The organism is Variovorax sp. GW821-FHT09A10 (assembly GCF_059418385.1).
In genome coordinates this window covers 170,296-215,477 of the sequence record NZ_JBWKPT010000009.1, presented here as the reverse complement: position 1 = coordinate 215,477, position 45,182 = coordinate 170,296, and the positions used below count along the sequence as shown (strand labels likewise).

The window sequence follows — 45,182 nt, the reverse complement described above, 5'->3', positions numbered from 1 at the left end:
GAAGCCTTCAGGCTCACAAAGCGGGTGGGTCAGTATTCGACGGAAATCTAGGGTCAGAGATTGGCGGAATCCAACAGCGAATGATCACCTTGGTCATTTGCCCATGAGGCACAAGTCGCTTGCTCCTCGGCTGAACGCCCACGATACCCGCCGCATCAACTTTCACTTCGTGAAAGGGGATCACGGCATCGATCGCTGCAAGCTCCCTCTCGACTACCTCCACTTGCTGCGTGAGTTTGCTTTGATGTTTCAGGAGCTGGTCTAGGCGTCCCTGATGAACTGCGCGCGTCCTGATCAACCACGCCATCGAGGAAGGGGTACGACGAAGGTTCGTATAGTCGCGATTTTTTGGCATCCCTCAAGGGTTTCACTTTCCCTGAGAGAGGTCTTGTGCAACAGCTAGATCAGGCCGGCCCCAACGAAAAAAGCCGCCACATCACTGTGGCGGCTTTTTTCATGGGCGACGGCGTTGGCCGCCTTCTGCAGTGGGCTCAGCGCGCGTTCTGCAGCGCCGCGATGCGCTCTTCGATCGGCGGGTGCGTGGCAAACAGCTTGCCCATCGCGCCCGTGATGCCCATGGCTTCCACGGCCTTGGGCAGTTCGCCGGCCGGCAGGCCGCCCAGGCGCGCGAGCGCGTTCATCATCGGCTGGCGGTTGCCCATGAGTGCGGCGGCACCGGCGTCGGCGCGGAACTCGCGCTGGCGCGAGAACCAGGCCACCACCATCGCGGCGGCGAAGCCGAGCACGATGTCCAGCACGATGGTGCTCACGTAGTAGCCGATGCCGGGGCCCGACGAGCGGTCGTCGCCGCGGCGCAGGAAGCTGTCGACCGCGTAGCCGATCACGCGCGAGAGGAACACGACGAAGGTGTTCATCACGCCCTGGATCAGCGTCATCGTGACCATGTCGCCGTTGGCGATGTGCGCGACTTCGTGGCCGATGACGGCCTCGACTTCTTCGCGCGTCATGCCCTGCAGCAGGCCGGTGGACACGGCCACGAGCGACGAGTTCTTGAACGCGCCGGTGGCGAAGGCATTGGGCTCGCCTTCGAAGATGCCGACCTCGGGCATGCCGATGCCGGCCTTGTCGGCGAACTTGCGCACGGTGCCGACGATCCAGGCCTCGTCGGGCGACTGGGGGTTGTCGATCATGCGCAGGCCGGCCGTCCACTTGGCCATGGGCTTGCTGATGAGCAGCGAGATGATCGCGCCGCCGAAACCCATGACCAGCGCGAAGCCGAGCAGCGCCGTCAGGTTGAGCCCGTTGGCCGTGAGAAAGCGGTTGACGCCGAGCAGACTGGCGACCACGCCGAGCACCGCGACGACCATCACGTTGGTCAGGACAAACAGAAGGATACGTTTCAAGTTGAATTCTCCGTGGGGAAATCTGCCCCCTTAGATAAGGGCCCCGGGGCCCTCTTCAAGCCGCGCGCGACGGGGAGGCCCTCGGTGTTGCTTCCGGTGGAGCCATGATAGGAGCAAAAGTTCTGGCGCCCCGATATTCCCCGCAGGAGTCAAGGCCTGTCAGAAAAGGCCGCCGGTGCCCGGCGCGGGGCGGGTGGCGATGTCGGCCTCAAGGCGGTCGCGGCGGCGGCTGTCTTGCGTCCAGCGCAGCCCGAACAGCACGCCGTTGACCAGCACCAGTCCCACGGCGAACAGCCACCACAGCGCGTGCGCGCCCGCCGCGGTCATGCGCGAGGCATCGAGGCTCGGGTCGACGCGCACCCACGGCGTGCCGGTGGTGTCCTTGCCGCTGGCGGTCACGAGGCCTTCGAGGGTGAAGGGTTTCAGGCTGTCTGGTGTGGCGTTGAGCTGCAGGCGGGTCCAGCGGGCGAGCGGGGTGCTCTCGCCATCTTCGGCCTTGCCGGGCTGCGCCGGCGTGTCCACGATGCGCGTGGCAGACGCCAGCAGCACGCCGCCCTTGGCGGGCACGATGGCGGCGCGCGCCGTCTCGATCTTCGCAGCCACCGCACTGTCGACGGCTTGTTGCAACGCACGCCGGACAGACGCCAGCTGTTGTTGCGACAGCCTCAGGGATGCGTTCTCCTGGCCCGTCGCCACGCTCGCGGCCAACGCCTGCCAGGTGATCACGGGCACGTCGACGCCGTCCTTGTTGACGGTGGCGTCGATGGTGCGCACGAGGTCGCGCTGCAGGCTCTCGCAGGCGGAGGGCGACAGGCCATCGGCGTCCTTGCAGGCGGCCTCGATCGCCGCCACCGACTGGTCGAAACCCCGCGCGATCCACAGCGTGCGCTCGCGCGCGCTGTAGGCCGCGAGCCTGTCGTCCACCCGTCCGCCCTGCAGAAGCCGCTGCACCTCGATCAGGCTGGACATCGTGTAGTCCTCGGACACACGAATGAAGTGGGGGCTGGCGAGCGCCAGCACGGTCTGCGGAATGTCCAGTGAAGGAATGACGGGCGCGGTGCCGTTCCAGCGCACCAGGGTGCAATCGGTGGCGGGCACGCCGGCACGGCCGCTCAGGTCGATCTCGCACCGGCCTTCGCCTGCCATGCGCGCGCGGCTGCCCCAGGGCGGCGGATTGTCGGCCAGCTGCCCGACGTCGACATACGCGGCGGTGTCGTTGCCATTCATGACCCACTGCGCGGCCAATGCGGCCTCGCTGCGCAGGTTCGGCACCGACAGCGCGACCGCACCTGCAGCGAGCAAGCCGATGATCAGATGCAGCAGGTGCCGTCCCCAGTACACGGGCTGGAAACGCCGCCATTCATCGCTCACCGACCACTTGGGGCCGAAGCCCACTGCGCTGTAGTCGCTGGTGCGCAGTTCGGCCTCGATCACCTCGCCGTGCACCACCGTGGCTGCGTTGCGCCAGTGCGAAGGCAGCACCAGGCTCAGCTTGTCGCCGATGAACAGACCCACGGTCTGGACCGAGGTATTGCCGGCATTCGTCACCGAAATCTGGTTGAGCATGCCGCGCACGCGGTTCACCGGTTGCGGCTCCCGCTCCGGCGCCGTGGCCGGCGGCTTGCGCACGAACAGCCACGCGGCCCACACGCCCGCGAGCATGCCTGCGCCCAGCAGATAGAAACTCGCCGCGCGCGTGGCGTCCCAGGTGGCGACCCATAACAGCACGAACGCCAGAAGCCACGCGAAGGCCGAGGCCCACCCGCCGCGCCCGATGCGGCTCTCGACCTCCTCGGGCGTTTCGGTGCGCTGGCTCAGGATGTCGACCTCGCCGCGCTGGTAGCGCGCATTCGGGTCGGTCGCGATCGATGCCACCACGGCTTCAGGCACCGCCGCGCCAGTCGCCACTTCGGCCGCCACGGTCTCATCGAGCGACGACAGCGCGCCGAGCTCGCCGCGCTGCCATTGTTGGTCTTGTGCCTGCTGGCGCTGCGCGCGCGCCCGGCCTTCAAGCAGTTCGAAGCCGTTCAGGCGGATCACCACCGCGCACTTGCCGGACAACACCACCTGCGCCTCGTTGTACGCCTCGACGTAGTGGATGGCGTCGTAGGGCAGCAGCACGTCGACATCGCCGAGGGTGTCGTGCAGCGTGGTCGCGCCTTGCGTTTGGAGGCCGTGGCGCACGAACGCGCCGTCGAGCTCGTGCACGTTGTCGCCGATCACGAGGCCCTGCCCCATGAGAAAGGGTTGCAGCGCCGATTTTTCTTCGTCGGTGATGCTGCGCAGCACCGGCGAGCTGCTGCGAAAGTCTTTCAGGGCATTCCGGTTCTCGGAGCGCCGCGACATGTAGGTGATGAAGCTGTAGATCCCGTAGAGAACCAGCCCGAGCTTGAGAACGATGAGGACGGTGTCCATCTTTTTTTGAACCTCCCTGATTTTTTTGACGTACGTCGCGCGCACTTGCGCGCGATGCGACCGCCAGCCGAGGGCCCTCCCGAACCCGTGCGTGCTGGCGTGGCTTCAGCCTGCCGACGAGCCCGGCAACGGTCGAAAGACCTGCGGGTCGGCGTAGAACGAAGCCGCGTCATTCTCGATGCACCAACCGGGCACGCCGAGCACCGGCAGGGGCACGAAAGGCTTGGCTTCGAGCCTTTTCGCACCGATGTTCCGGGCGATTGCCGCATCGTCGAGGGCTGCGGCGCCGGTCGCACGGTGTGTCAGCAGCACATGCGCGGTGATCGGCTTGCGCGGCGTCACCAATTTTTCGAGCAGCGCGTGGCCGAAGAGCAGCAGGCGGGCCTCATGCCACAGGCTGCGCTGCGTGACGAACAACGCCTGCCAGTCGCGCGCCACCAGCGCCTCCCACAGCGCAGGCGGCGCATCGAGCACCGCACCGTTCTCGTCGAACAGCGTGAGCGCATCGCGCAGCGGCCCGCGCGTGGCGCCGACGCCGGCGCGTGCGATCTCGGCGGCCTGCAGTTCATTGAGCCGGCGCTTGGTTTCAGGGAAAGCCAGCCAGACGAGGCCGTTGAAGAAGTCGTGCAGGTTGTCGCGCGTGGGCACGGTGCGCGTGCGGAAGATGTGGGCCTCGTAGGCCTGACCCTCGGGCAGCGCGTCCTGCGTGACGAAGTCGGGCACGGTGGGTGGCTTGGCCATCTGCAGCGCGGCGGCGACGGTGCCGCTGTGTGCAACGGCCCGCGCCACGGCTTCGCCGGGATCACGGTACGGCGCCAGCCAGGGTGCGGCCCAATCGATGGCCGCGACCGCCGGCAGGCCCGGGCTCAAGGCGCGGGCGCCCCCGTCCATCGGATGCGGTCGGGATGCTGCATCACCGCGAACTCGCCCGTGAGCTTGTCGAACAGCTTGAGCGAGCTGCCGCTCTTGCTGAGCAGGCCGGCGGTGCGCAGGGCCTTGGCCACGTCGTTGAGCGGCACGTCGGTGCCGCGGCGCAGCGCGGGCACGGCTTGCAGGATGAACTCGGCGGCTTCGGAGATTTCAGGCTGCTGGGGCGGTGGTGGTGCCACCGGCTTGGCCACTTTCGCCGTCGTCTTGCGTGCGGTCTTGGCCGCAGCCTTCTTCGCGGGGGCCGTCTTCGCGGCCGGCGTCTTCTTCGCAGCCGCCACCTTCTTGGCCGGCGCGGTGCGCACGGCCGGCTTGATGCCGTGGTGCGCGAGGTCGATGAAGCTGTCGTAGATGCCGACGGTCTCTTCGCCGGTCTTGCCCTGCTGGCCGATGCCGCAGACGCGGCAGCCCTTTTCGCGCAGGCGGATCACGAGCGGCGCGAAGTCGGAGTCGGACGACACCAGCACCACTACGTCGGGCCGCTCGGCGATCACGAGGTCGATGGCGTCGACGGCCAGCGCGATGTCGGTGCTGTTCTTGCCCGCCGACAGGTTCACCATGGGCCGCACCGACAGCCGCTTGAACAGCGCCTGACGGTTCACGGCCATCTCGGCGTTGCAGTAGGCGCGGCGCACGTGGATGGCGCCGTAGTCCTCCATCGTGCGCTGCACGGCCTGCTCGATCACGTCGGCCGAGACGTTGTCGGCGTCGATCAGCAGCATCACGCGCAGCGACGACAGGGGCACCGGCGCCGTCATGCGAGCTTCCAGTTCACCGTCTCGCCACCGCGCAGCGGCTTGAGCGTGGCTTCGCCGTAGGGCACGGTCTCGGGCAGGGTCCAGGTTTCGCGCTTCAGCGTGATGGTGTCGGTGTGGCGCGGCAGGTCGTAGAAGTCCGGGCCGTGGAAGCTGGCGAAGCCTTCGAGCTTGTCGAGCGCGTTCACGCTGTCGAAGGCCTCGGCGTACAGCTCGATGGCGGTGAGCGCGGTGTAGCAGCCGGCGCAGCCCAGTGCGTGCTCCTTCAGGTGCGCGGGGTGCGGCGCGCTGTCGGTGCCCAGGAAGAAGCGGTCGCTGCCGCTGGTGGCGGCCTCGACCAGCGCCACGCGGTGCGTCTCGCGCTTGAGCACGGGCAGGCAGTAGTAGTGCGGGCGGATGCCGCCGGTGAAGATGGCGTTGCGGTTGTACAGCAGGTGGTGCGCCGTGATGGTGGCGGCCGTGAAGCGGTCGGCGTCGCGCACGTAGTGGGCGCCTTCCTTGGTGGTGAGGTGCTCGAACACCACCTTGAGTTCGGGGAAGTCGCGGCGCAGCGGAATCATCACGCGGTCGACAAACACGGCTTCGCGGTCGAACAGGTCGATGGCCGGGTCGGTCACTTCGCCGTGCACCAGCAGCAGCAGGCCGTGCTTCTGCATGGCCTCGAGCGTCTTGTAGGTCTTGCGGATGTCGGTCACGCCGGCATCGCTGTTGGTGGTGGCGCCGGCCGGGTAGAGCTTGAGCGCGCGCACGCCGGCTTCGGCGGCCAGCGCGATTTCTTCGGGCGGCAGCTTGTCGGTCAGGTAGAGCGACATCACGGGCTCGAAGGACGTGCCCGCGGGCACGGCGGCGCGGATGCGGTCGCGGTAGGCCACGGCCTGGGCGGCGGTGGTCACGGGCGGACGCAGGTTCGGCATGATCAGCGCGCGGCCGAACTGGCGGGCGCTGTGGGGCACGACGGCTTCGAGGGCGGCGCCATCGCGCACGTGCAGGTGCCAGTCGTCTGGGCGGGTGATCGTGAGGGTGTCTGTCATGGCGGGCGCAATTGTCGCATCGCCCCCTGAGACGGGCCCTACCCCAGCAGGTATTCGCGCACCAGCAGGCGCGCCCGGTGCAGCCGGCTCTTCACGGCGCCCGGCGGCTCGCCCAGGCGCTCGGCGATCTCGGCAATGGTGAGTTCCTCGAAGTCGCGCAGCAGCACGACCTCGCGGTAATGCGCCGGCAGCGATTCGAGCGCGTTGGCCAGGTCGATGCGCAGCGCATCGTCGCTGCGGGCCGCGAGCTGGCGTTCGACCACGTCTTCGTCGAGCGGGTCGTGGCGGAACATCGCGCGCTGCAGGCGCAGGCATTCGCGCCGGATGACGGTGAACAGCCACGACGAGAACGCCGCAGCCGCCTGCAGCCCGCGCACCCGGCGCGCGACCACGAGCAGCGACTCCTGCACGGCGTCGTCCACGTCGCTGGCCTGGCAGTGCCGGCGGGCGTAGCGACGCGCGTCGGTCTGGCAGGCGGCGAGCAGGCCCTCGATGGCGACAGGGTCGCCGGTCTGCGCAGCCAGGATCAGGCAGGTGCGGTCGATCGCTGCGGGGGCCATGGGTCAGCGGCCCTTGTCGAGCCTGCGCCCGACCATCGCGCACATCGGGCAGAAGCCGACGAGTCCGGTGAGGGCCAGCATCGCGCCCATGAGGCCGACCGCGACGGCCATGGCGTCCGCCGGCCAGTTCAGGGCGGCGAAGGCGAGGCCGATGAGACCCAGGGCGATGCGCAGGGCGCGTTCCCAGCCGGGGAGGTTCTTGACGTAGAGCATGGTGGTTTCCTTCGATCCGTGACGTGTGAATGCGGAGGAGCAGAGCGCCCCTCCCGCTTGGAAAGAGGCGGCCACCCGCCGAAACGGTTCGCGGAAAGTCAGGATTTTTTCATGCCCTTGCGGCCACGCGCATCCGCAGCCGACACAGCTACCGCTGGAACACCCCGCAGATGCGGTCCGCCACGGCCTGCATCCAGCGCACGTGGCTGGTCGAGCTGCGCGCGCCCCGGCCCGGCGGCCAGGGGTCGAACAGGCGCAGCGTGGTGCCGCCCCCGCCGGGGTCGTTGTCGCCGCGGATGCCCGCGAGCACGACCATGTGGCCCGGCTGGCCGGCGGGCGCGCCGCCCTTGGCGCCCCAGCGCAGGTCGAACATCAGCGGCCCGGCGTGCAGCGCGGTGCGCAGTGCGGCGACGGTCCACGGACCGTGGGTCCGCAGCGTGAGGCCGTGCGCGGCGGCGAAGCGGCGGTTGTCGTCATCGTCATCGCGGCTGCCCTGCGCATGGCGGTCGCTGTCCACGCAGCGGCGCAAGGCACCGTCGGCGCCCATCAGCTCGCAGGGCGTGCGCGCGACCACGGTCTGCACGGTGGCGCGCGTGAGCATCGCTGTGGCCGCCGCCCAGCACAGCGCGGGCGCAGGCTGCGGGATCAGCGCCACGGGGTGCAGCAGCGGCGCGTGGGTTTCGTTGTCGAAGGCCACGTTGCGGGTGCAGGGGCCGGCCTCGCCGTCCTCGCACAGCCAGTGCGCGGCCTGCAAGCGCAGCACGGCCGCCCGGGTGACGGGGCCGTAGTCGCCATCGGGTACGAGGGCGGGGCTGGGTTGCAGCTTGCGGTTCAGGGCCTCCTGCAGGCGACGGACATCGGCCCCGCGCCAGCCCTGTTTCAGCGTGCTCATCGGTGGGAATCCCCCTTGACACAAGGATGCACGGACGAATGAAAGCGAGCGGATGCATTGTGAAAACGGCACGCCCCTGCGTCTATTGGTCGGAGGACATAGCCAGAACATGTGATGACACAGGGGTTCGCCCCCGAGCGATGGACCTTGGCCTTGGTAGGCTCGCTCCCCATGACCGCGCCCGCCCCGACCGCCCAGCCCATCGCCACCGAACTCGCCGACGGCGGCCTCGCGGCCCTGTTCACCGCGCCCGGCGGCGCGCCGGCCTTCGCGGTGCGCTGGCAGGGCGCCGTGCACGGCTACCTGAACCAGTGCCCGCACGCCGGCGGCCCGCTCGATTTCGAAGGGCAGATCCTCGAAAGCTCCGGGCGCTACCTGATGTGCGCGCGGCACGGCGCGATCTTCGAGCCCGACACCGGGCGCTGCGTGGGCGGCCCCTGCCGCGGTGCGCGCCTCACGCCGCTGGCGCTGCGCGAGGCGGCGGACGGCAGCGTGTGGCTGGCCGACTGACGCCGTCGAGCGGCTACAGTCGCGGCCTCTTCTCTCCGCCCTGCCCCATGCGCCGATTCGCTGCTTTCTCCGTCCTCGTTCCGGCCCTGCTCATCGGCGCGGGCTGCGTCTCGCGCCCCGCGCCGCGCGTCACCTTCCTGGCCGACGGCGTGTTCAAGTCGCCCACGGCGCAGGACGCCGAGAACTACTGCCGCAACTTCGGCGCGCCGATGCGCTTTTTGAGCAGCACGCTGTCGGAGGTGCCGGCAGAGGGTGTGCCGGCAGGCGAAGTCGTCTACCGCTGCGACTGAGCGTCTTCGGCTTCTTCCGGCCGCACCCGCGCCAGGATGAAATCGATGAACGTCCGGATCGCCCGCGTGTGCTGGCGGTTCGGCATGTAGAGCATGAACATCTGGGTGCCGAAGATCGACAGGCGCCAGTCGTCCAGCGTGGTCACCACGTCGCCGCGGCGCACGTCTTCCTGCACCACGTAGTCGGGCACGAGGCCCACGCCCAGGCCCGCGAGGATGGCCTGGCGCAGGAATAAAAAGTTTTCCGAGATCAGCGTCGGCTCCAGGATCACCTCGCGCCGCGTCTCGCCCTGGTAGGCCGAGATGCGCAGCTGCCGTCCGATGACGGCGGCCGTGACCACCGGCGTGGCGCGCAGCGCGTCCAGCTGCACGGGCAACGGGTGGCGCTCGGCGTACGCGCGCGTGGCGCAGGCCACGTAGCGCACCGGCCCCATCTCGCGCGCCACGAGGTTCTGCGGCGGCTCGGGAATCACGCGGATGGCGATGTCGACCTCGTCGCGCAGCAGGTCTTCGATGCGGTTTTCGAACACCACGTCGAGCACGATGCCGGGGTACTGGCGCTTGAAGTCGATGAGCCAGTCGGCCATCACGAGCTGGCCGTAGCCGCTGGGCACGCTCAGGCGCACGCGGCCCTGCAGGCCCTCGCCCAGCGCGGTGACCGACTCGCGCGCCGCCAGCAGCTCGCCCTGGATGGCCACGCCGTGCTGGTACAGCCGCAGGCCGATCTCCGTGGGCTCGGCGCGCCGGGTGGTGCGCCGGATCAGCTGCGCGCCCACCGAGCGCTCCAGCTGGTTCAGGTGGTAGCTGACGTTGGCGCGGGTCATCTTGAGCCGGCGCGCCGCCGCGCTCAGGTTGCCCGCGTCAAGGATTTCTACCAGCAGGGTGAGCGATTGCAGGTCCATGGCCGGATTGTGTCAAAAATTCTTTGACAGTCTGTCAACCACCTATGCAATTGTCAAAGCAGCGATGCCGGCCAAGAATGCAGGGCTCCCCAGAGCCCCGGACCCCTCGGCTTCACGAGGGCCTGCCACGCAAGCAAGAGACAAGCGACACGCACATGGCCACCCCCACTCCCAGCCCTTCCACGTCCAACGGTCCCGTCACCTTCCAGCGTCAAGGCGACGTGTGCGTGGTGACCATCGACAACCCGCCTGTCAACGCCCTGGGCGTGGACGTGCGCCGCGGCCTGGCCGCCGCCATCGACGCGGCCGAGGCCGACAGCGGCGCCAAGGCCGTGCTGATCGTCGGCGCGGGCCGCAACTTCATCGCCGGCGCGGACATCCGCGAGTTCGGCCAGGCGCCGCAGCAGCCCTCGCTGCCCGAGGTCTGCTTGAAGATCGAGAACTGCACCAAGCCGGTGGTCGCCGCCATTCACGGCGCCGCGCTCGGCGGCGGGCTGGAGATTGCGCTGTCGGCGCACTACCGCCTCGCCGCGCCCACCGCCAAGCTGGGCCTGCCCGAGGTGGCGCTGGGCCTGCTGCCCGGCTCGGGCGGCACGCAGCGCGCGCCGCGCCTCATCGGCGTCAAGCCCGCGCTCGAACTGATGCTCAGCGGCCGCCATGCGGGCGCCAAGGAAGCGCTGACGCTCGGCCTCGTCGACCGCCTCGGCGCCGAAGCCGACGCCCGCGCCGAAGGCCTCGCCTACGCGCAGGAACTGGTCGCCGCCAACGCCCCCGTGCGCCGCACGCGCGACGCCGCCGGCCTGGCCGACAAGGATGCCGCCCGCGCCGCCCTCGAGGCCGCGCGCGCCGACACCGCCAAGAAGAGCCGCGGCCTGTTCTCGCCGATGAAGATCGTCGAAGCGGTCGAAGGCGCGCTCACGCTGCCTTTCGACGAAGGCATGGCGCTCGAACGCAAGCTGTTCCTGCAGTGCATCGACAGCCCGCAGCGCGCCGGCCTGATCCACGCCTTCTTCGCCGAGCGCGAAGTGCTGAAGGCGCCCGAGACCCGCTCAGCCAGCCCGCGCGCACTCACCTCGGCCGGCATCGTGGGCGGCGGCACCATGGGTGCGGGCATCGCCGTGGCCATGTTGGATGCGGGCCTGCCCGTGACCATGGTCGAGCGCGACGAGCCCAGCCTCGCGCGCGGCCGTGCCCACGTCGAGAAGGTGTACGACGGCCTCATCGCCAAGGGCCGCATGACGCCCGAGGCCAAGGCCGCCGTCATGGCGCGCTTCTCGGGCTCGACCAGCTACGACGCGTTCGCGAATGTCGACATCGTGGTCGAGGCCGTGTTCGAGGAGATGGGCGTCAAGAAGGCCGTGTTCGCCGAACTCGACCGCGTGTGCAAGAAGGGCGCCGTGCTCGCCACCAACACCTCGTACCTGGACATCGACGAGATCGCCGCCAGCATCTCGCGCCCGCAGGACGTGGTGGGCCTGCACTTCTTCTCGCCCGCCAACATCATGAAGCTGCTGGAGATCGTGGTGCCCGCCAAGGTGAGCGCCGACGTGGTCGCCACCGGCTTCGAACTCGCCAAGAAGCTCAAGAAGGTGCCCGTGCGCGCCGGCGTGTGCGACGGCTTCATCGGCAACCGCATCCTGGCCGTGTACCGCCAGGCCGCCGACCACATGATGGAAGACGGCGCCTCGCCCTACGACATCGACGCGGCCGTGCGCAACTTCGGCTACCCGATGGGCCCGTTCCAGGTGTCCGACCTGGCCGGCGGCGACATCGGCTGGGCCACGCGCAAGCGCAAGGCCGCCACGCGCGACCCGCAGGCGCGCTACGTGCAGGTGGCCGACCGCATCTGCGAGCGCGGCTGGTTCGGCCAGAAGACGCAGCGCGGCTACTACCTGTACCCCGAAGGCGCGCGCACCGGCGTGCCCGACCCCGAGGTGCTGGCCATCATCGACGCCGAGCGCGTGCGCGCCGGCATCACGCCGCGCACCTTCACCGAAGAAGAAATCATGCGCCGCTACATGGCCGCCATGGTCAACGAAGGCGCCAATGTCGTGCTCCAGCGCATCGCGCTGCGCCCGCTCGACGTGGACGTGACCTTCCTCTACGGCTACGGCTTCCCGCGCCACCGCGGCGGCCCCATGAAGTACGCCGACACCGTGGGCCTGCCCAAGGTGCTCGCCGACATCCGCGAGTTCGCCAAGGCCGATCCGATCTTCTGGAAGCCGTCGCCGCTGCTCGTGGAGCTGGTCGAACGCGGCGCCGATTTCGCCAGCCTGAATCAATCCGAGTAACCGTTAGAGCCCACCGTCCAGGAGACAACCCATGCGTGAAGCCGTCATCGTTTCTACCGCCCGCACCCCGCTCACCAAGGCGCACCGCGGCGAATTCAACATCACCTCCGGCGCCACGCTGGCCTCGTTCGCGGTGAAGGCCGCGGTCGAGCGCTCGGGCCTGGACCCAGCGCTGATCGAGGACGCGATCCTCGGCTGCGGCTACCCCGAAGGCACCACCGGCCGCAACATCGCGCGCCAGTCGATCATCCGCTCGGGCCTGCCGATCAGCATCGCCGGCACCACCGTGAACCGCTTCTGCGCCTCGGGCCTGCAGGCCATCGCCATGGCCGCCGGCCGCATCGTGGTGGACGGCGCGCCGGCCATGATCGCGGGCGGCGTGGAAAGCATCTCGCAGATCCGCGGCCGCAGCCCCGGCGACGGTGGCGACCTCAGCCTGGACCCGTGGATCGTCGAGCACAAGCCCGAGCTGTACATGGCGATGATCGACACCGCCGACATCGTGGCCAAGCGCTACAACATCAGCCGCGAAGCACAAGACCGCTTCTCCGCCGAGAGCCAGCGCAAGACCGAAGAAGCGCAGCTGGCCGGCCGCTACAAGGACGAGATCGTGGCCTGCACCACCACGATGGCCGTGACCGACAAGGAGACCAAGGAGGTCACCCACCGCGAAGTCACCGCCACGGAAGACAACTGCAACCGCCGCGGCACCACCTACGAGGCGCTGGCCAAGCTCAAGCCCGTGATGGGCGACGACAAGTTCATCACCGCCGGCAACGCCTCGCAGCTGTCCGACGGCGCCTCGGCCTGCGTGATGATGGAAGCCAGGGACGCCGAACGCGCCAACCTGAAGCCGCTGGGCGCCTTCCGCGGCCTGGCGCTGGCCGGCTGCGAGCCCGACGAGATGGGCATCGGCCCGGTCTTCGCCGTGCCCAAGCTGCTCGCGCGCCACGGCCTGAAGGTGCAGGACATCGACCTGTGGGAACTCAACGAAGCCTTCGCCTCGCAGTCGATCTACTGCCAGGAGAAGCTGGGCATTCCGTCGGAACGCCTGAACGTGAACGGCGGCGCGATCTCCATCGGCCACCCCTTCGGCATGACCGGCGCGCGCCTCACGGGCCACGTGCTGCTCGAAGGCAAGCGCCGCGGCGCCAAGTACGCCGTGGTCACGATGTGCATCGCCGGCGGCATGGGCGCGGCCGGCCTGTTCGAAATTTACTGATTCATTGAGGAGTCCGCGATGGACCTGAACTTCACGACCGAAGAAGAAGCCTTCCGCAGCGAAGTGCGCACCTTCCTGGCGAACAAGCTGCCCGCGCGGCTGTCCGACAAGGTGCGCAGCGGCAAGATCCTGGAAAAGGCCGACATGCAGGAATGGCACGCCATCCTGAACGAGCGCGGCTGGCTCGCCAACCACTGGCCCGAGCAGTACGGCGGCCCCGGCTGGACCGCGGTCGAGAAGTTCATCTTCGAGAACGAATGCGCCCTGGCCTTCGCGCCGCGCATCGTGCCCTTCGGCGTCAACATGCTGGGCCCGGTGCTCATCAAGTACGGCAACGAAGCGCAAAAGAGCTACTGGCTGCCGCGCATCCTGAGCGGTGCCGACTGGTGGTGCCAGGGCTACTCGGAACCCGGCGCGGGCTCCGACCTGGCCGCGGTGAAGACCACGGCCGTGCGCGGCATCGACGCGCAGGGCGACCACTACATCGTGAACGGCCAGAAGACCTGGACCACGCTGGGCCAGCACGCCAACATGATCTTCTGCCTGGTGCGCACCAACCGCGAGGCGAAGAAGCAGGAAGGCATCAGCTTCCTGCTGGTCGACATGACCTCGCCCGGCGTGGAAGTGCGCCCGATCATCACGCTCGACGGCGAGCATGAGGTCAACGAGGTGTTCTTCTCCGACGTGCGCGTGCCGGCCGAGAACCTCGTGGGCGAAGAGAACAAGGGCTGGACCTGCGCCAAGTACCTGCTGACCTACGAACGCACCAACATCGCGGGCGTGGGCTTCTCGGTGGCCGCGCTCGAACAGCTCAAGGGCATCGCCGCCTCGCAGACCAAGAACGGCAAGCCGCTGGCGGACGACCCGGCCTTTGCCGCACGCCTGGCGCGTGTCGAGATCGACCTGGAGAACATGAAGACCACCAACCTGCGCGTGATCGCGGCGGTGGCCGGCGGCGGCGTGCCCGGCGCGGAAAGCTCGATGCTGAAGATTCGCGGCACGGAAATTCGTCAAGAGATCTCGTCGCTCGCCCGTCGCGCCATGGGCGTGTACGGCCGCCCCTTCGTCGCCGAAGCGCTGCAGGACGGCTTCACCGGCGAGACCTTCGGCCCGGCCTATGCCAAGGCCGCCGCGTCGCGCTACTTCAACAACCGCAAGCTGTCGATCTTCGGCGGCTCGAACGAAATCCAGAAGAACATCATTTCCAAAATGATTCTGGGTCTTTAAGGGGAACGGAATGAACTTCGCACACACCGAAGACCGGCGCATGCTCGCCGACAGCCTGAACCGCTTCATCGCCGAGCAGTACGCCTTCGATGCGCGCGACCGCATCGCGAAGTCGGCACACGGTTTCAGCAAGGAGATCTTCCAGAACTTCGCCGAGCTCGGCGTGATCGGCGCGCTGTTCAGCGAAGCCGACGGCGGCTTCGGCGGCAGCGGCTTCGACATTGCCGTGGTCTTCGAAGCACTGGGCCGCGGCCTCGTGGTCGAACCGCTGCTGGGCGCCGTGATGGTCGGCGAGGCGATCAGCGTCGCCGGCAGCGACGCGCAGAAAGAAAAGATCGGCGACATCGTCAACGGCGCCACCGTGGCGGCCTTTGCACACGACGAAGCCGACACGCACTACGAACGCACGCGCGTCGCAACGAAGGCCGAACGCAGCGGCGACGGCTGGGTGCTCAAGGGTGCCAAGGCCGTGGTGCCGCAAGGCGAGCAGGCCGACCTGTTCCTCGTGTCGGCCCGCACCTCGGGCAACGTCGATGACGAAGCCGGCATCTCCCTGTTCCTCGTGCCCGCCAAGACCGCCGGCCTCACCGTGCGCGGCTGCCCCGCGATCGACGGGGGCCGCGTGGCCGAACTCACGCTCGACAGCGTGACGCTCGGCGCCGACGCGCTGCTGGGCGCCGAAGGCCAGGGCGCCGCCACGCTGGAACGCGCCATCGGCCGCGGCGTACTCGCGCTGTGCGCCGAAGCCCTGGGCGCCATGGAAGCCGCCAAGACCGCCACGCTCGAGTACCTGCGCACGCGCAAGCAGTTCGGCATCCTCATCGGCAGCTTCCAGGCCCTGCAGCACCGCATGGCCGACCTGCTGCTCGAGATCGAACAGGCCCGCTCGGCCGTGATCAACGCCGCAGCCGCCATCGACGGCAGCGACCGCGTGGCGCGCGAGCGCGCGCTGTCGGCCGCCAAGTTCAGCATCGGCCGCATCGGCGCGCTGGTAGCGGAAGAGAGCATCCAGATGCACGGCGGCATCGGCATGACCTGGGAGCTGCCGCTGCCCCACTACGCCAAGCGCCTCGTGATGATCGACCACCAGCTCGGCGACGAAGACCACCACCTGCAGCGCTACATCGCTCTGGGCAAAGAGGTCGCAGCATGACGGACAATACCGTCCTCATCTCGCAGGAAGGCTCGGTCCGCATCCTGACCAACAGCAACCCGGCCGCGCGCAACGCAATCACGCCGACGCTGTACGTCGAACTCTCGGCCGCGCTCACCGACGCGCAGAACGACCCCGAGGTGGGCGCCATCGTCTTCACCGGCGCGGGCGACTTCTTCTGCTCGGGCGGCGACCTGAACCTGCTGGCCAAGCGCCGCGAACTGCCCGAGGCCGAACGCCGCGAAAAGCTCGAAGGCCTGCACGACCTGATCCGCGCGATCCGCGACTGCGGCAAGCCCGTGATCGCGGCGGTCGAAGGCGGCGCGGCCGGCGCGGGCCTGTCGATGGCGCTGGCCTGCGACATGCTGGTGTCGGCGCGCGATGCGTTCTACACGGTGGCCTACGTCAAGGTCGGCCTCACGCCCGACGGCGGCGCCACGGCCTTCCTCGCGGAGTTCGTCTCGCGCCAGCTGCTCACCGAGCTGTGCCTCACCGGAGACCGCCTCACGGCCGAGCGCCTGCACGCGATGGGCGCGGTGAACCGCCTGACCGACAAGGGCGGCGCGCTGGCCGAAGCCATCGCACTCGCCGCCAAGGTGGCCAACGGCCCGCAGCGCGCGAGCGCACGCATCAAGACGCTGTGCCGCCAGGCCCATCGTGCAACGCTCGAGGAACAACTCGAGGCCGAAGCGGTCTACATGGTGGCGTCGCAGGCCGATGCCGAAGCCGCCGAAGGCATCGGCGCCTTCCTCGGCAAGCGCAAGGCCGACTTCGTCGCGTTGCGCCACGCACCCCAGCCCGACGCGTCCTGACGCGCCGAGCCCCTCCCCGCGTGTGCATGCCGATGCAGATGCGGGGGTCTTTCGTTTTCCTGGAGTTGTTCCCATGCCCTCGCTGAATTCCTCGCTGCCGCTCGCCGGCGTGCGCGTCCTCGATCTGTCCCGCATCCTTGCCGGCCCGTGGTGCGGCATGGTGCTGGCCGACATGGGCGCCGAGGTGATCAAGGTCGAGCACCCGGGCCGCGGCGACGACACGCGCGACTGGGGCCTGCGCGTGGGCAAGACCGAGACCGCCTACTTCAACAGCGTGAACCGCAACAAGCGCTCCGTCACGCTCGACCTGCAGACGCCCGAAGGCCAGCAGATCGCACGCGACCTCGCCAAGCAGTGCGACGTGGTGCTGCAGAACTTCAAGTTCGGCGGCATCGACAAGCTGGGCCTGGGCTACGAACAGCTGCGCAAGGACAACCCGGGCCTCATCTACTGCTCGATCTCGGGCTACGACCGCACCGGCCCCGAGGCCGCGCGCCCCGGCTACGACCTCGTGGTGCAGGGCGAGGCCGGCCTGATGGCACTCAACGGCGAAGCCAACCAGCCGCCGCTGAAATTCGGCGTGGCCGCCGTCGACCTGTTCACCGGCATGTACTCGGCGCAGGCCGTGCTGGCCGCGCTCTACCAGCGCGAGAAGACCGGCACCGGCCGCCACATCGAGATGGCGCTGTTCGACTGCGGCCTGATGATCACCGCCTACTACGGCCTCGAAGCGCTGCTGATGGGCGAAGACCCGCCGCGTTATGGCAACTCGCACCCGTCGATCGTGCCCTACGGCGTGTTCGACGCGGCCGACGGCCCGCTGGTGATCACCGTGGGCAACAACGCCCAGTTCATGCGCTTCTGCACCGAGGTGATCGAGCGCCCCGACCTCGCGGCCGACGAGCGCTTCAAGACCAACATCCTGCGCTCGGCCAACCGCGCGGCGCTGCTGCCCGAGCTGAACGCCGAACTCGCGAAGCGCCCGCGCGCCGCGCTGCTCGAGAAGCTCAACGCCTCGGGCATTCCCTGCGGCGAAGTGCTGGGCCTGCTGGAGGCGCTGAACTCCCCGCGCGCGACCGACGCCGGCCTGGTGACCAAGCAGCCGCACCCGGTGGCCGGCGAGGTCCATGTGCTGGCGCCGCCCTACCGTTTCGATGGCGAGCGCCTGCCCGTGCGCAGCGCGCCGCCCACTTTGGGCGAAGGCACGCACGACGTGCTGAAGTCCCTGCTCGGCCTGTCGGATGAAAAGCTGGCAGCGCTGAAAACGAATGGCGTCGTCTGATCGCACCACGCGAAGACAACGCCCGCATCCCTGCAGAGAAATCCATGGCCTTCCCGTTCCTCCGTACCCCCCGCAACCCCGTGCGCCGCGCCCTGCTCGCGCTGGCCCTTCCCCTGCTGGCCGGCAGCGCCTTCGCCCAGGCCTGGCCGACCAAGCCGATCACGCTGGTCGTGCCCTTCCCGCCCGGCGGCCCGACCGACGTGGCCTCGCGCATCGTGGCGCAGAAGATGTCGCTCGCGCTCAAGCAGAACATCCTGGTCGACAACCGCAGCGGCGCCTCGGGCACCATCGGCGCGGCCTTTGCGGCCAAGGCCGCACCCGACGGCTACACCTTCGTGATGCTGGCCACGCCGACGCTGCTGGCCTCGCACCTGTACGGCACCGTGCCCTACGACATCTTCAAGAACTTCACGCCCGTGGGCACCGTGTACGACCTGCCGATCGTGATGGTGGTGAACCCGAAGGTGCTGCCCGGCGTGAACGGCCTGCAGGACCTGATCACCAAGGCCAAGGCCGACGGCGGCAAGCTCAACTACACGACCGCCGGCGCCGGCAGCTTCGGCCACCTGACGACCGAGCAGCTGAAGAACATCGGCAAGTTCGAGATGCAGCACGTGCCCTACCGCGGCAGCGCACCGGCCGTGACCGACCTCATCGGCGGCCAGGTGCCCGCAATGTTCTCCGACCTCGTGGCCGTGATCCCGCACATCCGCGCCGGCACGCTGCGCCCGATCGCCGTGGGCTCCGGCAAGCGCGTGAGCCTGCTGCCCGATGTGAAGACCGTGGCCGAGCAGGGCTTCCCCGGCTTCGACGCCACCTCGTGGGGCGGGCTGCTGGCCCCGGCCGGCACGCCGCAGGCCGTGGTCGACCGCATGAGCGCCGAGCTGAAGAAGGCGCTGGCCGACAAGGAAGTCGGCGAGAAGCTGCAGAGCGTGGGCTCCTTCGCGGCCTACGGCACGCCGGAGCAGACCGCCACGCGCATGCGCCAGGACTTCGAGCGCTGGGGCAAGGTCATTCGCGACAACAAGATCACGAACCAGTAAGACACGGCCTCCGTCCGCAGCCGGCAAGACCCCCTCAAGGAGACAACATGACAACAGGCAACGACAAGAACAACCCCACGGGAACGGCCAGCGCGCCGTTCCGCCCCCTGTTTCCGGTACGCGGTCTCGCCGACATCCGGCGGCTGGAAGAAACGCCGCTCGACGAAGCGCTCACGGTGCGCAGCACCTACGAGCTCTTCCGCAACTCCGGCGCGGCCTTCGGCGACAAGACCGCGCTGACCTTCCTGCGCAGCGGCAACCCGGCGGATGAACCCATCCGCTGGTCGTACGCGCAGCTGCTCGCGGGCATCCACCAGACCGCGAACCTGCTGCACACGCTGGGCGTGGGGCCTGACGATGCTGTGGCGGTGCTGCTGCCCGGTTGCCTCGAGTACCACCTGGCGCTGTGGGGCGGCGAGGCCGCCGGCATCGTGCAGCCGCTGAACCCGCTGCTCACCGACGAGAAGCTGGTCGCACTGATGACCGCAGCGCGCGCCAAGGTGCTGATCGCCTACGGCTCGGACGCGGAATCGGGCATGTGGTCGAAGGCGATGCGCCTGCGCGGCCAGGTGCCCACGCTCACCACCGTGCTGCGCGTGGCGCCGCACGACGAAGCGCCGGGTGCTGCAGGTGCGTTGCCCGAAGGTGTGGCCGAGTTCGACGTGCTGCGCGCCGCGCAACCGAGCGACCGCCTCGTGAGCGGCCGCGACATCGCGCCCACCGACATCGCCGCCTACTTCCACACCGGCGGCACCACGGGCGCGCCCAAGCTCGCGCGCCACAGCCACGGCGCGCAGGTGTTCACCGCCTGGGCCAGCGTGCAGCTGGCGGGCATGAACGAACAGGGCATCTCGATCAACGGCTACCCGCTGTTCCATGTGGCGGGCGTGCTGCCGGCCTCGCTCTCGTCGCTGTCGGCGGGCGTGGAGGTGATCATTCCGACGCCCTCGCTGCTGCGCAACAAGGAGGTGCTGGCCAACTACTGGAAGCTGGTCGAGAAGTACCGCCCGACCTCGCTGTCCGCCGTGCCCACGGTGCTGGCCGCGCTGGCCAACGTGCCGCTGGACGGCGCCGACATCTCCTCCATCACCTACTGCCGCACCGGCGCCGCCGTGCTCGCGCCCGAGCTGGCCGCGCGCTTCGAGCGGCTGTTCGGCCTGCACGTGCACGAGAGCCTGGGCATGACCGAGATGGCCGGCATCTCGACCATCACGCCGCCCGGCGTGAACGGCCCCGCGGGCTGCGTCGGCTTTCGGCTGCCGTATGCGCAGGTGCGCATCGTGGCGCTCGACGAGAACGGCAACGCCAGCGACCGCGAAGTGGCGCAGGGCGAGACCGGCATGGTGCTGTTCAAGTCGCCCAACGTGTTCTCGGGCTTCGTCGATCCGGCCGACAACGCCAAGGCCTTCACCGCCGACGGCTGGCTCGCCACCGGCGACCTGGGCTGGATGGACGCCGAAGAGCGGCTGCACCTCACGGGCCGCTCGAAGGACCTGATCATCCGCAGCGGCCACAACATCGACCCCAAGACCATCGAGGACGCGCTGGGCGCGCACCCGGCCGTGCAGCTGTGCGCTGCGGTCGGTGCGCCCGACGCCTACGCGGGCGAGCTGCCCGTGATCTTCGCGACGCTGGTGCCCGGCGCCTCGGCCACCGAGGACGAGCTGCTGGCCTTCACTTCTGCGCGCGTCGACGAGGCGCCCGCCCGCCCCAAGTGGGTGTCGGTGATCGCCACGATGCCGATGACCAACGTCGGCAAGATCTACAAGCCCGAACTGCGCGCCATGGCCGCGCGGCAGGTGGTGGCGGCCACGGTCGCCGAGGTCTGCGCCGCACTCGGCGTGGGCGATGCAGCCCGGCCGGCAGTGAGCACCGAAGGCGAAAGCCTCGTGCATGTGCAGATCGACGCCGCCGCAACGGGCGCACAAGCCACGGCACTGCAGGAGCGGCTGCAGAAGGCCCTGGAGCCGCTGCCCTTCAAGACGCGCATCGCGCTGAAGTGACCCACCTGCTTCTTCTTCGACACGATTTTCTGAAACCGAACGGGAGACAAACCATGACCCATCCATCTTCGAATCGCCGTGCGCTGCTGTGCGCTGCCGCCTCGACCGCCGCGCTGTTCGCGCTGGCCCCCGCGCATGCGCAGGCGCCCTATCCGAACAAGCCGATCCGCCTCGTCGTGCCCTTCCAGGCCGGCGGCGCGACCGACGTGCTGGCGCGCGTGCTGGGCCAGAAGATGTCGGCCAGCATGGGCCAGCCCCTCGTGGTCGACAACAAGCCCGGCGCGGCCGGCATCATCGGCACCGACGCGGTCGCCAAGGCCGCGCCCGACGGCTACACCATCGTGCTGTCGCTGAGCAACTCGCTCATGACCAACGAGTTCCTCTACGAGAAGCTGCCCTACGACACGCAGCGCGACCTCACGCTGGTCTACCAGATCGCGATGGCGCCGCTGGTGCTGGTGGTGCACCCCAGCGTGCCCGCCAAGACCGGCCCCGAGCTGCTGAAGTACGTGGCCGCGAACAAGGGCAAGGTGGCCTACGGCTCGTATGGCGTGGGCGCCTACCCGCACCTGGCCGGCGCGCACATGAGCCTCACGCAGCACGCCGACATGAACCACGTCGCCTACAAGGGCGAGGCACCGATGGTGCAAGACCTGATCGGTGGCCAGATCCAGATGGCCTACGCCAGCGCCCTCGCGGCCAAGCCGCACATCGACGCCGGCAAGCTCAAGGCCGTCGGCGTGACCGGCGAGCGCCGCATGAGCACGCTGCCCAACGTGCCCACGCTGGCTGAGCAAGGCCTGAAGGACGAGGCCTACCGCGTGACCGGCTGGCTCGCCATTGCCGCGCCCGCCAAGACGCCCAAGGCCATCGTCGACCGCATCGCCGACGAAGTGCGCAAGGCGACGCAGCAGCCCGACGTGCGCGAGCGCGTCGCGGCCATGGGCTTCGAGATCAAGGACAGCTCGCCCGAGCTCTTTGCCGCAGCCTGGAAGCAGGAGCGCCCCGTGTGGGAGCGCCTGATCAAGCAGTCGGGCGCCAAGCTCGAGTAACCCCTTTTCCCATTTTTGTCATTCAAGAGGAACAGCCATGAAAGTTCTGGTGCCTGTCAAACGGGTCGTCGATTACAACGTGAAGGTGCGCGTCAAGAGCGACGGCACCGGGGTGGACATTGCCAACGTCAAGATGAGCATGAACCCCTTCGACGAGATCGCTGTCGAAGAAGCGGTTCGGCTGAAGGAAAAGGGCATCGTGACCGAAGTCATCGCCGTCTCCTGCGGTGATGCCAAGTGCCAGGAAACCCTGCGCACCGCGATGGCGATCGGCGCCGATCGCGGCATCCTGGTCGAGACCGCTGAAGAGCTGCAACCGCTGGCCGTGGCCAAGCTGCTCAAGGCACTGGTCGACAAGGAACAGCCCCAGCTGATCATCCTGGGCAAGCAAGCCATCGACGACGACGCGAATCAAACGGGCCAGATGCTGGCTGCCTTGGCCGACCTGCCCCAAGCCACCTTCGCCTCCAAGGTCGATCTGGCCGCCGACAAGGTCACCGTCGCACGCGAAGTCGACGGCGGCATGGAAACGCTCACGCTCACGCTGCCCGCGGTCATCACGACCGACCTGCGCCTGAACGAGCCGCGCTACGTGACGCTGCCCAACATCATGAAGGCCAAGAAGAAGCAGCTGGACACCTTCAAGCCCGAAGACCTGGGCGTGGACGTGAAGCCCCGCCTGAAGACCCTGAAGGTCAGCGAGCCGCCCAAGCGTGGTGCCGGCATCAAGGTGCCCGACGTCGCCACCCTGGTGGACAAGCTCAAGAACGAAGCCAAAGTGATCTGAGGAAGAAGCGAACATGACCGCACTCGTCATTGCCGAACACGACCACGCCAGCATCAAGCCGGCCACCCTCAACACCGTGACCGCAGCCCTGGCTTGCGGTGGCGACGTCCACGTCCTCGTGGCCGGTGCCAACGCCGCCGAAGCCGCCAAGGCCGCCGCGCAGATCGCCGGTGTGTCCAAGGTGATCGCTGCCGACAGCGCCAGCCTGGCTGAGAACCTCGCCGAGAACGTCGCAGCCCAGGTGCTCGCGATCGCCGGCAACTACAGCCACATCCTGTTCCCCTCGACCGCCAACGGCAAGAACGTCGCCCCGCGCGTGGCCGCCAAGCTCGATGTTGCCCAAATCTCCGACATCACCAAGGTCGACAGCCCGGATACGTTCGAGCGCCCGATCTACGCCGGCAACGCGATCGCCACCGTACAGAGCACTGACGCCATCAAGGTGATCACCGTGCGCACGACCGGCTTCGACGCCGCAGCCGCTACCGGTGGCAGCGCCACCGTTGAAACCGCTGAAGGCGTTGCAGACAGCGGCAAGAGCAGCTTCGTCGGCCGTGAAGTCACGAAGAGCGAGCGTCCTGAACTGACCGCTGCCAAGATCATCGTCTCGGGTGGCCGAGCCCTGGGCAGCGCCGAGAAGTTCACCGAAGTGATGGCCCCGCTGGCCGACAAGCTGAACGCAGGCCTGGGTGCCAGCCGCGCAGCCGTCGACGCAGGCTACGCTCCGAACGACTGGCAAGTGGGCCAGACCGGCAAGATCGTCGCGCCGCAGCTGTACATCGCCGCGGGCATCTCGGGCGCCATCCAGCATCTGGCCGGCATGAAGGACTCGAAGGTCATCGTCGCGATCAACAAGGACGAAGAAGCGCCGATCTTCTCGGTGGCCGACTACGGCCTCGTGGCCGACCTGTTCACGGCCGTGCCGGAACTCGTGACCACGCTGTAAGCGGCTGCGACGATGAAGACCCGCATCACCGAACTGCTCGGCATCCGCTACCCCATCATCCAGGGCGGCATGCAATGGGTGGGCCGCGCCGAGCTGGCCGCGGCCGTGTCGAACGCCGGCGGCCTGGGCATCCTCACGGCACTCACGCAGCCCACGCCCGACGACCTGCGCCAAGAAATCGAGCGCACGCGCACGATGACCGACAAGCCCTTCGGCGTGAACCTCACCATCCTGCCGGCGGTGAAGCCGCCGCCGTACGCCGAGTACGTGCAGGCCATCATCGACAGCGGCGTGAAGATCGTGGAGACCGCGGGCAACAGCCCGAAGGACTTCATCGAGGCCCTGAAGCGCCACGACGTGAAGATCGTCCACAAGTGCACCTCGGTGCGCCACGCGCTCTCGGCCGAGCGCAACGGCGTCGACGCGGTGTCGGTGGACGGCTTCGAATGCGCGGGCCACCCGGGCGAAGACGACGTGCCCGGCCTCGTGCTGCTGCCGGTGGCGGCGCGCAAGCTGCGCATTCCGATCATCGCGTCGGGCGGCATCGCCGACGGCCGCGGCATGGCCGCCGCGCTGGCGCTGGGCGCCGAGGGCATCAACATGGGCACGCGCTTCTGCGTGACCCAGGAAGCGCCGATCCACGACAACATCAAGCAGGCGCTGGTGGCCGCGACCGAGCGCGACACCAAGCTGATGTTCCGCACGCTGCACAACACGGCGCGCGTGTTCCGCAACGCGATCTCCGAAGAAGTGGTGGCCACCGAACGCCGTCCGGGCGGCTGCGAGTTCGAGGACATCCGCCCCTTGGTGGCCGGCGCACGCGGCCGCGCGGCGCTGGAATCGGGCGAGGTGCACAACGGCGTGGTCTCGGCCGGCCAGTGCATCGGGCTGATCGACGACATCCCGACCTGCGCTGAATTGCTCGAACGCATGGTGCGCGAGTGCCGGGAGCATCTGGACCGCGCTCGCAGCTGGATGAACTGAAGCTCTGCCGCGCTCCCGCCGACGGGGCGCATCGCAGAAGCTGCATTTGTTGGCGCTCGCCGAGACTTCGTGCCGCATGAACCGGCCACTTCGCCGGGTTCTTCTCTAGAGTGAATGCCCCTGTCACTCGACACCCCACCAAGGGAAGAAGAAAGGCGCCACACCCCACCCCCTACTGAGATGTTTGAAGGCTGCTTGCCTCGCGGCAGGTCGTCGCTGCGAAAGCAGCGATGCAGATGCGAGGTATCAAAAGGCGACGGCCGAGGTGTTACTAGCACCCCAGCCGTCTAACCAAGTTCGTGCAACTACCTTGGAAGGAACGCACAAAAATGGCTACCAAGACTATAGCCCGGCCTCGCACGCCGGTAGCTCCCGAAGACAACGCCCAAGACCCGGCGGATCTTCTCGAAAACACACTCTCGCAACTCGAAGCGCTCCTGTGGGTCTGCCACGGGGAAGAGATCGACTGGTGCAGCGGTGACGGGCCTCGACAACTGGACAACGTGCTTTGGCTTGCGGCTGATCTCGCTCGCAAGGCTGGAGAGCTGTTTCAACTGAGCGAGAAGGCGCGACGCGCAGCGCTTGAGACCGGCGGTTAGCGGCTGGTCTGCAGGCTGCGTGTTTCGCGGCCCGCCCTGGTGAACAGGTTCTTTGGAGTGCGACGGCTGAAGCCCTTGTGATGGAGGGAATTCGGTTCGATTGAGATGCTTGCGGTGCAGGCCTCGGTGGCAGCCATGCGCTCCATGCGGATCGTCGGCAGACGATGCGAGCATCCGCTTTGCAGCCATTGCCGACATCCCTCGGCCTTGCGCGAATGGGTACTATCGGCCAAGACCGGTCGTACGCCTTCAACCCTCAATCACACTCAAGCATGCTCACAGACATCCTGATTGCATCGACGACCGACGCCCGTGAGGTTCTTTCAGCTGTACCTGGAAGTTGGCCGCGTTTGCAGTTCAATTCATTGGACAACGTGGCGCTGGCTGGCCTTTGGGGCGCTCTTGGGGCGACAACTGAAGCCGCGGAGTTTGAAGGTGAAAAGCACTTGCTCGCTCATGCACCGGAGCGTTGGGTGTTTCAATTTCCGCAGGATTTTGTGCGTAGGTTGTCTTCGCTTCAGCCAGAAGGCATCAAGGACGTAGCCGCAGCATGGGCCCAGCACGAGGAGATTGCTCGAATGGGCGTAAGTGGCCCCGCAATCGAACCCGTCGTGGAAGCGGTCAGCGGATTCGCGAAGCAGGCAGAAAATGGGAACAAGAGCCTGCTCTTGTTCATGTCGCTGTAGCGCGCGACAGCCGCAGTCGGCCAATAGCAGACCTTCCATGACAGCACCCAGTCCACCGTTCATGATGTTCAGTCCCTTGTTGTTGGACGCGCTGAGGGCTTGCCAGTACAGCCCAACGGCGACCTGCAGTTACGACTTGATGGCAGGCGGTCTGATCTGGGATGACGAGCTACCTCCGAGGACGGAATACGGCCTCAACTTGCGAGCATCAGTGCACCTTCGCAAGGTAATTGCCTATCGAGCGTCACTCATGCTGGACGAGCCGAGGACCGACCTGGAGGAAGACTGGATCGAGTTGATGCGCCTTCTTCCTGCGTGGCCTGGCTTCAGACCCGAGCGAGTTGCCGGTGAAGCACAACGCCTTTTGAAGGTGCACAAATACAAAGAGTCAAAAGCGATTCAGCGGCTCGAGAAAGATGGGTTTTGACTTTCTCCTATAGGTCGTCTTGGTGTTCACTGTGGGCGTAGGAGCTGACGACACTGTGGCAGGATGCGGCCAGAAGCAGGCGGCCGCTGCGGCATCTAAATTTGGCCAGAACGCTTATCCATTCAATGTCCAAAGACCACCATGACGGTCTTTCATCACGAAGGTAGGAACCAACCATGGGAATGCTCACCGACTTCTTTGTCGCGTCTGATGAGGATGCAGGCGCATATGAAAGCCGCCTTCTTGCGGATGATGAATCTTCTGAAGATGACCTGCGCTCGTTAGAGCGGGTTGAGCACAAAGGTCTTACCGGAATTGAACTCGGGGCCCTTTGGGCTCTTCTAGCTGATAAGAAATTTTCTTATCCAGAGTTCGGTTTGCAAGTAGGTCCCATGACCGAAGAAAGTGAAGGCATTCTGGAGGCGTTTCCTTCTGACTTCACACGTCGATTGGCGCAGCTTCCCCAGGGTTCAATACCCGGTCTTAGCGCGGGCTGGGCAGATGTCGACGGTGTGCCTCATGAAGCTGATGAGCTGGTGCCGATTCTGCAAGACCTCACACGATTGGCACAAGCGGCGCAAAGCACTGGGAAATCGCTCTACATCTGGTACTCAATCTGAACGCCGGAATCATCTGGCGCTATCGGTCAGAACCGGACACCGAATGAACCTTGAAGAATACTTTGCCGAGTTCAATGCGGCGGTTAATGTGGACGCAGGTTCTGGCATCACAGTGCACGTCGCAGCTGAAATCGCCGCAGGTCATGCGATAGGACTTACCGTCGCGCAGATGCATGCTTTCCTTGCTCGACGTACTCAGATAACGAGCGTTGCCGTCGCCCTGAAGGGCCACTTTCTATCTCCAGAGCAGATTGCCAGGATGGATTTGGCACGGGCTGAAGGTGCGGTCGAGCCCAAGGAAGTAATTCTGAGAGCCTTCACGCCGGAGGAGGTTCGCCCAGACCTCCTGGCCAAAATCTCCGCATAAGAAACAAGGTCTGCTTCGGAGAAGAGTGAACTTCGGCTTAGGGCCCGAAGCGGTCCTTCGATGCGAGAGGTCGACCAACTGCTTTGCAGCGATCGCGGTCTGTCGTGCGTCTGCAATTGACGTCCGCTTCTTGCCAGTGAACTGCCCTTCAACGCGGCTGCTCCGACTACCAGCGGGAAGAAAATCTGGCCACAAAAGCCGGGGCGATTCAGTTCACCCTGTGCTGTTAGCCTTGCATGGTAGGCAGGGCCCCTGCCACGCCAACTCCGGCCATCGTGCCCAATTTTTTAGAAGCGAACTCACCATGACCAGCCCGCTGTACAACGCCTCCGTTCCCGTCATGCAGCAGATGCTGCGCGCCCTGTCCGACGTGCTCAAGAAAGCCGAAGACCAGGCGACGCAAAGAAATATCGATCCCAATGCGCTGCTGCAGGCGCGGCTGTTCCCTGACATGTTTCCGCTGGTACGTCAGGTACAGATCGCCGCAGACTTCTCCAAGGGCATTGCCTCCCGCCTGGCGGGTGCCGAGGTGCCGTCCTGGCCCGACACCGAGGTCAGCTTCGCCGATCTGCAAGCGTTGATCGCCAAAGCTCTGGCCCATATCGGCTCCTTCACGCCTGAGCAATTCGATTCCAGCGAGAGCCGCGAGATCGTGTTGCGCCCCGGCACCCCCAAGGAAAAGAAGCTGACCGCAAGCGCATACCTTCTGCACTATGGACTGCCGCAGTTTTTCTTCCACGTGACCACCACCTATGCCATCTTGCGCCACAACGGTATGGAGATCGGCAAGCGCGACTACATGGGTGCCTACTGACCCAAGACGGACAGGCGTTCGGCCACTGTGGCCACTGCCGCTCGAAGTGCAAGCGTGCACGGCAAGCCCGATGTGTTGACGCGCGACATCGGCACCTCATCGCTGGCACAGGGTTGCGCGGGGCAACTCACCACGGTGCAGGTCGCGCGCTACGACGGCGTGCTGCCACCGATTCGCGCCTTGGAGCCACCAACGGCGGTCCTCCGAGGGGCCTTCATCACCCGATGAAGGCCCCTTGAAGGCGCCGCCCTAGAGCCTGGGCCTGCCGGCACTCGAACGCGGTGTTCAACGGCCAGCGTACGGCAGCGACGAGTGATGCACGACGATGCGCAGCTTGCCGGCACCGTCCTTCACGAAAGTCCATGTCTTGTCGACCGTGGTGACCTTGCCGTCCGGGTCGGTGAACAGCACGTTACCCAGCGTGCTGGCCACGTCGCCGTGGATGAACAAGGCACTGTTGGCAATCTCGCATTTGGTCCAGCCCTTCAGGGCGAAGCCGGTGTCGTTGGGAAACGCAGGGTTGCCGCCCACGAAGTACGCCAGCGCGCCGTCGCGAGCGGTGCGGAAGGTCTGCGGCGATGTCGTGAGCGTCGGCTTGAACAGCACTGCACCCAACTGGTAGGCGTAGGCGCTGTCGATGACCTTCTCGGCCAGCGCCCTGGCGGCCGGCTGCCCTCCGCTGGAATTCGCGGCGCTGATGTCGACCAGCGCCTTGCACCAGGCCTGCTGGGCCCCCAGGACTTCCGCTTCCGTGATGCTCCGGTCGACGACTTTCTCCTTGGCGGCGACCGGCAAGATGGCCCCTGCGATCAGGAGGCTGGCGATGGCGCTGGGAATGAATTTTTTCATTTGGGTCTCCAATTGAAGTAGTTGGATACCGGAGCGGCCGGGTGGGTCGAGCCGAGACCCAAAGTGCATCAGTACGACATGCACAAGGCATGATGCGCCGGCTGATTTGCTCTGAGTAAAAGATGCAAATGAAATGAATGGTTGTGCATTCGCGAGATAGCCAGGCGTGCAGGCCTGTCTCGCAACAGTCTGAAGCGGGCGCACACGAAGGACGGGTATGCAGCGGTTGCCGACATCCCTCGGCCTCGCGCGAGTGGGTACTATCGGCCAAAAACGGCCATACGCTGGATCCACGCCGCCTTCGCCTTTGATGCGAAACCGAAACTATGAAACTCGTACATGTCTTTGCATCGACGGAAAACTTTGCCTCTGAGGCTGACCTGACTAGATTCGTGGGCCCAACGTACACCCCAGATGGGGAGGAAATTCCTTCGAGGTTTGGAAACGAAGTTGGTCTCTCCTCCTATGAGCCGGCCTGCATTGAGTGCATGGTTTCCGATACACCCAGCAAGATTTCTGACTTACTCTCCGGGGTTTCATACGGTCGAAGCTGGGCTCACGCCATTGATGCGGAGGCCTCGTTCTGCGCCGCCGTATGCATCTTCCCGCCGAACCTCGTTGCGACTCCTGAACGAAGCTCAATTCAGTATTTGGGCGCCTACGAATTCGAGGACTGACTGATTCTTCGCGCACAGCAATGCGCTCTTTGCGCTGACAGGTTGCGCGGCTACAGTCGGCCAACTCCAGACATCGAATTCCGGGCTATCGACCGAAAACTTCCAATCACTGCATGGCCAGGTCCAGACCCATCCAATTGCAAAATTCAAAGGTGAGGAAGAGCACGAGGAACGCAGAAGCGACGAACGCCCCGCCCACCTTGATGGATGTCAGTACCACTGCAGCTGTCTTCTGATTCTTGTCCTTCTGTCCCCGTTCGTAATGCCACTTGACGGCTAAATACATGCCCACGCTGAGCACGAGAACCTTGAAGATAACAAAAGAGATAGGGATTGAATTCATGATTGAAGGGATATCAATGGTGAAAGACGGCGAAGTGCCCGAGTGCGGCGATTAGCTCAATAGACCGATGAAGAAAAGGAAATTCAATCAATCAATCAATTTAACGAAACAGTTGCGGTGAGCTAAATGGGCGTCCGCAAGGCGCGTCGAAAAGCACGCAAGACATGGGTCGAAAGGCGGAGCAGTCTGCCTGCACCACAGAAGCACTCTCATCGTGCTGTCGAGTGTTCATCTTCCAGGCTGATACGTACAGAACCAGATCAGCTGAAAATTTTCGTATCAGATGCAAGGAGGCCGGTGGTCGCGCCGGGGCGGGCCGACGCCTGATATGACAATCTCAGGAGCGGTCCAAAATGACCGTATCAGAATGAGATGCCCATGAACCGCTACGAAAAGCTTGCCGACAACATCGCTCAGCGTATTCGCGCGGGTAGCCTGAAGGCGAACGATCGCCTTCCCTCCGTGCGCGAACTGAAGTCGCAAATGGGCATCAGTGCGTCCACCGTGTTCTCTGCTTACTACCTGCTCGAGGCGCAAGGGCTTGTCGAAGCGCGGCAGCGGTCGGGATACTTCGTTCGAGCGGGCGCGGAAATGCCGACCAACGAACTCGCCGCCAGCGAGCCTGTCCTGCGGTCCATGTCGGTCGACGTCTCGTCGCTCGTCTTTCAGGTCCTTGCGCAGGCTCGCGAGCGCGATATGGTCCCGCTCGGCTCGGCCTTTCCGTCGCCAGAGCTGTTTCCCTTCGAACAACTTGCCGCCGGCCTGACGCGAGCGCTCAAGCGGATGGATCCCTGGCAGACCGTCGAAGATTTGTCACCAGGCAACGCCCAATTGCGCCATCAGATCTCCCTGCGTTACGGCAGCGTCGGGATGGATGTTCCTGCGTCTGAACTGGTCATCACCAGCGGGGCGATGGAAGCACTCAATCTTGCGCTCGAATCGGTGACGCAGCCAGGCGACCTCGTGGCGATCGAAACGCCAACCTTTTATGGTGCGTTGCAGGCACTGGAGCGCCGCGGTCTTCGCGCGGTCGAGGTTGAGACGCACCCGCGAACAGGCGTAGATCTCGACTCTCTTGCTCGCGTGATCGACCAGCATCCGGTGAAGGCCTGCTGGTTCATGCCGACCTTCCAGAATCCGATGGGCTGCACCATGAGCGACGCAGCCAAAGAGCAACTGGTCAGCATGCTCGCCACCCGCGCCATACCGCTGATCGAAGACGACGTGTACGGCGAGCTCGCGCATGGGGCTCGGAGACCGCCACCAGTCAAGGCCTGGGACCGGGATGGCTGGGTGCTGCACTGCAGTTCTTTCTCGAAATCCCTGGCACCCGGATATCGCATCGGTTGGGTAGCGGGCGGTCGCTTTGCAGCCACTTTGGGTCGCAACAAGTTGATGAGCTCGCTGGCGACGGCACTCCCTTCGCAACTGGCGTTGCAGGAGTACCTGCAACACAAGAGTTTCGATCGTCACCTGCGCGCCCTGCGGCATTCGCTCAGCCGCCAGCAGGCTGCATGCTTGCGATTTATCGATCGATACTTTCCAACTGGAACGCGGGTCACGCGCCCCGAGGGTGGCTATTTCCTGTGGCTCGCGCTGCCAGAAGGTGTCGACTCGCTCGCACTGCACCAGGACGCTCTTCGGCTCGGCATAGGCGTAGCGCCGGGCCATTTGTTTTCAGCCGACCGCCGATACACCCGGCACCTGCGCATCAACTACGGGTATCTCGGCGACCCGCGCTTGGAAGGGGCTATCAGGAGTCTTGGAGATCTCGCCAACGCGCAGCTGAAATCTACAACAGGAAAATCGGGGCCCATCTTCGAGGAACGTTCGTCGAGACCCTAGTTTGCGTCCATGCAGGTCGAGGTCCGCCGCCTTCGACTGACTCTCAACGTCACGCGTGCCGCTTCTGTCCAGTCGCGGCTTAAAGAACCCGCAGCACCTCAAACTGCTGTCGGATTGGCGCGACCTGTATCGACACCTCATCACCCTCGCATTTGCCCAGCATTGCCCTACCCAAAGGGGCTTCGCTGCTGATGACCTGAACAAGCTGAGTGCCGCTGACCAACGTCATGCTGCCCCCATCCGGGCCGAGAAAGAGCTGTTGCTGCTTGTCGTCGGAATCGACCAGGCAGACCAACGCGCCGAGCCGTATTCCTATGCTGGCGTCGTAGGGACGCGGGCGGAATTGGCGCCAATTGGCCATCGCCTGGCGTATGGCTTCGGCGCGCCGAGCTTGGCCGGTGGCCAGGTAGGCGGCTTCGAGTCCCAATGTGTCGTATTTGTTTTCGGCGATGTTCTCTTCGTGAGTCGCCGTTTCATGGGCTGCCCGCACTGCCTGTTCGGCTTGCAGCAGGTCTTCGGCGAGCCGTTTCAGCACCTGCTGTTGCAGCAAGAATTTATCCATGACGAAAGGTCGGTATCTCGAACAAGCGGGGGCAGGTTTTGATTATGAGGGGCTCCAGAAGCCTTCGACGCTTCTGTTGGCTGCAGGTTAACTTCAGCAATGGGCCCTAACCCGACTTCTGCGTCGCTCCGAAGCGGCCCTTCAAACTGACTACTGCAGCTCAGAAGCGAACGGTGGAAAGCCACGCCGCGAATGAATCCGCCACGTGCTCGACGGTCCCGTCGTCGTGGTTCCACAGCACGACGCCAGGTTCATCCAAATCCAGCGTCGACCATCCGTACAGGTCGCCACATCCGTTGTCGGCAAATGGGACGATTGGGGCGGCACCCGCGTGGCGCTTTACCTCATCAATCTCCGATGGCCTCAAAACACGGTGACGGATGCGAAGTTCGCCGAGCCCTCCGAAGGCGATGAACTCGCGGTAGCTCGTCGGAAACGAGCGGCCGAGCGTTGCTTCTGCCTCACGTATCTCTTGGTCGAGTACGGCGGGGACGTCCTCGTCGCGTGCGGTCTTGCCGCTTTTCAATAGTGCTTCAATCTCTGTCACGTGTCGCACTCCGATGTCGTGTCCTGGCCGAATCGCGTCATGGTAGCTTCAGCAGAATGCATCCCACGTCTCGCGCACTCATTTTGAAGCTCTGGTCGGCTCGACCCCAGGAAATTCGATATGTGCCCGCTGCCGAAGGCGCCCTCAGCTTCTTCGACAAGGAGTTCGGCCCAATTCCAGAAGACTTTCGCTGGTTCCTCACGGAGTGCGGTGGCGGCGTCGTCGGCAGCGAATGGGTCGACGACATCGAGCATCTTGCTGCCTCGCACAGGAAGTTTGAGCAGGAACGAGGCGCCGGCTACTGGCACTCGAACATGTTTGTCATCGGATGGGACGGAGGGGGTCAGCCTTTCGGGCTTGACCCAATGACTCAGGCGGTCGTCGTTGAAGCTGACGGAGAGATACGGACGCTGTCACCTTCCATTGAGCACTTCCTGCTTCGCGGGCTGGCCGAATGACTGTTGCTGGCCGTCAGTTGTCGTGTGGGCCGAGGCGACCGCGGCTTTGGTACTCGAGCATGTTGCGCATCTGAGGAGTCATCTTTGCGTCTCGCGCTACTGCCCAGAATTTCGCTTCACCAACCAGAGGTTCAATGGCTTCAAGCAGCCCCCTTGCGGCATTGACCTCCCCGCTGCCCAGCCATTCGCGGAGCAGGTCCAGGACATTCTCGACTGGCAACTGCGATGACTTTGCGAGCGACAGGCAGAACGCGAAGTTTCTTGGCCAGAGCGCACGCAGGAATACGACTCGCTCCGGAACGGGCACTTCGCGCAGCCACCTTCGCAAGTCTGTCTCAGTCTTGGCCAATCCGGGACGCTTGACGAACTGTTCAGGGCGAAAGGGCGGTGTTGTCAGGGAGTTCTCCCGCTTGATGGTTGGCCTGGACCAGGATTCGGAACCAGCTTCGAAGGTCCGCTACCGGGCAAATTCTGCATCGGCACCGAACGGCTGGTCCTGGCCGGGTCCGGCCCCCCACGGTTCGGCTGATTGTGCCGCGTGCACCGGGACCTAAGCAGCCCGAGACGGAGGGAAAGCGCCTCATTGAAGTACAGTGCCCCCGCTTTCCAAGTGTGGAAAGTTCTGACTCACAAATGACTTCACGAAGTCGCCGGGTACAGCTTGGTGGCCCTGCACCTTCGCCGCTTCGATGTAGCCGCGCCAGAACGAGCGCATTTTCTCGGGAACCGTATCGACGAAGTTCATCTGTGCCGCCACCAACTCTTGCCACGACCCGCTCGCACTCAAGGTTTGGCGGAGCTTGGGTTCAAGAGCCGCCAGGGTTTCTCGTTGGTCGTCGCCGAGCTCCCCAATCGCGTCCAGGATGTAGCAGTCCAAGAGCCTTAGAAATGGGTTGTCGTCGTATCTATTCATGATATTTAGCCCGGCGTTGCCAATGACTGGTTCTGGCCGTCAGCGCTCGTTCATCCAGGTCGTGCGCACCGCACGACAAGCGGTGCAGTACCAAACGCTCACACGTGCAGGCATATTCATGCGGCCCTCTGTCGACACGGGATCAGCGGCTGCATGCGGAAACGTGTCTCGCCTCGCATCGAGGTATGTCTGGCTGACGTCGATGTATCCATCGAGCACCTCGACGACTTCGGACTGCAGCAAACCATCGTGCAGCTCGCAGATCCTCAACGCGTCTGCGAGCTGCGTAACGTCCATCTGGTATTCGGGATGGGCTACGAAAAACTTCTTGAGTTCGACCTCTTGCCAGTATCGGAGTCGCGGTGTGGTTCCAGCCGCTACGAATCGGCGATACCTTTCCTCGCCGAGCTCCGTGCGGAACGCTGCTCGGAACAGAACATGGTCAATCGGATTCATGCTGGTGAGTCAAAGCGGCTGGTGGAATCTACGGGGTGGCCTGTAAGCTGCCGGCGGCAACCGACTGCTCTGGAGCAAATTCTGCCTCTACGCCAAGTAACTACTTCTGACCGAATGCGGTCAGGCGTCAACCTAGCTATGAAGCGAAGCGCCACCCGTCCGACTGCGGATTACCTCGCGACTGAGATCGTCTTCGGCGATCAACTGAGCATTTCTTTGGGCAATGCCGTCGAGGAAAGTGCGAAGTCCATACAACTCACTAATTGACCTCTCGAGTTCACGCAAACTGAAGCTTGAGAAATCAACGTTCAGTTCGTCGAAAGATTCGTTGATCGAATTCAGTGACTCGTGGTCTGCCTCGAACTGGCGCAGCCAAACTTGCCTGGCGCCGGAGTGATACATACCCGTTGCGGCGGCCACGGCATCCCGCGATTTCTTGGCCCGAGCGAGAAGATCGCCGACGCTATCGATTTTCTGAAAGACGTCTGTCGCAGCCTTCACAAGTTCCAGACGAAGCTCAAGTGCCTTGATCTCACCGGTTCGCCTCAGACTGAAGTACCCCATGATCGAACCAGCAATACCCGCGATAGCGCCGATGACACCAGTTAGGGCGCCTACGTAAGACAGCATCTCTGTGTTGCTCATGTTCACCCCCAAGGTCATCGCTGCATTTTTTGTCGCATTTTGCTGGTACAGCGCACGACTGGTTGTGGCCGATGGTACCCGTCCGACCAGCGCCATCGAACATCAACAACCAGTCTGAAGCGGACACTGCACGCAGTCATACCGAAGTCGACCGCGACCGACACCAGCCCTTCGGACGTCTGCTTGTCCACTGCCTGTCTCTCACAAGAGCTCAGTGGTACCCCCCGCACATCCATCTGCAATCCACCGCAGCGGTCGAACCGCCAACGCCACAGCCGCACTCATCGTGCGCAGGACATCGGGTGCTCCCCGCAGCGAAATCAAGGAGGAGCCGAAGGCGGGGGACATTCGCGGAGGGGAGTACCCGGTGTCCTGTGCACGCACCCCGAAGGCCCCCGACCAAAGCCGTCAACACACCGCCACAGCTAAGGAAACCCCCGATATATGAATGGTCATTGACCCCCTAGCATCGAGCGCTGCTCGCCTGTCAAGGTGTACGGATCGCGTCCCGGCGTCCGCCCGGTGACTTGGCGCCTGCCTCAGCTGCCCTTTCCTGCGATGACAACTCCTCCCGAGTCCGGCCCCACGCTGGACGCCGCCAGTCCCCTCCCCCCCGACATCGAAGCCGCCGACGAACCCACCAAGGCTCCCCTCGCCATCGAAGACTGGCTCACGGTCCTCATCATGGGCGCGCTGGCGCTCATCACGTTTGCCAACGTCATCGTGCGCTACTTCACCGACTCGTCCTTCGCGTGGACGGAGGAGTTCTCGGTGTTCCTCATGATCATGCTGGCGCTGGTGGCCGGCTCGGCTGCCGTGGCGCGCGACCGGCACATCCGCATCGAGTATTTCTCGGAAAGCGGCTCCATGGCGCGGCGCAAGCGCCTGGCGCAGTTCGGCGCGCTGATGATCGCCATCCTGTTCGCGCTGATCGGCGCGCTCAGCATCCGCATGGTCTGGGACGACTACCGCTTCGAGGAAACCACGCCCGGCATCGGCCTGCCCGCCTGGTGGTATTCGATCTGGCTGCCCATCGTGTCGTTCGCGATCGCGGGGCGCGCCATCGGCCTGATGGTGCGGCGCGGGCGCAAGACCAACTACAAGTCTGACGACAACAACAGCAAGAAGGGCGACGCCAAGTGATCGCCACCCTGCTCTTCGTCGCCTTCGTCGTGATGATGCTGGTGGGCGTGCCCATCGGCGCCGCGCTCGGCCTGGCGGGCGCGGCCTGCATCGCGCTGGCCAACGCCGACGCCCAGTGGTTCGGCCTGCTGGCCGTGCCGCAGAACTTCTACGCCGGCCTGGGCAAGTACCCGCTGCTGGCGATTCCGATGTTCGTGCTGGTCGGCTCCATCTTCGACCGCTCGGGCGTGGCGCTGCGCCTGGTCAACTTCGCCATCGCCATCGTGGGCCGCGGCCCCGGCATGCTGCCGCTGGTGGCGATTGCGGTGGCGATGTTCCTGGGCGGCATCTCGGGCTCGGGCCCGGCCAACGCCGCCGCCGTGGGCGCGGTGATGATCGCGGCCATGAGCCGTGCCGGCTATCCGGCCGCGTACTCGGCCAGCGTGGTGGGCGCCGCGGCGGCCACCGACATCCTGATTCCGCCCTCGGTCGCGTTCATCGTGTACTCGGTGCTGGTGCCCGGCGCCTCGGTGCCGGCGCTGTTCGCGGCCGGCATGATCCCCGGCATCATGGCCGGCCTGGCGCTGATGATTCCGGCCGTGTGGCTGGCGCGCAAGCACAAGATGGGCGCGCTCGAATCGACGCTGCCGCGCCCGCCGTTCTGGAAGAGCTTTCGCGAAGCGATCTGGGGCCTGGCGGCGCCGGTGCTGATTCTGGGCGGCATGCGCGCGGGCTGGTTCACGCCGACCGAGGCGGCCGTGGTCGCCGTGTTCTACGGCCTGTTCGTGGGCATGTGCATCCACCGGACGATCAAGGTGCGCGACCTGTTCGTGATCTTGCGCGAGTCGGGCGAGCTGTCGGCGGTGATCCTGCTGGTGGTGTCGCTGGCGGGCATCTTCGCGTACTCGCTGTCCACGCTCGGCGTCATCGATCCGGTCACGCGCGCCATCGTGAATTCGGGGCTGGGCGAGTACGGCATCCTGGCGCTGCTGATCCTGCTGCTGATCACGGTGGGCATGTTCCTGGACGGCGTGTCGATCTTCCTGATCTTCGTGCCGCTGTTGCTGCCCATCGTGCAGCACTACAAGTGGGACCCGGTGTGGTTCGGCGTGATCCTCACGCTGAAGGTGGCGCTGGGCCAGTTCACGCCGCCGCTGGCGGTCAACCTCATGGTCTCGTGCCGCATCGCCAAGGTGCGCATGGAAGAAACCGTGCAGTGGGTGGGCTGGATGCTGTTCTCGATGTTCGTGGTGATGGTGCTGGTGATCGCCTTCCCCGAACTCGCGCTCTGGCTGCCGCGCAAGCTGGGCTACTGATTTTTTTCGATCCATCGACAGACAAAGAGGAGACCTCTCTCATGAAATTCCGCCGCACCCTGCTGGGCCTTGCCGCCGTCGCCGCCACGCTCGGCCTGTTCTCGACCGGCGCGATGGCGCAGGCCACCTACAAGCCCGAGTACAAGATGTCGCTGGTGCTGGGCCCGCCCACGCCGTGGGGCCAGGCCGGCAAGATCTGGGCGGACCTCGTGAAGGAGCGCACCCAGGGCCGCATCAACATCAAGCTGTACCCGGGCGTGTCGCTGATCCAGGGCGACCAGACGCGCGAGTTCAGCGCGCTGCGCCAGGGCGTGATCGACATGGCCGTGGGCTCGACCATCAACTGGTCGCCGCAAGTGAAGCAGCTCAACCTGTTCTCGATGCCCTTCCTGATGCCCGACTATGCGGCCATCGACGCGCTCACGCAGGGCGAGGTGGGCAAGGACATGTTCAAGACGCTCGACAAGGCCGGCGTGGTGCCGCTCGCCTGGGGCGAGAACGGCTTCCGCGAAATCACCAACTCGAAGAAGCCGATCAAGTCGCCGGCCGACATCAAGGGCATGAAGATCCGCGTGGTGGGCTCGCCCATCTACTCCGACATGCTCACCGCGCTGGGTGCCAACCCCACGCAGATGAGCTGGGCCGACGCGCAGCCCGCGCTCGCCAGCGGCGCGGTCGACGGCCAGGAGAACCCGCTGTTCCTGTTCACCGTGCTCAAGATGCACACGGTGGGCCAGAAGTTCGTCACCACCTGGGGCTATGTGGCCGACCCGCTGGTGTTCGTCGTGAACAAGGAAATCTGGGCCTCGTGGACGCCGGCCGACCAGGCCATCGTGCGCCAGGCCGCGCTCGACGCCGGCAAGCAGGAAATCGCCATCGCGCGCAAGGGCCTGGTCGAAGCCGACAAGCCGGTGCTGAAAGACATCGCGGCCATGGGCGTGACGGTGACCAACCTCACGCCGGCCGAGCGCGACGCCTTTGTGAAGGCCACGCGCCCGGTGTACGACAAGTGGAAGTCGACCGTCGGCGTCGACCTGGTGGCCAAGGCCGAGAAGGCCATCGCCGCACGCGCGAAGTAAGCCGCGCATCGCCGTCGGTGGATCGGGGCGGCATGACAATGTCGCCATGCACACCCTGATCATCGACACGGACCCCGGCGCGGACGACGTGATCGCGCTGCTGTTCGCCCTGGCGGCGCCCGAATCGCTGGCGATTCAGGCGCTGACCACGGTGGCGGGCAATGTTCCCCTGGCCAAGACCTCGCGCAACGCGCGCCTGGCCTGCGAATGGGCCGGACGGCCGGAGCTTCCGGTCTACGCGGGCGCCGAGCGGCCCCTGCAGCGCACACCGATCTACGCCGCCAACATCCACGGCCGCGAAGGCCTCACCGGCGTGGCCGTGCACGAGCCCGCCGTGCCGCTGGCCGAAGGCCATGCCGTCGACTACCTCGTGCGCACGCTGCGCGCCGCGCCCGAGCACAGCGTGACGCTCGCCATGCTCGGCCCGCAGACCAACCTCGCGCTGGCGCTCGAGCAGGCGCCCGACATCGTGCGCGGCCTGCGCGAGCTGGTGCTCATGGCCGGCGCGCATTTCAACGGCGGCAACATCACGCCGGTGGCGGAGTTCAACGTGTTCGCCGATCCGCATGCGGCCGAGGCGGTGCTGAAAAGTGGCGTGCCGATCACCATGCTGCCGCTGGACGTGACGCACAAGATCCTCACGAGCGAGGCGCGCATCGCGCGGCTGCGCCAGCTGGGCAACCGCGCGGGCGCGATCGTCGCCGACATCCTCGACGCCTACGCGCCGCAGGAGATGGCCCACTACGGCATGCCGGGCGGCCCGGTGCACGACGCCACCGTGACGGCCTACCTGCTGCGTCCCGACCTGTTCCAGGGCCGCCGCATCCACGTCGAGATCGACAGCCGCGAAGGCATGGGCTTCGGCCAGACCGTGGCCGACTGGCACGGCAGCCTGAAGCGGCCCGCGAACGTGCACTGGGTCATCGACGGCGATGCGCAGGGGTTCTTCGATCTGCTGACGGAGCACATCGCACGGCTGCCCTGAACAAGGCGCTCCCATGAAAAAAGCCACGCTGCGGACAGCGTGGCTTTTTGTTTGGAGCGCGGCAGCGGATCAGTGCTGCAGGATCTTGTTCAAGAAGTCCTTGGTGCGCGGCTGACGGTTTTCCGGGTGGTTGAAGAACTCGTCCTTCGGGCAGTCCTCGAGGATCTTGCCGCCCACGTCGATGAAGATCACGCGGCTCGCGACCTTGCGGGCGAAGGCCATTTCGTGCGTGACCACCATCATGGTCATGCCTTCCTTGGCCAGGCTCACCATCACGTCGAGCACTTCGCCGACCATCTCGGGGTCGAGCGCCGAGGTGGGTTCGTCGAACAGCATCACGATCGGGTCCATCGACAGCGCACGGGCGATCGCCACGCGCTGCTGCTGGCCGCCCGACAGCTGGCCGGGGAACTTGTCCTTGTGCGCCATCAGGCCCACGCGGTCGAGCATCTTCAGGCCGCGGGTCTTGGCTTCGTCGGGCGTGCGGCCCAGCACCTTGATCTGCGCGATCGTGAGGTTCTCGGTCACCGACAGGTGCGGGAACAGCTCGAAGTGCTGGAACACCATGCCGACCTTGGAGCGCAGCTTGGGCAGGTTGGTCTTGGGGTCGTGCAGCGGAATGCCGTTGACGGTGATCTCGCCCTTCTGGAAGGGCTCGAGCGCGTTCACGGTCTTGATGAGCGTGGACTTGCCGGAACCCGACGGGCCGCACACCACCACCACGTCGCCCTTGGAGATGTTCACCGAGCAGTCGTTGAGCACCTGCACCGGGCCGTACCACTTGGAGACGTTCTTGATTTCAATCATTTTTTCGGACATTTGTTTCTCTCCGGTTCAGTTCAGCCAACTCGATCAGCGAATGATGGCGATTTTCTTGTGCAGGCGTTTCACCAGCCAGGAAAGGGCGTAGCACATGGCGAAGTACACGACCGCCGCCAGCAGGTAGGCCTCGATCGGACGGCCGAAGTTCTTGCCCGCCGTTTCAAAGCCCTTGAGCATGTCGTAGGCACCGATGGCGTAGACCAGCGAGGTGTCCTGGAACAGGATGATGGTCTGCGTGAGCAGCACCGGCAGCATGTTGCGGAAGGCCTGCGGCAGCACCACGAGGCGCATGTTCTGGCCGTAGGTCATGCCCACCGCCTGGCCCGCGTTCACCTGGCCGCGCGGGATCGACTGGATGCCCGCGCGCATGATCTCGCTGAAGTACGCCGCTTCGAACGCCACGAAGGTGATCACCGCCGAGATTTCCGAGCGGTAGTTCGAGCCGAGCGAACCGAACAGCGAATAGAACGACGCCGGCACGAGCAGGAAGAACCACAGGATCACCATCACCAGCGGGATGCTTCGCATGCCGTTGACGTAGATGGCCGCGGGCGTATCGAGCCACTTCTTGCCCGACAGGCGCATGAGCGCCAGGATCGTGCCGAAGATCACGCCGCCGATCGTGGCCACCACCGTCAGCATGATGCTGAAGTAGAAGCCCTTGATGACGAAGTTGCTGATGACGTCCCAGTTGTAGAAGGACAGGTCGAGATTCATCATGTCAGTGTCCTCCGCCGCCGCTGGCCGAGACGATGAAGCCCGGCACGCGGGTCTTCTTCTCGATGAACGCCATGAGGCGGTTGATGATGAGCGCTGACACCACGTAGCACGCCGTCACCGCCAGGTAGACCTCGATGCCGCGCGAGGTTTCTTCCTGCGCCTGCATGGCGAACATGGTGAGTTCGGTGACCGACACGGCGAACGCGACGGACGAATTTTTGAAGATGTTCATCGTCTCGCTCGTGAGCGGCGGGATGATGATGCGGTAGGCCATCGGCAGGATCACGTAGCGGTAGTACTGCGGCGTGGTGAAACCCACCGCCATGCCCGCATAACGCTGGCCCTTGGGCAGCGCCTGGATGCCGGAGCGCACCTGCTCGGCGATACGCGCCGAAGTGAAGAAGCCCAGCGCCAGCACCACGAGGATGAAGCTCGGCACGCCCTTCATCACGGGGATGAGCGCCGGAATCACGTGGTACCAGAGGAAGATCTGAACCAGCAGCGGGATGTTGCGAAAGAGCTCCACCCATGCATTGCCGAAGCGCACGAGCCACGGACTGTCGGGCAGCGTGCGGATGATGCCGATCAGCGAGCCGAGCACCAGCGCGACGATCAGCGCCAGCAGCGCGACCGACACCGTCCAGCCCCAGGCCGAGAGCATCCATTGCAGGTAGCTCGGATATTCCCCCCCGGGGTCTTGCAGGAAGACCTGCCAATCCCAGTTTCCCATGTGTGTTTACTCCTTCAGCTTCTTTTCGAAAAACCGTCCCTTGAAAAGAAACGCCCACCGTGAAAGGTGGGCGTCCATTCACGCAGCGACGCGCGCTTATTCCTTGGTGACGTACTCTTCGGCGGGCTTGTCGTTCGGGTTGGCCCACGCGTTCTTGGTGGCTTCGCCCAGCGGCAGGTTGATGGTCACGTTGGCCGGGGGAATCGGCTTGAGGAACCACTTGTCATACAGCTTGGCGAGTTCGCCCGACTTGGCCTGTGCCTTGATGCTGTCGTCCACGGCCTTCTTGAAAGCCGGGTCGTCCTTGCGGATCATGATGGCGATGGGTTCCACGGCCAGCACGTCGTTCAGGATCTTGTAGTCCTTGGGCGACTTCGACTTGGCGGCCAGGGCAGCCAGGATCGAGCCGTCCATCACGAAGGCGTCGGCACGGCCGGTTTCCAGCAGCAGGAAGCTGTCGGAGTGGTCCTTGCCGTAGACCTCCTTGAAGGTCAGGTTCTCGGCACGCTTTTGCTTGCGCACGGTCTGCAGCGGCGTGGTGCCGGTGGTGGTGGCGACCGTCTTGTCCTTCAGGTCGGCCAGCGAGTTGATGCCCGAGTTGGCCTTGACGACGATCTTGGTTTCTTCGACGTAGGTGGTCACGCCGAAAGCCACGTCCTTCTGGCGGGTGGCGTTGTTGGTGGTCGAGCCGCACTCGATGTCCACGGTGCCGTTCTGCACCAGGGGGATGCGGTTCTGCGAAGTCACGGGCTGGTACTTGACTTCGAGCTTCTTGCCGGCGGCCTTCTCCAGGTCCTTGATGATGTTGGCGCAGACGTCGTAATGGAAGCCGGTGTACTGGCCATTGCCGAGCGTGTACGAAAGGCCGGAGGACTCACGCACGCCTTCGGTGATGGTGCCCGAGGCCTTGATCTTGGCCAGGGTGTCATTGGCCTGCGCGAAGGCGCCGCTGGTGGCGAGCGCTGCGACAGCCAATGCCAATACTTGTTTTTTCATACGAAAAGCTCCTGAGGGTGACTGAAACAAATAGAACGAAATTCTAGACACTCGCATTTTGCGGGATACCCGGACCAACCCGGTGCATTCCACGGGCATCGCCGCCCGCCTCGCACCGGCCGCGCCCATCGAAGCGCCAGCCTGGTGCAATCCAGACATTTCGCATTGTCCGACTTTCGCTAAGCAGCCTTTGTGCCCGCGTGGGGGCGGCTGTGTGCGTGGCGCAAGCAGCGACCGGCGATCCCCGGCGTGCAACGGCCGAAAAAAACTGCCGCGACTGTAGTGGCGGCGCGGCCTCGCCGCCAATGCTGATTGCGGGGGGCCGTATGCGTGGTGCTTATAGATTGTGCAGTGCACAAATCTACCCGCCGTTCACGCTCGTTCAGTGCGGCGGCTGGGTCCCGACGAGGTACGACCAGAGCGCGTCGGCCGTGCGCTTGGGCTGCATGCTTTCCGACAACCCGGCCCGTGCCGCCGACCGGCTGGCGCCGGCCTTCACCGGAACCGGCGCGCTGGGCCGCTCGCGGTAGGCACGGATCTCCATCTTGGCCTCGAGGCTGTCGATCTCGGGCGGCAGCGCACTCACGAGCTTGCGCGCCTTGATCTCCTTGCGCACCGCGCTCTGCGGCAGGAAGGCGATGCCGTGGCCTTCGAGCGCCATCACCTTCAGGCCTTCGGCCATGTCGGTCTCGTAGACGCGGTCGAGGTGGATGGCGGTGCCCGACTCTTTCAGCAGCTGGTCGACCACGCGCCCGAGGTAGGCGCCCGGCGCATAGCCCAGGTAGGGCAGCGGCTGGCCCGGGCGGCCCGGCAGCCGGTAGCGCGGCGCACCTTCGGCATCGGCCTTGACCCAGGGGGCGACGGTTTCCTCGCCCAGGCTGACCATCTCGTACTTGTTGGCGTCCAGCTGCAGCGGCTGCGAGGGGTGGTGGTAGGCAATGAGCAGGTCGCAGCTGCCCTCGACCAGCCGCAGCACCGCGTCATGCACGTTGAGCGCAATGAGCCGGCTCTTGATGGGCCCGAAGTGCTCGCGCAGGCTGGTGACCCACGAGGGAAAGAAGGTGAAGGCCAGCGTGTGCGGCACGGCGATCTCGATCACGTCCTGGCCGGCGGCCGAGTGCCCGCGCAGCATGGCGCGCGTGCTCTGCAGCGACTGCAGCATCTCGATGGCCTGGCTGTACAGCGTCTGGCCCGCGGGCGTGAGGCGCGTGGGGTAGGAGCTGCGGTCGACCAGGTCGGTGCCGGCCCATCCCTCGAGCGCCTGGATGCGCCGCGAGAACGCCGGCTGCGTCACGTGCCTCAACTGGGCCGAGCGGCTGAAGCTGCGGGTTTCCGCCAAGCTGATGAAGTCTTCGAGCCACTTTGTTTCCATACGCGGCGATTATGCGAGCGCCGCGCCATACTGGGCGCCCCCTCCTTTTCCCGCATGCGCCATGCCTTTCGACGACCTGCCTGACCTCAGCGCCACCGAACTTTCGCGCAAGATCGCGGCCCGCGACGTGTCCTGCCGCGAGGTGATGCAGGCGTCGCTCGCCCGCATCGACGCGCTCAATCCGCGCTTCAACGCCATCGTCTCCCTGCGCGACCCCGCCCAGCTGCTGGCCGAGGCCGACGAACGCGACGCCGAGCTGGCGCGCGGTGAACGGCGCGGCTGGATGCACGGCTTTCCGCTGGCCGTGAAAGACCTGAGCCACGCCGCCGGCTTGCCGACCTCGATGGGCTCGCCGCTGTCGCCGCGCTCGCCCGCGCGCACCGACAGCCTGCATGTGGCGCGGATGCGCGCGGCCGGCGCCGTGGTCATCGGCAAGACCAACACGCCCGAGTTCGGGCTCGGCTCGCACACCTACAACACGGTGTTCGGCGTCACGCGCAACGCCTACGCGCCCGATCGCAGCGCGGGCGGCAGCAGCGGCGGCGCGGCCGTGGCGCTGGCCCTGGGCATG

The 45,182-nt window shown here is 65.7% G+C and carries 52 protein-coding genes (1 of these 52 running past the window's edge); 30 read left to right on the top strand and 22 right to left on the bottom strand.

The window, feature by feature from the left end; all coding sequences use genetic code 11:
• The coding region (locus AC07Q9_RS26840) for a hypothetical protein (protein ID WP_495312396.1) at positions 1-265 on the top strand (265 nt) is incomplete at its 5' end.
• A gap of 226 nt (positions 266-491) precedes the next feature.
• On the opposite strand, the gene htpX is transcribed toward AC07Q9_RS26840, so the two are convergent.
• The 8 genes from htpX to AC07Q9_RS26800 form a co-directional block, all read right to left on the bottom strand.
• Complete coding sequence (gene htpX / locus AC07Q9_RS26835; protein ID WP_139701422.1) at positions 492-1,364, bottom strand: protease HtpX; 873 nt, start codon at positions 1,362-1,364, stop codon at positions 492-494.
• Between the two features lie 159 nt (positions 1,365-1,523).
• Positions 1,524-3,779, bottom strand: a complete 2,256-nt coding sequence (locus tag AC07Q9_RS26830; protein WP_495312395.1) for an IgaA/UmoB family intracellular growth attenuator — start codon at positions 3,777-3,779, stop codon at positions 1,524-1,526.
• Between the two features lie 105 nt (positions 3,780-3,884).
• Complete coding sequence (locus AC07Q9_RS26825) at positions 3,885-4,670, bottom strand: DUF3025 domain-containing protein (RefSeq protein WP_489059410.1); 786 nt, start codon at positions 4,668-4,670, stop codon at positions 3,885-3,887.
• Positions 4,646-5,464 carry an NYN domain-containing protein gene (locus AC07Q9_RS26820; RefSeq protein WP_495312394.1) on the bottom strand — a complete coding sequence of 273 codons (819 nt, stop codon included), beginning with the start codon at positions 5,462-5,464 and terminating at the stop codon, positions 4,646-4,648. Before AC07Q9_RS26820 ends, AC07Q9_RS26825 begins: the two co-directional genes overlap by 25 nt.
• Positions 5,461-6,492: a dihydroorotase gene (pyrC, locus tag AC07Q9_RS26815; protein ID WP_070060172.1), complete on the bottom strand. Its 1,032-nt coding sequence runs from the start codon at positions 6,490-6,492 to the stop codon at positions 5,461-5,463. The genes AC07Q9_RS26820 and pyrC overlap by 4 nt, the downstream gene beginning before the upstream one ends.
• 38 nt (positions 6,493-6,530) lie before the next feature.
• The gene (locus AC07Q9_RS26810; protein ID WP_489059414.1) at positions 6,531-7,052 is read right to left on the bottom strand and encodes an RNA polymerase sigma factor; all 522 of its coding nucleotides are present in this window, start codon (positions 7,050-7,052) and stop codon (positions 6,531-6,533) included.
• Between the two features lie 3 nt (positions 7,053-7,055).
• Entirely contained in the window at positions 7,056-7,265 is a 210-nt protein-coding gene (locus AC07Q9_RS26805) for a YgaP family membrane protein (protein ID WP_495312393.1), read from the bottom strand.
• Between the two features lie 148 nt (positions 7,266-7,413).
• Positions 7,414-8,157 (bottom strand): peptidoglycan-binding protein, encoded by a 744-nt coding sequence (locus AC07Q9_RS26800; RefSeq protein WP_495312392.1) that lies wholly within the window; start codon positions 8,155-8,157, stop codon positions 7,414-7,416.
• Positions 8,158-8,328: 171 nt separating this feature from the next.
• Here AC07Q9_RS26800 and AC07Q9_RS26795 point away from each other — a divergent pair, with 171 nt between their 5' ends.
• Complete coding sequence (locus AC07Q9_RS26795) at positions 8,329-8,667, top strand: Rieske (2Fe-2S) protein (protein ID WP_070060176.1); 339 nt, start codon at positions 8,329-8,331, stop codon at positions 8,665-8,667.
• Positions 8,668-8,714: 47 nt separating this feature from the next.
• Complete coding sequence (locus AC07Q9_RS26790; RefSeq protein ID WP_307582923.1) at positions 8,715-8,957, top strand: hypothetical protein; 243 nt, start codon at positions 8,715-8,717, stop codon at positions 8,955-8,957.
• Here AC07Q9_RS26790 and AC07Q9_RS26785 read toward each other — a convergent pair.
• Positions 8,942-9,859 carry a LysR family transcriptional regulator gene (locus AC07Q9_RS26785; RefSeq protein ID WP_495312391.1) on the bottom strand — a complete coding sequence of 306 codons (918 nt, stop codon included), beginning with the start codon at positions 9,857-9,859 and terminating at the stop codon, positions 8,942-8,944. The two genes, AC07Q9_RS26790 and AC07Q9_RS26785, sit on opposite strands and share 16 nt — an antisense overlap.
• Positions 9,860-10,014: 155 nt before the next feature.
• Between AC07Q9_RS26785 and AC07Q9_RS26780 the strand changes: the two genes are divergently transcribed.
• From AC07Q9_RS26780 to AC07Q9_RS26690, 19 genes are all read left to right on the top strand, one after another.
• Positions 10,015-12,150, top strand: a complete 2,136-nt coding sequence (locus AC07Q9_RS26780) for a 3-hydroxyacyl-CoA dehydrogenase NAD-binding domain-containing protein (protein WP_495312390.1) — start codon at positions 10,015-10,017, stop codon at positions 12,148-12,150.
• 31 nt (positions 12,151-12,181) lie between these two features.
• On the top strand, positions 12,182-13,372 hold the full coding sequence (locus tag AC07Q9_RS26775; protein ID WP_495312389.1) for an acetyl-CoA C-acyltransferase: 1,191 nt from the start codon (positions 12,182-12,184) through the stop codon (positions 13,370-13,372).
• 18 nt (positions 13,373-13,390) lie between these two features.
• Positions 13,391-14,599, top strand: a complete 1,209-nt coding sequence (locus AC07Q9_RS26770; RefSeq protein WP_062478554.1) for an acyl-CoA dehydrogenase family protein — start codon at positions 13,391-13,393, stop codon at positions 14,597-14,599.
• Between the two features lie 10 nt (positions 14,600-14,609).
• A complete protein-coding gene (locus tag AC07Q9_RS26765) occupies positions 14,610-15,752 on the top strand; it encodes an acyl-CoA dehydrogenase family protein (RefSeq protein ID WP_495312388.1) in 1,143 nt (380 codons plus the stop codon).
• Positions 15,749-16,564: an oxepin-CoA hydrolase, alternative type gene (locus tag AC07Q9_RS26760; RefSeq protein WP_495312387.1), complete on the top strand. Its 816-nt coding sequence runs from the start codon at positions 15,749-15,751 to the stop codon at positions 16,562-16,564. The genes AC07Q9_RS26765 and AC07Q9_RS26760 overlap by 4 nt, the downstream gene beginning before the upstream one ends.
• Before the next feature lie 73 nt (positions 16,565-16,637).
• The gene (locus tag AC07Q9_RS26755; protein WP_495312386.1) at positions 16,638-17,846 is read left to right on the top strand and encodes a CaiB/BaiF CoA transferase family protein; all 1,209 of its coding nucleotides are present in this window, start codon (positions 16,638-16,640) and stop codon (positions 17,844-17,846) included.
• Positions 17,847-17,890: 44 nt separating this feature from the next.
• Positions 17,891-18,889 carry a Bug family tripartite tricarboxylate transporter substrate binding protein gene (locus AC07Q9_RS26750; protein ID WP_495312385.1) on the top strand — a complete coding sequence of 333 codons (999 nt, stop codon included), beginning with the start codon at positions 17,891-17,893 and terminating at the stop codon, positions 18,887-18,889.
• A 47-nt stretch (positions 18,890-18,936) separates the two neighbouring features.
• Positions 18,937-20,892, top strand: coding sequence for an acyl-CoA synthetase (locus AC07Q9_RS26745; RefSeq protein WP_495312384.1), 1,956 nt, complete (start codon positions 18,937-18,939; stop codon positions 20,890-20,892).
• Positions 20,893-20,945: 53 nt separating this feature from the next.
• A complete protein-coding gene (locus AC07Q9_RS26740) occupies positions 20,946-21,944 on the top strand; it encodes a Bug family tripartite tricarboxylate transporter substrate binding protein (protein WP_495312383.1) in 999 nt (332 codons plus the stop codon).
• Positions 21,945-21,981: 37 nt separating this feature from the next.
• On the top strand, positions 21,982-22,731 hold the full coding sequence (locus AC07Q9_RS26735; protein ID WP_070060185.1) for an electron transfer flavoprotein subunit beta/FixA family protein: 750 nt from the start codon (positions 21,982-21,984) through the stop codon (positions 22,729-22,731).
• Between the two features lie 13 nt (positions 22,732-22,744).
• Positions 22,745-23,677: an electron transfer flavoprotein subunit alpha/FixB family protein gene (locus tag AC07Q9_RS26730; protein WP_495312382.1), complete on the top strand. Its 933-nt coding sequence runs from the start codon at positions 22,745-22,747 to the stop codon at positions 23,675-23,677.
• 12 nt (positions 23,678-23,689) lie between these two features.
• Positions 23,690-24,661, top strand: a complete 972-nt coding sequence (locus AC07Q9_RS26725) for an NAD(P)H-dependent flavin oxidoreductase (protein WP_307635938.1) — start codon at positions 23,690-23,692, stop codon at positions 24,659-24,661.
• 329 nt (positions 24,662-24,990) lie between these two features.
• Positions 24,991-25,260: a hypothetical protein gene (locus AC07Q9_RS26720; protein ID WP_495312381.1), complete on the top strand. Its 270-nt coding sequence runs from the start codon at positions 24,991-24,993 to the stop codon at positions 25,258-25,260.
• A 272-nt stretch (positions 25,261-25,532) separates the two neighbouring features.
• Positions 25,533-25,946 (top strand): hypothetical protein, encoded by a 414-nt coding sequence (locus AC07Q9_RS26715; protein WP_495312380.1) that lies wholly within the window; start codon positions 25,533-25,535, stop codon positions 25,944-25,946.
• A 37-nt stretch (positions 25,947-25,983) separates the two neighbouring features.
• A complete protein-coding gene (locus AC07Q9_RS26710; protein ID WP_495312379.1) occupies positions 25,984-26,373 on the top strand; it encodes a hypothetical protein in 390 nt (129 codons plus the stop codon).
• Between the two features lie 176 nt (positions 26,374-26,549).
• Positions 26,550-26,993, top strand: a complete 444-nt coding sequence (locus AC07Q9_RS26705; protein ID WP_159278622.1) for a hypothetical protein — start codon at positions 26,550-26,552, stop codon at positions 26,991-26,993.
• A 43-nt stretch (positions 26,994-27,036) separates the two neighbouring features.
• On the top strand, positions 27,037-27,360 hold the full coding sequence (locus AC07Q9_RS26700) for a hypothetical protein (RefSeq protein WP_495312378.1): 324 nt from the start codon (positions 27,037-27,039) through the stop codon (positions 27,358-27,360).
• A gap of 304 nt (positions 27,361-27,664) precedes the next feature.
• Positions 27,665-28,174 (top strand): DUF1993 domain-containing protein, encoded by a 510-nt coding sequence (locus AC07Q9_RS26695; protein ID WP_369644801.1) that lies wholly within the window; start codon positions 27,665-27,667, stop codon positions 28,172-28,174.
• Positions 28,175-28,228: 54 nt separating this feature from the next.
• On the top strand, positions 28,229-28,402 hold the full coding sequence (locus AC07Q9_RS26690) for a hypothetical protein (protein ID WP_495312377.1): 174 nt from the start codon (positions 28,229-28,231) through the stop codon (positions 28,400-28,402).
• 57 nt (positions 28,403-28,459) lie between these two features.
• Here the strand turns inward: AC07Q9_RS26690 and AC07Q9_RS26685 are convergent, their stop codons facing one another.
• Complete coding sequence (locus AC07Q9_RS26685) at positions 28,460-29,023, bottom strand: metal-independent carbonic anhydrase family protein (RefSeq protein ID WP_495312376.1); 564 nt, start codon at positions 29,021-29,023, stop codon at positions 28,460-28,462.
• 326 nt (positions 29,024-29,349) lie between these two features.
• On the opposite strand from AC07Q9_RS26685, the gene AC07Q9_RS26680 reads away from it, so the two are divergent.
• Entirely contained in the window at positions 29,350-29,700 is a 351-nt protein-coding gene (locus AC07Q9_RS26680; protein ID WP_495312375.1) for an immunity 22 family protein, read from the top strand.
• A 106-nt stretch (positions 29,701-29,806) separates the two neighbouring features.
• On the opposite strand, the gene AC07Q9_RS26675 is transcribed toward AC07Q9_RS26680, so the two are convergent.
• Entirely contained in the window at positions 29,807-30,043 is a 237-nt protein-coding gene (locus AC07Q9_RS26675) for a hypothetical protein (RefSeq protein WP_062471033.1), read from the bottom strand.
• 378 nt (positions 30,044-30,421) lie between these two features.
• On the opposite strand from AC07Q9_RS26675, the gene AC07Q9_RS26670 reads away from it, so the two are divergent.
• Complete coding sequence (locus AC07Q9_RS26670) at positions 30,422-31,888, top strand: aminotransferase-like domain-containing protein (protein ID WP_495312374.1); 1,467 nt, start codon at positions 30,422-30,424, stop codon at positions 31,886-31,888.
• 79 nt (positions 31,889-31,967) lie between these two features.
• Here the strand turns inward: AC07Q9_RS26670 and AC07Q9_RS26665 are convergent, their stop codons facing one another.
• Positions 31,968-32,450, bottom strand: coding sequence for a GreA/GreB family elongation factor (locus tag AC07Q9_RS26665; RefSeq protein WP_495312373.1), 483 nt, complete (start codon positions 32,448-32,450; stop codon positions 31,968-31,970).
• A 160-nt stretch (positions 32,451-32,610) separates the two neighbouring features.
• Positions 32,611-32,997, bottom strand: coding sequence for an SMI1/KNR4 family protein (locus AC07Q9_RS26660; protein WP_495312372.1), 387 nt, complete (start codon positions 32,995-32,997; stop codon positions 32,611-32,613).
• A 122-nt stretch (positions 32,998-33,119) separates the two neighbouring features.
• Here AC07Q9_RS26660 and AC07Q9_RS26655 point away from each other — a divergent pair, with 122 nt between their 5' ends.
• On the top strand, positions 33,120-33,455 hold the full coding sequence (locus AC07Q9_RS26655; RefSeq protein WP_495312371.1) for an SMI1/KNR4 family protein: 336 nt from the start codon (positions 33,120-33,122) through the stop codon (positions 33,453-33,455).
• A gap of 13 nt (positions 33,456-33,468) precedes the next feature.
• Here AC07Q9_RS26655 and AC07Q9_RS26650 read toward each other — a convergent pair whose 3' ends face one another.
• The 4 genes from AC07Q9_RS26650 to AC07Q9_RS26635 all read right to left on the bottom strand — a co-directional run bounded on the left by AC07Q9_RS26650 (position 33,469) and on the right by AC07Q9_RS26635 (position 35,565).
• The gene (locus AC07Q9_RS26650; RefSeq protein WP_495312370.1) at positions 33,469-33,783 is read right to left on the bottom strand and encodes a hypothetical protein; all 315 of its coding nucleotides are present in this window, start codon (positions 33,781-33,783) and stop codon (positions 33,469-33,471) included.
• A 252-nt stretch (positions 33,784-34,035) separates the two neighbouring features.
• Positions 34,036-34,368 (bottom strand): hypothetical protein, encoded by a 333-nt coding sequence (locus AC07Q9_RS26645; RefSeq protein WP_495312369.1) that lies wholly within the window; start codon positions 34,366-34,368, stop codon positions 34,036-34,038.
• Positions 34,369-34,407: 39 nt separating this feature from the next.
• Complete coding sequence (locus AC07Q9_RS26640; RefSeq protein ID WP_495312368.1) at positions 34,408-34,824, bottom strand: hypothetical protein; 417 nt, start codon at positions 34,822-34,824, stop codon at positions 34,408-34,410.
• 132 nt (positions 34,825-34,956) lie between these two features.
• Positions 34,957-35,565: a hypothetical protein gene (locus AC07Q9_RS26635; RefSeq protein WP_495312367.1), complete on the bottom strand. Its 609-nt coding sequence runs from the start codon at positions 35,563-35,565 to the stop codon at positions 34,957-34,959.
• 462 nt (positions 35,566-36,027) lie between these two features.
• On the opposite strand from AC07Q9_RS26635, the gene AC07Q9_RS26630 reads away from it, so the two are divergent.
• The 4 genes from AC07Q9_RS26630 to AC07Q9_RS26615 are packed head-to-tail and all read left to right on the top strand — an operon-like array spanning position 36,028 to position 39,971.
• Positions 36,028-36,612, top strand: a complete 585-nt coding sequence (locus tag AC07Q9_RS26630; RefSeq protein ID WP_495312366.1) for a TRAP transporter small permease — start codon at positions 36,028-36,030, stop codon at positions 36,610-36,612.
• On the top strand, positions 36,609-37,907 hold the full coding sequence (locus tag AC07Q9_RS26625) for a TRAP transporter large permease (RefSeq protein ID WP_495312365.1): 1,299 nt from the start codon (positions 36,609-36,611) through the stop codon (positions 37,905-37,907). Before AC07Q9_RS26630 ends, AC07Q9_RS26625 begins: the two co-directional genes overlap by 4 nt.
• A gap of 41 nt (positions 37,908-37,948) precedes the next feature.
• Positions 37,949-38,986 carry a DctP family TRAP transporter solute-binding subunit gene (locus AC07Q9_RS26620; RefSeq protein ID WP_062471046.1) on the top strand — a complete coding sequence of 346 codons (1,038 nt, stop codon included), beginning with the start codon at positions 37,949-37,951 and terminating at the stop codon, positions 38,984-38,986.
• Between the two features lie 46 nt (positions 38,987-39,032).
• The gene (locus tag AC07Q9_RS26615; protein WP_495312364.1) at positions 39,033-39,971 is read left to right on the top strand and encodes a nucleoside hydrolase; all 939 of its coding nucleotides are present in this window, start codon (positions 39,033-39,035) and stop codon (positions 39,969-39,971) included.
• 69 nt (positions 39,972-40,040) lie between these two features.
• Here the strand turns inward: AC07Q9_RS26615 and AC07Q9_RS26610 are convergent, their stop codons facing one another.
• From AC07Q9_RS26610 to AC07Q9_RS26590, 5 genes are all read right to left on the bottom strand, one after another.
• Positions 40,041-40,778 carry an amino acid ABC transporter ATP-binding protein gene (locus AC07Q9_RS26610; RefSeq protein WP_056576214.1) on the bottom strand — a complete coding sequence of 246 codons (738 nt, stop codon included), beginning with the start codon at positions 40,776-40,778 and terminating at the stop codon, positions 40,041-40,043.
• 45 nt (positions 40,779-40,823) lie between these two features.
• A complete protein-coding gene (locus tag AC07Q9_RS26605) occupies positions 40,824-41,513 on the bottom strand; it encodes an amino acid ABC transporter permease (protein ID WP_495312363.1) in 690 nt (229 codons plus the stop codon).
• Between the two features lies 1 nt (position 41,514).
• Positions 41,515-42,243, bottom strand: coding sequence for an amino acid ABC transporter permease (locus AC07Q9_RS26600; protein ID WP_492679104.1), 729 nt, complete (start codon positions 42,241-42,243; stop codon positions 41,515-41,517).
• 96 nt (positions 42,244-42,339) lie between these two features.
• Positions 42,340-43,239, bottom strand: coding sequence for an amino acid ABC transporter substrate-binding protein (locus tag AC07Q9_RS26595; protein ID WP_062471058.1), 900 nt, complete (start codon positions 43,237-43,239; stop codon positions 42,340-42,342).
• A 382-nt stretch (positions 43,240-43,621) separates the two neighbouring features.
• Positions 43,622-44,611: a LysR substrate-binding domain-containing protein gene (locus AC07Q9_RS26590; protein ID WP_153280726.1), complete on the bottom strand. Its 990-nt coding sequence runs from the start codon at positions 44,609-44,611 to the stop codon at positions 43,622-43,624.
• A gap of 61 nt (positions 44,612-44,672) precedes the next feature.
• On the opposite strand from AC07Q9_RS26590, the gene AC07Q9_RS26585 reads away from it, so the two are divergent.
• Positions 44,673-45,182: the beginning of an amidase gene (locus tag AC07Q9_RS26585; protein ID WP_495312362.1), read on the top strand. It continues 933 nt past the right edge of the window; the window shows 510 of its 1,443 coding nt (coding positions 1-510); its start codon is at positions 44,673-44,675; the stop codon falls past the right edge of the window.

Bases quoted from the DNA above. Each gene is read 5' to 3' on its own strand.
- AC07Q9_RS26830 (WP_495312395.1), bottom strand. From the start codon at position 3,779: ATGGACACCGTCCTCATCGTTCTCAAGCTCGGGCTGGTTCTCTACGGG.
- AC07Q9_RS26825 (WP_489059410.1), bottom strand. From the start codon at position 4,670: ATGGACGGGGGCGCCCGCGCCTTGAGCCCGGGCCTGCCGGCGGTCGCG.
- AC07Q9_RS26820 (WP_495312394.1), bottom strand. From the start codon at position 5,464: ATGACGGCGCCGGTGCCCCTGTCGTCGCTGCGCGTGATGCTGCTGATC.
- pyrC (WP_070060172.1), bottom strand. From the start codon at position 6,492: ATGACAGACACCCTCACGATCACCCGCCCAGACGACTGGCACCTGCAC.
- AC07Q9_RS26810 (WP_489059414.1), bottom strand. From the start codon at position 7,052: ATGGCCCCCGCAGCGATCGACCGCACCTGCCTGATCCTGGCTGCGCAG.
- AC07Q9_RS26805 (WP_495312393.1), bottom strand. From the start codon at position 7,265: ATGCTCTACGTCAAGAACCTCCCCGGCTGGGAACGCGCCCTGCGCATC.
- AC07Q9_RS26800 (WP_495312392.1), bottom strand. From the start codon at position 8,157: ATGAGCACGCTGAAACAGGGCTGGCGCGGGGCCGATGTCCGTCGCCTG.
- AC07Q9_RS26795 (WP_070060176.1), top strand. From the start codon at position 8,329: ATGACCGCGCCCGCCCCGACCGCCCAGCCCATCGCCACCGAACTCGCC.
- AC07Q9_RS26790 (WP_307582923.1), top strand. From the start codon at position 8,715: ATGCGCCGATTCGCTGCTTTCTCCGTCCTCGTTCCGGCCCTGCTCATC.
- AC07Q9_RS26785 (WP_495312391.1), bottom strand. From the start codon at position 9,859: ATGGACCTGCAATCGCTCACCCTGCTGGTAGAAATCCTTGACGCGGGC.
- AC07Q9_RS26780 (WP_495312390.1), top strand. From the start codon at position 10,015: ATGGCCACCCCCACTCCCAGCCCTTCCACGTCCAACGGTCCCGTCACC.
- AC07Q9_RS26775 (WP_495312389.1), top strand. From the start codon at position 12,182: ATGCGTGAAGCCGTCATCGTTTCTACCGCCCGCACCCCGCTCACCAAG.
- AC07Q9_RS26770 (WP_062478554.1), top strand. From the start codon at position 13,391: ATGGACCTGAACTTCACGACCGAAGAAGAAGCCTTCCGCAGCGAAGTG.
- AC07Q9_RS26765 (WP_495312388.1), top strand. From the start codon at position 14,610: ATGAACTTCGCACACACCGAAGACCGGCGCATGCTCGCCGACAGCCTG.
- AC07Q9_RS26760 (WP_495312387.1), top strand. From the start codon at position 15,749: ATGACGGACAATACCGTCCTCATCTCGCAGGAAGGCTCGGTCCGCATC.
- AC07Q9_RS26755 (WP_495312386.1), top strand. From the start codon at position 16,638: ATGCCCTCGCTGAATTCCTCGCTGCCGCTCGCCGGCGTGCGCGTCCTC.
- AC07Q9_RS26750 (WP_495312385.1), top strand. From the start codon at position 17,891: ATGGCCTTCCCGTTCCTCCGTACCCCCCGCAACCCCGTGCGCCGCGCC.
- AC07Q9_RS26745 (WP_495312384.1), top strand. From the start codon at position 18,937: ATGACAACAGGCAACGACAAGAACAACCCCACGGGAACGGCCAGCGCG.
- AC07Q9_RS26740 (WP_495312383.1), top strand. From the start codon at position 20,946: ATGACCCATCCATCTTCGAATCGCCGTGCGCTGCTGTGCGCTGCCGCC.
- AC07Q9_RS26735 (WP_070060185.1), top strand. From the start codon at position 21,982: ATGAAAGTTCTGGTGCCTGTCAAACGGGTCGTCGATTACAACGTGAAG.
- AC07Q9_RS26730 (WP_495312382.1), top strand. From the start codon at position 22,745: ATGACCGCACTCGTCATTGCCGAACACGACCACGCCAGCATCAAGCCG.
- AC07Q9_RS26725 (WP_307635938.1), top strand. From the start codon at position 23,690: ATGAAGACCCGCATCACCGAACTGCTCGGCATCCGCTACCCCATCATC.
- AC07Q9_RS26720 (WP_495312381.1), top strand. From the start codon at position 24,991: ATGGCTACCAAGACTATAGCCCGGCCTCGCACGCCGGTAGCTCCCGAA.
- AC07Q9_RS26715 (WP_495312380.1), top strand. From the start codon at position 25,533: ATGCTCACAGACATCCTGATTGCATCGACGACCGACGCCCGTGAGGTT.
- AC07Q9_RS26710 (WP_495312379.1), top strand. From the start codon at position 25,984: ATGACAGCACCCAGTCCACCGTTCATGATGTTCAGTCCCTTGTTGTTG.
- AC07Q9_RS26705 (WP_159278622.1), top strand. From the start codon at position 26,550: ATGGGAATGCTCACCGACTTCTTTGTCGCGTCTGATGAGGATGCAGGC.
- AC07Q9_RS26700 (WP_495312378.1), top strand. From the start codon at position 27,037: ATGAACCTTGAAGAATACTTTGCCGAGTTCAATGCGGCGGTTAATGTG.
- AC07Q9_RS26695 (WP_369644801.1), top strand. From the start codon at position 27,665: ATGACCAGCCCGCTGTACAACGCCTCCGTTCCCGTCATGCAGCAGATG.
- AC07Q9_RS26685 (WP_495312376.1), bottom strand. From the start codon at position 29,023: ATGAAAAAATTCATTCCCAGCGCCATCGCCAGCCTCCTGATCGCAGGG.
- AC07Q9_RS26680 (WP_495312375.1), top strand. From the start codon at position 29,350: ATGAAACTCGTACATGTCTTTGCATCGACGGAAAACTTTGCCTCTGAG.
- AC07Q9_RS26675 (WP_062471033.1), bottom strand. From the start codon at position 30,043: ATGAATTCAATCCCTATCTCTTTTGTTATCTTCAAGGTTCTCGTGCTC.
- AC07Q9_RS26670 (WP_495312374.1), top strand. From the start codon at position 30,422: ATGAACCGCTACGAAAAGCTTGCCGACAACATCGCTCAGCGTATTCGC.
- AC07Q9_RS26665 (WP_495312373.1), bottom strand. From the start codon at position 32,450: ATGGATAAATTCTTGCTGCAACAGCAGGTGCTGAAACGGCTCGCCGAA.
- AC07Q9_RS26645 (WP_495312369.1), bottom strand. From the start codon at position 34,368: ATGAATAGATACGACGACAACCCATTTCTAAGGCTCTTGGACTGCTAC.
- AC07Q9_RS26640 (WP_495312368.1), bottom strand. From the start codon at position 34,824: ATGAATCCGATTGACCATGTTCTGTTCCGAGCAGCGTTCCGCACGGAG.
- AC07Q9_RS26635 (WP_495312367.1), bottom strand. From the start codon at position 35,565: ATGGCGCTGGTCGGACGGGTACCATCGGCCACAACCAGTCGTGCGCTG.
- AC07Q9_RS26630 (WP_495312366.1), top strand. From the start codon at position 36,028: ATGACAACTCCTCCCGAGTCCGGCCCCACGCTGGACGCCGCCAGTCCC.
- AC07Q9_RS26620 (WP_062471046.1), top strand. From the start codon at position 37,949: ATGAAATTCCGCCGCACCCTGCTGGGCCTTGCCGCCGTCGCCGCCACG.
- AC07Q9_RS26615 (WP_495312364.1), top strand. From the start codon at position 39,033: ATGCACACCCTGATCATCGACACGGACCCCGGCGCGGACGACGTGATC.
- AC07Q9_RS26610 (WP_056576214.1), bottom strand. From the start codon at position 40,778: ATGATTGAAATCAAGAACGTCTCCAAGTGGTACGGCCCGGTGCAGGTG.
- AC07Q9_RS26605 (WP_495312363.1), bottom strand. From the start codon at position 41,513: ATGATGAATCTCGACCTGTCCTTCTACAACTGGGACGTCATCAGCAAC.
- AC07Q9_RS26600 (WP_492679104.1), bottom strand. From the start codon at position 42,243: ATGGGAAACTGGGATTGGCAGGTCTTCCTGCAAGACCCCGGGGGGGAA.
- AC07Q9_RS26595 (WP_062471058.1), bottom strand. From the start codon at position 43,239: ATGAAAAAACAAGTATTGGCATTGGCTGTCGCAGCGCTCGCCACCAGC.
- AC07Q9_RS26590 (WP_153280726.1), bottom strand. From the start codon at position 44,611: ATGGAAACAAAGTGGCTCGAAGACTTCATCAGCTTGGCGGAAACCCGC.